General features: G+C 69.8%; 55 protein-coding genes and 1 pseudogene (1 of these 56 cut by a window edge). 26 read left to right on the forward strand and 30 right to left on the reverse strand.

Going from position 1 to position 55357, the window contains the following annotated elements; genetic code table 11:
* Nucleotides 1-319 precede the first annotated feature (319 nt).
* The 3 genes from ACFVW6_RS30900 (at nucleotide 320) to ACFVW6_RS30910 (ending at nucleotide 4702) form a co-directional block, all read left to right on the forward strand.
* Nucleotides 320-2212: a DNA/RNA helicase domain-containing protein gene (locus tag ACFVW6_RS30900; protein WP_378833495.1), complete on the forward strand. Its 1893-nt coding sequence runs from the start codon at nucleotides 320-322 to the stop codon at nucleotides 2210-2212.
* 636 nt (nucleotides 2213-2848) lie between these two features.
* On the forward strand, nucleotides 2849-3931 hold the full coding sequence (locus tag ACFVW6_RS30905; protein WP_378833492.1) for a Fic family protein: 1083 nt from the start codon (nucleotides 2849-2851) through the stop codon (nucleotides 3929-3931).
* A gap of 180 nt (nucleotides 3932-4111) precedes the next feature.
* A complete protein-coding gene (locus tag ACFVW6_RS30910; protein WP_387793458.1) occupies nucleotides 4112-4702 on the forward strand; it encodes a hypothetical protein in 591 nt (196 codons plus the stop codon).
* Nucleotides 4703-4778: 76 nt separating this feature from the next.
* Here ACFVW6_RS30910 and ACFVW6_RS30915 read toward each other — a convergent pair whose 3' ends face one another.
* From ACFVW6_RS30915 to ACFVW6_RS30925, 3 genes are read right to left on the reverse strand one after another with little or no spacing between them, the layout of a single operon-like run.
* Nucleotides 4779-5138, reverse strand: a complete 360-nt coding sequence (locus tag ACFVW6_RS30915; protein ID WP_378833488.1) for a hypothetical protein — start codon at nucleotides 5136-5138, stop codon at nucleotides 4779-4781.
* A gap of 58 nt (nucleotides 5139-5196) precedes the next feature.
* Complete coding sequence (locus ACFVW6_RS30920) at nucleotides 5197-6708, reverse strand: hypothetical protein (RefSeq protein WP_378833486.1); 1512 nt, start codon at nucleotides 6706-6708, stop codon at nucleotides 5197-5199.
* Entirely contained in the window at nucleotides 6705-6920 is a 216-nt protein-coding gene (locus ACFVW6_RS30925) for a hypothetical protein (RefSeq protein WP_378833485.1), read from the reverse strand. The genes ACFVW6_RS30920 and ACFVW6_RS30925 overlap by 4 nt, the downstream gene beginning before the upstream one ends.
* A gap of 195 nt (nucleotides 6921-7115) precedes the next feature.
* Between ACFVW6_RS30925 and ACFVW6_RS30930 the strand changes: the two genes are divergently transcribed.
* Entirely contained in the window at nucleotides 7116-7787 is a 672-nt protein-coding gene (locus ACFVW6_RS30930; RefSeq protein WP_378833484.1) for a TetR/AcrR family transcriptional regulator, read from the forward strand.
* 7 nt (nucleotides 7788-7794) lie between these two features.
* On the opposite strand, the gene ACFVW6_RS30935 is transcribed toward ACFVW6_RS30930, so the two are convergent.
* The 6 genes from ACFVW6_RS30935 to ACFVW6_RS30960 form a co-directional block, all read right to left on the reverse strand.
* Nucleotides 7795-8487, reverse strand: coding sequence for a hypothetical protein (locus ACFVW6_RS30935; protein ID WP_378833483.1), 693 nt, complete (start codon nucleotides 8485-8487; stop codon nucleotides 7795-7797).
* 12 nt (nucleotides 8488-8499) lie between these two features.
* Complete coding sequence (locus tag ACFVW6_RS30940) at nucleotides 8500-9858, reverse strand: M91 family zinc metallopeptidase (RefSeq protein WP_378833480.1); 1359 nt, start codon at nucleotides 9856-9858, stop codon at nucleotides 8500-8502.
* A gap of 428 nt (nucleotides 9859-10286) precedes the next feature.
* Complete coding sequence (locus ACFVW6_RS30945; RefSeq protein ID WP_378833478.1) at nucleotides 10287-10598, reverse strand: hypothetical protein; 312 nt, start codon at nucleotides 10596-10598, stop codon at nucleotides 10287-10289.
* An 80-nt stretch (nucleotides 10599-10678) separates the two neighbouring features.
* A complete protein-coding gene (locus ACFVW6_RS30950) occupies nucleotides 10679-11929 on the reverse strand; it encodes a hypothetical protein (RefSeq protein ID WP_378833476.1) in 1251 nt (416 codons plus the stop codon).
* On the reverse strand, nucleotides 11926-12141 hold the full coding sequence (locus ACFVW6_RS30955; protein ID WP_378833473.1) for a hypothetical protein: 216 nt from the start codon (nucleotides 12139-12141) through the stop codon (nucleotides 11926-11928). Before ACFVW6_RS30955 ends, ACFVW6_RS30950 begins: the two co-directional genes overlap by 4 nt.
* A gap of 137 nt (nucleotides 12142-12278) precedes the next feature.
* Entirely contained in the window at nucleotides 12279-14081 is a 1803-nt protein-coding gene (locus tag ACFVW6_RS30960) for a PQQ-binding-like beta-propeller repeat protein (RefSeq protein ID WP_378833471.1), read from the reverse strand.
* Between the two features lie 132 nt (nucleotides 14082-14213).
* Here ACFVW6_RS30960 and ACFVW6_RS30965 point away from each other — a divergent pair, with 132 nt between their 5' ends.
* From ACFVW6_RS30965 to ACFVW6_RS30985, 5 genes are all read left to right on the forward strand, one after another.
* A complete protein-coding gene (locus ACFVW6_RS30965) occupies nucleotides 14214-14375 on the forward strand; it encodes a hypothetical protein (RefSeq protein ID WP_378833469.1) in 162 nt (53 codons plus the stop codon).
* 412 nt (nucleotides 14376-14787) lie between these two features.
* Complete coding sequence (locus ACFVW6_RS30970; protein WP_378833466.1) at nucleotides 14788-15117, forward strand: hypothetical protein; 330 nt, start codon at nucleotides 14788-14790, stop codon at nucleotides 15115-15117.
* A 16-nt stretch (nucleotides 15118-15133) separates the two neighbouring features.
* Nucleotides 15134-15502: a hypothetical protein gene (locus ACFVW6_RS30975; RefSeq protein ID WP_355279868.1), complete on the forward strand. Its 369-nt coding sequence runs from the start codon at nucleotides 15134-15136 to the stop codon at nucleotides 15500-15502.
* 20 nt (nucleotides 15503-15522) lie between these two features.
* The gene (locus tag ACFVW6_RS30980; protein ID WP_355279870.1) at nucleotides 15523-15732 is read left to right on the forward strand and encodes a hypothetical protein; all 210 of its coding nucleotides are present in this window, start codon (nucleotides 15523-15525) and stop codon (nucleotides 15730-15732) included.
* A gap of 35 nt (nucleotides 15733-15767) precedes the next feature.
* The gene (locus ACFVW6_RS30985) at nucleotides 15768-16133 is read left to right on the forward strand and encodes a hypothetical protein (RefSeq protein WP_378833463.1); all 366 of its coding nucleotides are present in this window, start codon (nucleotides 15768-15770) and stop codon (nucleotides 16131-16133) included.
* Here the strand turns inward: ACFVW6_RS30985 and ACFVW6_RS30990 are convergent.
* The gene (locus tag ACFVW6_RS30990) at nucleotides 16059-17063 is read right to left on the reverse strand and encodes a sigma-70 family RNA polymerase sigma factor (protein ID WP_378833461.1); all 1005 of its coding nucleotides are present in this window, start codon (nucleotides 17061-17063) and stop codon (nucleotides 16059-16061) included. The two genes, ACFVW6_RS30985 and ACFVW6_RS30990, sit on opposite strands and share 75 nt — an antisense overlap.
* 140 nt (nucleotides 17064-17203) lie before the next feature.
* Here ACFVW6_RS30990 and ACFVW6_RS30995 point away from each other — a divergent pair, with 140 nt between their 5' ends.
* Nucleotides 17204-18622: a DHA2 family efflux MFS transporter permease subunit gene (locus ACFVW6_RS30995; RefSeq protein ID WP_378833458.1), complete on the forward strand. Its 1419-nt coding sequence runs from the start codon at nucleotides 17204-17206 to the stop codon at nucleotides 18620-18622.
* Nucleotides 18623-18651: 29 nt separating this feature from the next.
* Here ACFVW6_RS30995 and ACFVW6_RS31000 read toward each other — a convergent pair whose 3' ends face one another.
* On the reverse strand, nucleotides 18652-18924 hold the full coding sequence (locus tag ACFVW6_RS31000) for a MoaD/ThiS family protein (protein WP_378833456.1): 273 nt from the start codon (nucleotides 18922-18924) through the stop codon (nucleotides 18652-18654).
* Between the two features lie 3 nt (nucleotides 18925-18927).
* Entirely contained in the window at nucleotides 18928-20025 is a 1098-nt protein-coding gene (locus ACFVW6_RS31005) for an exo-alpha-sialidase (protein ID WP_378833453.1), read from the reverse strand.
* A 280-nt stretch (nucleotides 20026-20305) separates the two neighbouring features.
* On the opposite strand from ACFVW6_RS31005, the gene ACFVW6_RS31010 reads away from it, so the two are divergent.
* On the forward strand, nucleotides 20306-20851 hold the full coding sequence (locus ACFVW6_RS31010; RefSeq protein WP_355279884.1) for a hypothetical protein: 546 nt from the start codon (nucleotides 20306-20308) through the stop codon (nucleotides 20849-20851).
* Nucleotides 20852-20885: 34 nt separating this feature from the next.
* On the opposite strand, the gene ACFVW6_RS31015 is transcribed toward ACFVW6_RS31010, so the two are convergent.
* Together ACFVW6_RS31015 and ACFVW6_RS31020 are read right to left on the reverse strand one after the other, a co-directional pair.
* Nucleotides 20886-22322, reverse strand: coding sequence for a lipase family protein (locus ACFVW6_RS31015; protein ID WP_378833451.1), 1437 nt, complete (start codon nucleotides 22320-22322; stop codon nucleotides 20886-20888).
* Between the two features lie 84 nt (nucleotides 22323-22406).
* A complete protein-coding gene (locus ACFVW6_RS31020) occupies nucleotides 22407-23030 on the reverse strand; it encodes a TetR/AcrR family transcriptional regulator (RefSeq protein WP_378833449.1) in 624 nt (207 codons plus the stop codon).
* Nucleotides 23031-23178: 148 nt separating this feature from the next.
* Between ACFVW6_RS31020 and ACFVW6_RS31025 the strand changes: the two genes are divergently transcribed.
* The gene (locus ACFVW6_RS31025; RefSeq protein ID WP_355279890.1) at nucleotides 23179-23913 is read left to right on the forward strand and encodes an SDR family oxidoreductase; all 735 of its coding nucleotides are present in this window, start codon (nucleotides 23179-23181) and stop codon (nucleotides 23911-23913) included.
* 48 nt (nucleotides 23914-23961) lie between these two features.
* Here ACFVW6_RS31025 and ACFVW6_RS31030 read toward each other — a convergent pair whose 3' ends face one another.
* From ACFVW6_RS31030 to ACFVW6_RS31045, 4 genes are all read right to left on the reverse strand, one after another.
* A complete protein-coding gene (locus ACFVW6_RS31030; protein WP_378833445.1) occupies nucleotides 23962-25383 on the reverse strand; it encodes a WGR domain-containing protein in 1422 nt (473 codons plus the stop codon).
* Between the two features lie 107 nt (nucleotides 25384-25490).
* Nucleotides 25491-25916 carry a hypothetical protein gene (locus ACFVW6_RS31035; protein ID WP_378833442.1) on the reverse strand — a complete coding sequence of 142 codons (426 nt, stop codon included), beginning with the start codon at nucleotides 25914-25916 and terminating at the stop codon, nucleotides 25491-25493.
* A 50-nt stretch (nucleotides 25917-25966) separates the two neighbouring features.
* Entirely contained in the window at nucleotides 25967-27289 is a 1323-nt protein-coding gene (locus ACFVW6_RS31040) for a cryptochrome/photolyase family protein (RefSeq protein WP_378833440.1), read from the reverse strand.
* Complete coding sequence (locus ACFVW6_RS31045) at nucleotides 27286-27870, reverse strand: lipocalin family protein (RefSeq protein ID WP_378833437.1); 585 nt, start codon at nucleotides 27868-27870, stop codon at nucleotides 27286-27288. Before ACFVW6_RS31045 ends, ACFVW6_RS31040 begins: the two co-directional genes overlap by 4 nt.
* An 80-nt stretch (nucleotides 27871-27950) precedes the next feature.
* Here ACFVW6_RS31045 and ACFVW6_RS31050 point away from each other — a divergent pair, with 80 nt between their 5' ends.
* From ACFVW6_RS31050 to ACFVW6_RS31070, 5 genes are all read left to right on the forward strand, one after another.
* Nucleotides 27951-28331 carry a hypothetical protein gene (locus tag ACFVW6_RS31050; RefSeq protein WP_378833434.1) on the forward strand — a complete coding sequence of 127 codons (381 nt, stop codon included), beginning with the start codon at nucleotides 27951-27953 and terminating at the stop codon, nucleotides 28329-28331.
* A 35-nt stretch (nucleotides 28332-28366) separates the two neighbouring features.
* Nucleotides 28367-29209 carry a MerR family transcriptional regulator gene (locus ACFVW6_RS31055; RefSeq protein ID WP_378833431.1) on the forward strand — a complete coding sequence of 281 codons (843 nt, stop codon included), beginning with the start codon at nucleotides 28367-28369 and terminating at the stop codon, nucleotides 29207-29209.
* 89 nt (nucleotides 29210-29298) lie between these two features.
* Nucleotides 29299-30612: an NAD(P)/FAD-dependent oxidoreductase gene (locus ACFVW6_RS31060; protein WP_378833429.1), complete on the forward strand. Its 1314-nt coding sequence runs from the start codon at nucleotides 29299-29301 to the stop codon at nucleotides 30610-30612.
* Nucleotides 30609-31331 (forward strand): DUF1365 domain-containing protein, encoded by a 723-nt coding sequence (locus tag ACFVW6_RS31065; protein WP_378833426.1) that lies wholly within the window; start codon nucleotides 30609-30611, stop codon nucleotides 31329-31331. The genes ACFVW6_RS31060 and ACFVW6_RS31065 overlap by 4 nt, the downstream gene beginning before the upstream one ends.
* Nucleotides 31328-32572: a class I SAM-dependent methyltransferase gene (locus ACFVW6_RS31070; RefSeq protein ID WP_378833424.1), complete on the forward strand. Its 1245-nt coding sequence runs from the start codon at nucleotides 31328-31330 to the stop codon at nucleotides 32570-32572. The genes ACFVW6_RS31065 and ACFVW6_RS31070 overlap by 4 nt, the downstream gene beginning before the upstream one ends.
* A 1-nt stretch (nucleotide 32573) precedes the next feature.
* On the opposite strand, the gene ACFVW6_RS31075 is transcribed toward ACFVW6_RS31070, so the two are convergent.
* Nucleotides 32574-33908, reverse strand: a complete 1335-nt coding sequence (locus ACFVW6_RS31075; RefSeq protein WP_378833421.1) for a TIGR01777 family oxidoreductase — start codon at nucleotides 33906-33908, stop codon at nucleotides 32574-32576.
* A gap of 70 nt (nucleotides 33909-33978) precedes the next feature.
* Between ACFVW6_RS31075 and ACFVW6_RS31080 the strand changes: the two genes are divergently transcribed.
* Nucleotides 33979-34971 (forward strand): SDR family NAD(P)-dependent oxidoreductase, encoded by a 993-nt coding sequence (locus ACFVW6_RS31080; RefSeq protein WP_378833419.1) that lies wholly within the window; start codon nucleotides 33979-33981, stop codon nucleotides 34969-34971.
* Nucleotides 34972-35027: 56 nt separating this feature from the next.
* Here ACFVW6_RS31080 and ACFVW6_RS31085 read toward each other — a convergent pair whose 3' ends face one another.
* The 6 genes from ACFVW6_RS31085 to sucB form a co-directional block, all read right to left on the reverse strand.
* The gene (locus tag ACFVW6_RS31085) at nucleotides 35028-35339 is read right to left on the reverse strand and encodes a pyrimidine/purine nucleoside phosphorylase (RefSeq protein WP_218715933.1); all 312 of its coding nucleotides are present in this window, start codon (nucleotides 35337-35339) and stop codon (nucleotides 35028-35030) included.
* Between the two features lie 73 nt (nucleotides 35340-35412).
* Nucleotides 35413-36435 (reverse strand): lipoyl synthase, encoded by a 1023-nt coding sequence (gene lipA, locus ACFVW6_RS31090; RefSeq protein WP_378833416.1) that lies wholly within the window; start codon nucleotides 36433-36435, stop codon nucleotides 35413-35415.
* Entirely contained in the window at nucleotides 36432-37181 is a 750-nt protein-coding gene (gene lipB / locus ACFVW6_RS31095; protein WP_378833413.1) for a lipoyl(octanoyl) transferase LipB, read from the reverse strand. Before lipB ends, lipA begins: the two co-directional genes overlap by 4 nt.
* Nucleotides 37182-37291: 110 nt before the next feature.
* A complete protein-coding gene (locus ACFVW6_RS31100) occupies nucleotides 37292-37795 on the reverse strand; it encodes an N-acetyltransferase family protein (RefSeq protein WP_357349367.1) in 504 nt (167 codons plus the stop codon).
* Nucleotides 37795-38700: a TIGR01777 family oxidoreductase gene (locus ACFVW6_RS31105; protein ID WP_378833409.1), complete on the reverse strand. Its 906-nt coding sequence runs from the start codon at nucleotides 38698-38700 to the stop codon at nucleotides 37795-37797. The genes ACFVW6_RS31100 and ACFVW6_RS31105 overlap by 1 nt, the downstream gene beginning before the upstream one ends.
* 19 nt (nucleotides 38701-38719) lie before the next feature.
* Entirely contained in the window at nucleotides 38720-40453 is a 1734-nt protein-coding gene (gene sucB / locus ACFVW6_RS31110; protein ID WP_378833407.1) for a 2-oxoglutarate dehydrogenase, E2 component, dihydrolipoamide succinyltransferase, read from the reverse strand.
* 257 nt (nucleotides 40454-40710) lie between these two features.
* On the opposite strand from sucB, the gene ACFVW6_RS31115 reads away from it, so the two are divergent.
* Nucleotides 40711-41052 carry an oxidoreductase gene (locus ACFVW6_RS31115; RefSeq protein ID WP_357349362.1) on the forward strand — a complete coding sequence of 114 codons (342 nt, stop codon included), beginning with the start codon at nucleotides 40711-40713 and terminating at the stop codon, nucleotides 41050-41052.
* 4 nt (nucleotides 41053-41056) lie between these two features.
* On the opposite strand, the gene ACFVW6_RS31120 is transcribed toward ACFVW6_RS31115, so the two are convergent.
* Both ACFVW6_RS31120 and ACFVW6_RS31125 read right to left on the reverse strand, forming a co-directional pair.
* Nucleotides 41057-42568 carry a leucyl aminopeptidase gene (locus tag ACFVW6_RS31120; protein ID WP_357349360.1) on the reverse strand — a complete coding sequence of 504 codons (1512 nt, stop codon included), beginning with the start codon at nucleotides 42566-42568 and terminating at the stop codon, nucleotides 41057-41059.
* A gap of 9 nt (nucleotides 42569-42577) precedes the next feature.
* Nucleotides 42578-43390 (reverse strand): TetR family transcriptional regulator, encoded by an 813-nt coding sequence (locus ACFVW6_RS31125; protein WP_378833403.1) that lies wholly within the window; start codon nucleotides 43388-43390, stop codon nucleotides 42578-42580.
* A gap of 89 nt (nucleotides 43391-43479) precedes the next feature.
* Between ACFVW6_RS31125 and ACFVW6_RS31130 the strand changes: the two genes are divergently transcribed.
* The 5 genes and pseudogenes from ACFVW6_RS31130 to ACFVW6_RS31150 all read left to right on the forward strand — a co-directional run.
* On the forward strand, nucleotides 43480-44091 hold the full coding sequence (locus ACFVW6_RS31130; protein WP_378833401.1) for a GNAT family N-acetyltransferase: 612 nt from the start codon (nucleotides 43480-43482) through the stop codon (nucleotides 44089-44091).
* A 134-nt stretch (nucleotides 44092-44225) separates the two neighbouring features.
* Nucleotides 44226-45026, forward strand: coding sequence for a hypothetical protein (locus ACFVW6_RS31135; protein ID WP_378833398.1), 801 nt, complete (start codon nucleotides 44226-44228; stop codon nucleotides 45024-45026).
* On the forward strand, nucleotides 45023-46108 hold the full coding sequence (locus ACFVW6_RS31140; RefSeq protein ID WP_355279947.1) for a hypothetical protein: 1086 nt from the start codon (nucleotides 45023-45025) through the stop codon (nucleotides 46106-46108). The genes ACFVW6_RS31135 and ACFVW6_RS31140 overlap by 4 nt, the downstream gene beginning before the upstream one ends.
* On the forward strand, nucleotides 46105-47586 hold the full coding sequence (locus ACFVW6_RS31145) for a hypothetical protein (protein WP_378833395.1): 1482 nt from the start codon (nucleotides 46105-46107) through the stop codon (nucleotides 47584-47586). The genes ACFVW6_RS31140 and ACFVW6_RS31145 overlap by 4 nt, the downstream gene beginning before the upstream one ends.
* A pseudogene (locus ACFVW6_RS31150) lies at nucleotides 47583-48728 on the forward strand (AAA family ATPase); the annotation flags it as partial. The gene ACFVW6_RS31145 and the pseudogene ACFVW6_RS31150, both read left to right, overlap by 4 nt.
* A 104-nt stretch (nucleotides 48729-48832) precedes the next feature.
* Here ACFVW6_RS31150 and ACFVW6_RS31155 read toward each other — a convergent pair.
* Nucleotides 48833-50245, reverse strand: a complete 1413-nt coding sequence (locus tag ACFVW6_RS31155; RefSeq protein WP_387793475.1) for a serine/threonine-protein kinase — start codon at nucleotides 50243-50245, stop codon at nucleotides 48833-48835.
* Between the two features lie 239 nt (nucleotides 50246-50484).
* Here ACFVW6_RS31155 and ACFVW6_RS31160 point away from each other — a divergent pair, with 239 nt between their 5' ends.
* Nucleotides 50485-52497: a nitrate- and nitrite sensing domain-containing protein gene (locus tag ACFVW6_RS31160; RefSeq protein ID WP_378833390.1), complete on the forward strand. Its 2013-nt coding sequence runs from the start codon at nucleotides 50485-50487 to the stop codon at nucleotides 52495-52497.
* Nucleotides 52494-52874: a DUF742 domain-containing protein gene (locus ACFVW6_RS31165; RefSeq protein WP_378833388.1), complete on the forward strand. Its 381-nt coding sequence runs from the start codon at nucleotides 52494-52496 to the stop codon at nucleotides 52872-52874. The genes ACFVW6_RS31160 and ACFVW6_RS31165 overlap by 4 nt, the downstream gene beginning before the upstream one ends.
* Here the strand turns inward: ACFVW6_RS31165 and ACFVW6_RS31170 are convergent.
* Together ACFVW6_RS31170 and ACFVW6_RS31175 are read right to left on the reverse strand one after the other, a co-directional pair.
* The gene (locus ACFVW6_RS31170; RefSeq protein WP_378833386.1) at nucleotides 52871-54826 is read right to left on the reverse strand and encodes a GMC family oxidoreductase N-terminal domain-containing protein; all 1956 of its coding nucleotides are present in this window, start codon (nucleotides 54824-54826) and stop codon (nucleotides 52871-52873) included. The genes ACFVW6_RS31165 and ACFVW6_RS31170 overlap by 4 nt on opposite strands.
* A 110-nt stretch (nucleotides 54827-54936) precedes the next feature.
* On the reverse strand, nucleotides 54937-55357 hold the 3' portion of the coding sequence (locus ACFVW6_RS31175; protein WP_378833383.1) for a carboxypeptidase-like regulatory domain-containing protein. It continues 5 nt past the right edge of the window; the window shows 421 of its 426 coding nt (coding positions 6-426); its start codon lies off the right edge, out of view; its stop codon occupies nucleotides 54937-54939.

Below are 55357 nucleotides of genomic sequence, written 5' to 3' on the forward strand. Positions count from 1 at the left end.
TGGTACTGCACTCGACAGGGTGTGGGAGAGTAGGACACCGCCGGAACATCATTGCGAAAGGCCCTCCAACTTCGGTTGGAGGGCCTTTTTGCGTTCTACGCAGCTGCTAATGCGGTACGCCGTCGGCCTGGCAGTATTCTGCCGGATCGGTTTCCGTGAAGGTCATGATGATTCGCAAGACTGCTGTGCAGCAAGAGGATCGGGGGCCACGGCCGGAGTGCGATACGATCTCAACCGTCAGGTTGCGGCCCGACGGGCTTCCGCTAGGCGGATAGGCCCCCGCTGCAGGAGGGTTTCGTGCTGCCAGGGGGATTCCGACGTGGTGGAGAGGGCTCTGCGGACGACCGCGGCCGAGGTGATGGAGTGGTCTCTGGAGGCCGTACTTGCTGAGATGATTGTGGAGCGTCAGCGACGAAAGCCTGGGCAGCGGAATTCCCAGACGCGGTCCTGGGAGGCGAGCCTTCCGGAGATTGCCAAGGATCTCCTGGAAGCCGGCTTGGGCGACGTCGAGATGCTGATCGAATTCCGCCTGCCGGAGACGAGGTCGCGGGCGGATGTGATTCTGGCCGGGATCAATCCACACACCGGCGCCGACAGCTACGTGGTTGTGGAACTCAAGCAGTGGAGCAAGGCCGAGCTGGCCTACAACTGCGATCGCATCGTGCGGGCGAGTGGCGTACGGGACGAGGAACTTCATCCGATCGACCAGGTTCGCGGGTACTGCAGGTACCTCGCGCAGTACATCGAGGTACTCCACGATCGTCCGCAGTCGGTACACGGCGCCGCCTATCTGCACAACGCCACCGAGAACTCGATCAGCACCTTGCGGGCCAGACAGCCTGACCAGTTCGGTCGCTTGTTCACCGGTGAGCGGCGTGCCGAGTTCCAGGCGTTCCTGGCGAGCCGCCTTGCCCCGGGGGCAAGCGCGTCGTCTGCTGAGCGGTTGTTGGACAGCACGATTCTGCCTCGGCCTGATCTGATCACGTTCACCGCGTCGGAACTACGTGAGGCCACCGAGTACTCGCTGATAGACAATCAGGAGCTCGCCTACCAGCGGGTGCTTGAACAGGTGCGGTTGTCACACGAGCGGGATCAGAAGAGTGTCGTGATCGTGACCGGCGGCCCGGGCAGCGGGAAGAGCTTGATCGCGGTCACCTTGCTCGCGCAACTGCACCGAGACGGATACAAGGTCAGGCACGCCACTGGTTCAAACGCCTTTACGGAGACTCTTCGGAAGTACCCTGCGAAGGGATCGACCGAGCTGAAGGGCCTGTTCCAGTACTACCGGACTTTCGCGAACTACCGGCAGAACCAACTCGATGTCTTGATCTGCGACGAGGCGCATCGTATTCGCGCGGTGTCGACGAACCGCTTCACGCCCAAAGCGGAGAGGGAGAGGCGAATCGACCGTCCGCAGATCGACGAGCTCATCGCAGCCGCCAAGGTTCCGGTGTTCCTGCTGGACGAGCATCAGGTTGTACGTCCTGGCGAGGTGGGTACGCAGAACGAGATCCAGTCACATGCCACGCGTGCGGGTTACCCGGTGCACACAATCGAGTTGGACGGGTTGTTCCGGTGCGGTGGAAGCGACGAGTACGACGAGTGGGTGCGCCGCCTACTGGGACTGCGAGTCGGGGGGCCAACTCTCTGGACCGATGACCGGAGGTTCGAGGTTCGGGTGGCCAGGTCGCCACAAGAGATGCAGGACTTCTTGCGGACGAAGCAAGACGCAGGTGAGTCCGCTCGTATCACCGCCGGATACTGCTGGCCGTGGAGCGTGCCGAACGAGGACGGCAGTCTGGTCGACGACGTTCGCATCGGGTCGTGGTCGATGCCGTGGAATTCCAAGGCCACCAGGACACTTGATGGAGTTCCGTCCAGTTCGTTCTGGGCTACCGATCCAGCTGGTTTCGAGCAGGTGGGGTGCATCTACACTGCACAAGGTTTCGAGTATGACTGGGCGGGCGTCATTATCGGCCCCGATCTGGTAGCTCGCCACGGACGGCTTGTCAGCGCGCGCAACGCGAACAGGGACAAGCCCATGAAGTCGAAGACGCTGTTCGACGAAGACTTCGATCGGTTGATTCGCAACGTCTACAAGGTGTTGCTCACCCGCGGTATGCGGGGTGTCGTCATCTACTCCACCGACCCGGAGACCCAACGGTTGCTCACTGATCTGGTGCCCTTGACGAATATGTCGCAGGTGCAGTGAGGTCCGTTCGGTCAGCGCGCAGCTTGCACCCACAACGCGGACTTGCCGGGCGGAAACTACTGCAGCGGATCAAGTTTCGGTCTTTGTCGTGAGCGGTGCGATGACATTGTGGTGATTCAGGAGATCGAGATCCCCTGAATTCGAGGCACCGGCGTGTTGTGTGTGTCGGAGGGCGCAGCCATGCCGGCGTTGTCCGTGCGGGGCCGAGTGCCGGATCGGCCGCCCCAAGATCCCACCGGCTGTCGACCATACGACAGCGTCGGACTCGAGCCACGTCTGTACCTGACCGGCCTGCAGCTGCTACAGCTAGGCAGGCCTGGGTGGAATCGGTGCGGCTGATCGGCCCAGCCGAATCCTTCGGATAGCGAGCCGAGCACTCAGTTGGTATTGGGCGTCAGGCGCGTCTGACCAGCAACGCCACCGTGGCACTCGAGCGGGTCGTGGGCTGGCGCACTCGCAGGGAGATGGTCGGTAACGCGAACTGGTTGCTGCGGAGCGCAGGGACTCGACAACTGAGCCGAACAGGGCATGTCCGCGCGCAGCGACCTCATGCAAAAGAACTTCACACATCGCTATGACGTGTAAAAAAAACCGGGGAAACTTTACATGTCTTGCCTGTTGTGGCAGGTTGGGTCGATGACCAGCTGGCGTCCGGATGTCCCGTTCAACGACCTTCCGGCGGTTCCGAAGCCCGAGATTCTCGAGACTCGACTCGTGCTGAAAGCGGCGATCGCGGCAAACAGGGCGCTGGCGCAGCTCGACCAGGCGGCCATGGCCATGCCCAACCCGACGGTGCTGATCAACACGATCCCACTGCTGGAGGCGCAGGCCAGCTCGGCGATCGAGAACATCGTCACCACCACTGATGCGCTTTTCCGGCACGTCGATGACGATGCCAATGCCGATGCAGCGACGAGAGAGACCCTTCGGTACCGGCACGCGCTGCGGATCGGCTACGAGCACACGATGGCCCGTGGGCTCACTGCTTCGACCGCGGTAGAGGTGTGCGGGATCATCAAGAACCGGCAGATGAGGCTCCGTGATCTGCCGGGTACCCGCATCGGAAATCCAGCGACCAACGAGGTCATCTACAGCCCGCCGGAAGGTCAGGAGGTCATCGCGGCGAAGATGGCCGACTGGGAGCGGTTCGTGCACTCCGAAGACGGTGTGGATCCGCTGATCGTCATGGCTGCCGCGCACTACCAGTTCGAGGCCATCCACCCGTTCTCCGACGGCAACGGGCGGACCGGACGCATCTTGAACGTGCTGATGCTGGTGGAAGCCGGGCTGCTACGGCTCCCGGTGCTGTACCTCTCGCGCTACATCATCGACACCAAGCGTCAGTACTACCGGCGGTTGCGTGCAGTCACCGCCGAGAGGGACTGGGAGTCCTGGTTGCTCTACATTCTTGCCGGCGTCACGCAGACATCGGAGACCACCGTGGCGAAGATCAACAACATCCGGCAGCTCCAGGAAACCTTCGCGCAGCAGGCCAGAACAGTGTGCAAGGGTGGATCCGATTCGGAGTTCCAGGCGGTGCTGTTCGAACAGCCGTACTGCCGCATCGCCACAGTGATGGAACGTTGTGGTGTTTCGCGGCCGACCGCAACCGGCTGGTTGAACGGGCTGGCCGAAGCCGGGATGATTCGAGACGTGAAGATTGGTCGAGACCGCGTGTTCATCAATGCAGAGTTCCTGGATCTACTGACGGCTCCCTGACGCTCGCTCGTGGGGCGATGGCTTCACCGTGCGAAGGGTGCTGACGTTCAATCGGTGAGCACACCCACCCAGAGGTAGTCGCGGGCTCGGCTGGAGGCTACGAGGTGCTGGCGGGCTTGCAGTTCGGCTTGGTCGCGGGCGGCGGGGTGAGGTCGGCGAGGTTGGTGGGGGTGTTCAGCGGTGAGGCTTTGGACGTTGCAGGCGCCGGAAGTTGTCGCGATATTGCGTCACGCTGACGTCTATCGCGCCGACTGGGATCTGGTGGTCAGCAACTGGCGTGGTGCGTACGCCGACATGGTGGCGGAGATGGGCCGGCGGGGAATCGACTGTGGTGGGGCGCCGCCGGTGTGGTGCTGGCCCGGGCGGGCGTGGCGGCGCGGGGCTGTTCGGTCATCGGCGAGCATGTTGCTCGGTGACCATGAATGGGCACACGGTCGATGGTTGTTGAAGCTTGATGTGCCTGCGGAGGTGTCGCTGGCGACTTCGTACGCGGTGTGGAACGAGTATCTCGGCTACGCGGCTGGGTTTCAGGACCAACCGGAACAGATGGATTGGTCCGGGCGGAAGACGTGGGAGTTCGACGAGATTCAGGTGTGTACTCCGGAATTGCGGCGGGAATGGGTGGTGCGTGCTCGGCCGTACCCGCCTGATGCGGACACCGTTGCTCGGATCGAGGCGGATCCGCTGCTGCGGGATCTGTACGTTCCGACCCGTAGTGGGCGGTGGAGCGGAACGATTCGGGATCGCCGGGGAAGTGCTCGGTTCGGTTAAGGTCAGACAACATCACGGTCTGCGTAGTTCATGTGTGGCGCCCGCCGAATTCCCCAGGTATGCAGCGTGTCTCGACTCATTGGCCGAACGAGTACCGAAGGTTCGCGTTGATCAAGGTGTTCAGCCGGTAGCGAAGGTGACCGATCGCGGAGTCGTCGAGGTTCGGAGTGCCGATGTAGAGGGTCCAGCGGAGGTCTGTGCCACCTCGGCCGTCCGTGGGGAGGTCGAAACGGATACGGGCGGTGGGGTGTTTCGGCCAGAGTGAGCTCCAGATGACGAGGTCGGGATCGTTGCGCTCGAGGATGGTCGGGCGTTGCTCGTCGGGGAGCAGGATCAGCCAGGGGCGGGTCGGGTCGCGGTCCGGGTTTGTCAGCGCGGCGTAGACGGCGTGGGGTGGGGCGGGTTGGTTGCGCTTTCGGCTGCCTATGGGGTGCATGGCGCGGATGGTAGTGGGGAACCGCGGTCGGGCGTGGTGACCGCGGTTCGTTGGTGGGTCAGGTCGACAGGGCGTCGGCGATGTCGCTGTGTCCGCAGCGGGCTGCTTGGGGTGCGAGGAGAGTGCGGAGTCGGGGAGGGAGGTCGGAGTTGATGGCCGCCACGGACTTCCACACTTCTGGGTCGGTGGTCGTGAACGAAGTGACCAGGGACTCGAGGTCGTCGAAGTCGGCGAGGAGGGTGAGTGAGCGGGTTCGGGCGGCGGGGGCCTGGCGGAGGACGATGCGGATCAGGGTGGTGGTGGCGCCGGCGGCGGGGGTCGCGGTGAGGGCGGCGTGGAAGTCGGGGGTGGAGAGGGTGGCGATGGTGGTGGCGAGGTGGTCGTGGGTGTGGGGCGGGAGGGCGTCGACGAGGGGGAGGGCCGCGGACCAGAGGTTGTGGGCGGCGGCCGTGGTGACGGCGGCCGACAAGGTGTCCGGGCGGTGCATGACGGGGAGGGCGGCGAAGCGGCGGCGGTCGGGTTCGTCGAAGGCCAGTGCTACGGGGATGAGGATGTCCCAGTGGTCGCCGGTGTGGGCCTGCTCGATGAGCGCGGTGAGTGCGTCGTCGGGCTCCGCGGAGATCCGGGCGGCGACGGTGTGGAGCTGGGCGGGCGACAGGTGTTGGGCGAGGGGGAGCAGGTCGAGCCAGAGATCGTGGGTGAGCGCGAGGTCGACGACGCCGGTGAGGACGGCTGGGTCCTGCATGAGTGGGCGTTCGACGAGACGTTGCAGGGCAGTGGATTCCATGCCAGCGGCTACCGGGAGGAGAGTGTCCCAGGCGTCGAGCTCGGTGACGGCGGTGAGTAGGGCGTCGAGGATTTCGGGGTCTTGATCGGCGACGACATTGCCCAGGTGGGAGCGTTCTGTGGGACCGAGGAGGTCCAGGAGGGCGATGGCTTCGGGCCATTGGTTTTCGGCGGCGGTGGCGCGGATCATGCCGGGGACGCGGTCGGTGACGATGGTGAGGAGGCGGTCGGCGGCGTCGGTGTTCTCGAGGTAGTAGCCGACGTGGAGGAGGTCGATGTCGGCGGCGTGGGGGAGGGCGGCGCGCAGGACCTGGTCGGGGACGGCGCCGGCCAGGCGGCCCATGGTGAGGTAGTCGCCGCGGGCGATGAGTTCGCGGGCGGTGGCGGCGGCCATGCGGTCGGGGACTTCGGCGATGAGGGCGGTGGCGCGGCGGGGGTCGAGGGTGACGGTGGCGTCGGCGAGGAAGGTGGGGGAGAGGGCGCCGGCGATGGCTACGGCGCGGGCGGGGTCTACCGAGCCGGCGATCGCGGCGGCCAGGACGGGGCCGAAGGCGGCTTCGGTGATCTTGGCGGCGATGGGGGCGGGGATGAGTTTGGCGGCGGCGCCGATGCGTTGCATGCGGCGGGATTCGCGGTTGGCGATGGTGGTGGTGATCTGGTCGCGGAACCGGCGCAAAGCCTCGGGTGGGAGGTCGGCCAGGAAGTCGAGGTCGGTGGAGTCGCGGCGGTCGAGGACGCGGGCGAGTTTGGCGATCTCGGCGGTGCTGTGGTGGGTGGTGGTCACAGGCCGAGCACCTTCTTCACCGCGGGGCGGGCGAGGCGGGGGATCAGGCGCATGCCGGAGTTGACGGCGTCGTCGAGGGCGGCGCGGCGAGTGTCGAACGCGGCGCGGACGTAGGTGTCGAGGAGGGTCAGTTGCTCGGGGGTGAGGTTCGCGAATTCCGGGGGTGGTGGGGCGCCGAGTGTCGCGGTGAGTTGAGCCAGGGCATCCGGCACGGACCTTCTCCTTCGCTGCGGTGTTCGGCAGAGCGTACTGCCGGTACGAATTGCGATACTGCCGGTCCGGAACGGGATTGTAAAGCGGGCTGGCTGGGTGGTGTCGCTGGTCATATCTGGCGATCGGGGTGCTTTCCGGAGCGAATCGAGGTGATGCTGCCAAGTCGTACTTGCGGTACGTGTACGGTGTAGTGGGTGACCAGACCGAGCCGCCGACCGCCGCCGGTGAGTCGGGATGTCATCGTTGATGCCGCGATCCGGGTGCTCGATCGGGACGGGCCGCGGGTCAGCATGGATTCTTTCGCCGCCGAGGCGGGGATCACCAAGCCGCGGTTGTATCGGCAGTTCGCTGACAAGAGTGATCTCTACACGGCCATCGGCAATCGGTTCGCCGATACCGCTTTCGCCGCGACCGGTACCGATCTGACGCTGCTGCTCCAGCCGCCGCGTGCGGCGATCGCGCGGGCGCTCGGGGATTATGCCGTCGGGATTCTCGACCATCCGAATGTGTTCCGGTTTCTGGCGCAGGCGCATGCCGGGACGAGTGGAGAAGGGTCGACCGGGCAGTACGACCTCAGCAGTGCGGTCGCGGCTCGGTTCACGAAAAGGGCGCGGGTGGTGGCGGATTCGATTCCGTTGGACGCCGAGGGGATCGAGTATCTGGCGCGGGCGATCGTCGGGGTGATGATCGCGCTCACTGATCTGTGGTTGGGTGAGGACGAACCGGATTCGGGTGAATTCGTCCGGCGGGTGGGGGAATTGGTGTGGGGGATGATCGATGCGTTTTTGCGGGGGCGTGGGGTGGAGGCGGCGCCTGATGTGCCGATATTCGTCACGTTGGCAGCATTGAACGCGGATTCGGAGTAGCGGCAGCTCACGGCAGTTCGAGCGGGGTGCTGCAGGCTACGGTCTCCGGTCCGATGGTCGGGACGTCGTACAAGGGCTCGCCGTCGACGTCGCGGGGATCTGGATCGGCTGTCGACGAGAAGCCCAGACAGAACGAAATCGGATGGTGAGGGGTGAGTGGTGGCAGGTATTCCGCCGCCGGCGGTCCTTCTGGGTGGATCACGCGCAGGGGCAAGGGAACGTGGATGGTGTCGGTGAGGGTGGATCCGGGTTCGATCCGGGACGCCAATGGGGGTGGTAGTGGCATCGACCTCGGTACGACGCAGTTCGGCGATCGGTACCGGAATTGTCGTTGGCTGATCTCGACGACATCGTCGGAGCGGGGTACGACGAAATGCCTTTCGCGAGGTGCGGCTGCGCCGGTGTCCTGCTGGATTCGGTTGATCGCGTAGACGGGAGTGGTTCGGTTGTTGGTGGCGATGTAGCGGATGATCAGTTCCGTGGGGGTTGTCGCGAAGTCCACGGTCAGCCCCAGCTTTTCGTCCCATTGCGCCGCAGCGGGTTCGCACCACTGATCGCGGTTCTCGTCGGTCTGGGTGGCCGAAGGTTTGGGTGAGGTGCTCGGGATTGCCGGATATCGCGCGGCCGAGTCATCGGGTTCCTGGGCGCATCCAGCGAGGACGATGATCGACGATACGACGAGAACGCATCGTAGGTTCATGGGAGTTACCGGTCACTTCCCGGGTGCGTAGTGTTCTCGGCGGGGAATCCCCAGTTCGTCTCGCAGTGCGTTCTCTGTCAGCGCGGCGGGATGCTCGTTCTCGTCGGCGACCTGTTCCGGTGTGCTGGGGTCGTTGTCGTGGTCGATGGTCAGGCCCACGGCGACCCGTTCGCGTTCGAACATGCCCTCGCCGGTCGGTGAGTACTGGTTCGGGTACCGGCGGTCGACCGCGTCGGTGCCGGTATAGACATCGGTGGTCGGCCGCATCGTTCCGTGCGTTTCGTCGTAGGCGTGCGCGGCTTCGTGGTACAGGGTCGTGATCGGTGGGTGGTTGTCGTAGGGCGTTCCAGCATACAAGGGGCTGACCTCGGAGAACGATGTGCCGCGGGGGTTGTAGGTGATCGTCGACGAGGTGCCCGCACCCGGTTTTCCGTCGGCTCCGAGATCGGCAGCGGCAGGATCGGTCGCTCTGGCGGAGTCCGTGCCGGCCGCTCCTTCGATGATCGTGACGCTGTGCGGGGTCTCGCCCAGGCCCGCGAGCATTTGCTGCCCGGTCGGTGAGGAACGCATGAACTCCAGGTCGGCCCGTACTCGTTCCTGGAATTCCGGTGAACCGGTGACGGTGACATTGTCGGGAATATCGCTGAGCACCACGTTCACGACGTTGTTGGTGCCGTTCTGGCCGGCCGCCGAGACGGAATCCTCGCCGTCCTGCGCGTAGATGGTGTCGTTGCCGCCGTCGTTGCCGACCGAATCGGTGCCGGCGCCGGTGTAGACCTTGTCGTCTCCGCCGCCCGACTGCAATCGATCGTTGCCGAGCCCGCCGGACACGGTGTCGTTGCCGAATCCGCCGAAGACGGTGTCGTCACCGGCCGAGCCTTCGACGTAGTCGTTGCCGTCGCCACCGAAGACGGTGTCGTTGCCATCGCCGCCGTAGATGACGTCATCGCCCGTGCCGCCGCCGAGAATGTCATCGCCGGAGGCACCGTTGATGTAGTCCTTGCCGCCACCACCCTGGATCTTGTCGTTGCCCGCGCCGCCTTCGAGTTTCAACCCGACCTGCGTGCCGGCGTCGACGGAGATCGTGTCGTTGCCGCCTTCGGCGAAGATCGTGATGTTCTGGGCTTGCTGGCCTTCGAACTTGTACTCCTTGCCGTTCACCGTCACGGTGACGACGTGGGTTTGGGGGTCTTCGTGGACGTCGACATCGTCGTCGCCGTCGCCTGTCTTGATCACCACTGTCTTGCCGGTCGTGAGGACGACGGGTTGCCCGGCCGGATCGATGCCGCCGCCCAATTCCGTGGCAGCGGTTCGCAGTGCCGCGGCGGCGGTCTGGTCGTCGGTGGTCGCGTCGGCGACAATGGCTGCCACGGTCGCGACGATGTCCGATTGCACTGTTGTGCGGCGGGCGCGTTCGGACTCGGACAGGTCGGTGTCTCGTCCGTCGCGTTTCCAGCTGTCCGTCACCGAGCCGTCAGCGGCGATCTCGAATCCTTCTGTCGTCGCCCAAGTTTCGAGGTCGGTGGCTCGTGTTCGGAGTCGATCCATCGTGTCGGCACGGTTGATCGCGACCTGGGTGAGTGGCTCGACGATTCCGGCGATTCGACCTAGTTCGGTCTTGGACGTCAGCAGATTCTGTTGCGCGGCGTTCTTCGTCGCGCCGGTCCAACCGGTGAAGGCGGACGCACGATCGATGTACCCCTCGAAATCGCGGACTGATTGGGTGCGGCGGGACAAGGCACGGACCGCGTTCATCAGTGTGTCGGAATTCCAGGAGGTCACATCGGCCCAGGTCGCCATCAGATGCCCGCCTGCGCTGTGAGGGCTGCCGCTGTCGAGCCGTCGGCCGCGGCGAGTGACTCGATACTCGCCGTGACGGCCTCGGTGAAACCGGTCAGTGCGGTCAGCACCGCGGTTCCGACGGTATCGAACGCGGTGCCGAGGGTCGTCGCGGCGGTCGCCGATTCACCGCCCCATCCCTGCTCGGCGCCGAGCATCTCGGTGGACAGCGAGTTCCAGTCGTAGCGAACTGTCTCGATCTCGGTGCCGAGCCGCTGGATGGTCGAAACCAATTCCGCGACAGGCAGGTCCAGACTTTCGGTACCGCTCATGATTCCCCCTTGCTGGAAGGCTAGTGAGGGAGCGGGGTGGGGTCAACGGTTCGGAACGGGTGATCGGCAGTCCGTGCGGACTATGTCTCCCTCGCCAGGGCCGCGGCGACTTCGTCGAGGCCGCAGGCGCGAGCCTGGACGACCAGGAGTTTGCGCATGCGGTCCGGGAGTTCGCCGGTGATGGCGACGAGGGTTTCCCAGGCGGTGTGGTCGCCGCCGCCGAGGAGTTCGACGAGGGAGTCGAGTTCGGGGAGGCCGTCGAGGAGGGTGAGGACGCGGGCTCGGGGTTCGCCTTCGACGATCAGGGCCAGGGGGAGCATGGTGGGGGCTTCGGGGCTGGCCAGGATGATCAGGTCGCGGAGGGCGGGGTCGGGTTCGGCGAGGACGCGGGTTGCGATGCAGCGCTGTTGGGCGGGGTCGAGGTGGCGGACCAGGGGGAGGAGGTCGAGCCAGAGGCCCTGGGCTAGGGAGATGTCGGAGACTCGTTGCAGGGTGGCGGGGTCGTGCATGACGGGGCGTTGGGCCAGGCGTTGGAGGCCGGTGATGGCCATGCCCGCGGCGACGGGGAGGAGGGCGTCCCAGGCGTCGAGTTGGTTGACGGCGGTGAGGAGGCCGTCGAGGATCTCGTCGTCTTGTTCGGCGACGATGTCGGCCATGCGGGCGCGTTCCTCGGGGCCGATGATGTCGAGGAGGGAGATGGCGTCGGCCCATTTCTCCTCGGCGTACATGGCGGTGACCATGCCGGGGACGCGGTCGGTGACCATGTTCAGCAGGCGTTCGGCCTGGGAGCTGTCCTCGAGGTGGAGGCCGACCTGGAGGATGTCGCTGTCGGCGGCTTGCGGGAGGGCGGCGAACAGGATGGAGTCGGGCATGGCGCCGGCCAGGCGGCCCATGGTGAGGTAGTCGCCGCGGGCGATGAGCTCTTGCGCGACCTCGGCGGCCATCGCGTCGGGGACGCGGGCGATGACTTCGGCGGCGCGTTTCGGGTCGAGCAGGACCGTCGCGTCGGCGAGGAATTTCGGGGACAGGGATTCGGCGATGCCGACCGCGCGGGCGGGTTCGACGGCGCCGGCGACCGCGGCGGCCAGGGCCGGGCCGAGTGCTTTCTCGGCGACCAGTGCGGCGATCGGCTTCGGGACGAGTTTCACGGCGGCGGCGACGCGCTGCATGCGCAGGACGTCGCGGCCGGACATCTCGTCGCTGACCTGGTCCCGGTACGCCTTGATGGCCGAAGGGGGTTGCGTCTTCAGGTAATCCAGTTCGGCGGGGTCGACGCCGAGGACGCGGGCCAGCTTGGCGATCTCGGCGATCGTGTGTCGCACGCTGCTCATAGTCCTAGGACCTTTCGGACGGCGGGGCGGGCCAGGCGGGGAATGAGGTGCATGCCCGCTCCGAGGGCGTCGTCCATGGCGGCCTTGCGGGCGGCCAGTGCCGATTCGGTGAGGTCGTGGAGGTGGGTGAGGTCGGCGACGTCGAGGGTCGCGAAGTCCGCCGGGGGAGGGGCTCCGAGGGTCGCGGTCAGCTGGTCGAGGCGGTCCGGCACCGGGGGCTCCTTCGATAGTGTTGGGGCAGTGGCGATTACACGATAGCGGTGGGTGAGCGCTAGCGCTTCTTCGGTTGAGTGCGCGGTGGAGACGGACGATTTCCGGTTCGTCGCGGACCCGTGGTGCGGCCGGACCGCTAGCGGAAGCCGATGATGTCGAGGGTGGCGTCACCGATCGCCTCGTTGTTTTGGCAGACGACCAGGACGGCTGAGGAGATCGGTAGCAGTTTCGGCTGGGTCTGTTTGGGGCGGCAGGTGCTGTCGAACGGGATTGTGGTGGGGGCTCCCAGGTTTCGTCGATCCCATCGGGTCAGAGATGGCGTATCGCCGAAGTTCAGGTTGATGATCTCGTCGGCGAGAAGTTGCACGGAGCCGTCGTTCCACCTGGTGAACCCGGGAACCGGGATGCTTGCGGGATCGCTGGTGAATGTCAGGGTGGCGTCGGGCTCCTCCGTCGAGGCGACCAAGACGGCGGGGCCTGCGGGGTCCGCGGCGAAGGGCCAGCCCGCTGTGCGGACGGGCGCGCTCGCGAGATTTTCCGGAGTGTCGGTGAGGAGATACCTTCTGCCGTTGCCGTCCCAGCTGGCCATGAGGGTGTTCGACATCAGCTCGAGGTTCGGCTGGTCGTCGTCGGGAATGTTGCGGGTGCCGACGATATCGCCGGTGCCGGCGCTGAGGGCGATGATGCGCCCGGTCGAGCCGCATCGGAGCACGCGGTAGAGGGTGGTCGCGGTGGCTTCGGTGGGTGCTTCGGCGGATACGCAGTCGGGAGTCGACTTCGAGGTCGACCATCGGCGGGCCCCGGTGCGGGCGTCGTATCCCTTGATCTCCCGCTCGGTTTCGGCGATGAGGGTGTCTGCGGTGAGGGTGTCGAAGAGCCGGGCCGAGTTGTCCTTGCCATCGGAGGTGTAGTCGTTGGCTTCCTCGGAGGTCCACAGGATCTTGCCGGTGACGGCGTCGAAGGTGATGCGGCGGTCATCGAAGCCGGGGCCGTTCCAGCGGGTCGTCACCACGGAGCGGTCGGCCGTGACGGCGGCGGTTCCACGTTCGAGAGCGAACACGCGCTTGCCCGCTTGCGGACGGCGCAGGTAGTGCCAGCGCGGTTCGCCGGTCGCGCCGTCGTAGGCGCGCAAGCCGTCGACGCCCGCGATAATGAAGCCGGTGCCCGCGGCGAGGACCTGGCGGCCGGTCGCTTCGGCTCTGTTGTTGAGCGGCGGGAGTTCGAGTCGGTAGGCCTCCGCATTCACGCGGGCGGGGAGGGCGGACGGCGTGGTCGAATCGACTGTGCGATGGTCGATATTGGCGTCGTCGTCGCCGGCGTGAATCGCGAGGGTGCTGACCGTGGCGGCTATGACCAGACCGGCGGCGGTCGCCACTGTGACGGCACGTCGGCCGATCGTGCGGGACACGCCCATGTGAAACGTGAGTGGCAGGACGAGGATTGCGCCGGTGCCGACCAGGATCGTCGCCGCGGCCGCAGTGGGTAGCTGGGCGAAATAGGGCAGGGTGGCGCGGAGGGCGTCGTAGCTGCTCGGCAGGTGTTCGCGCCAGGACATTCCGGCGAGGATCACGATCATGAGCACGATGGCCGCGGTGGCGAACTGTTCCCAGTCGTGCTGGCGGGTCCACAGGTCGACGGTGCGGCGGCGGCCGGCGAGCCAGGCGGCGAGGCCGATGAGCAGGATCAGGCCGCCGAGTACGGCCGCGACCGTGGCGAATGTGGTCGGCTGGGCGAAGGAGTCCGGCACCGTGATCGTGGTGGTGCCGAACAGACTGACGAGTGCCAGGACCACACCGCCCACGAGCAGGCCCGTGCCGACGGCGGCGGCGACCGCTCGGAGGTGGGCGAGTCGGCCGAGGGGGCGTTCCAGCGTCGGTAGCGAGGTGGGCGGATCATCGAGTGTGGTGCGTGCTCGGTCGGCCGAAGTGCTTTCCCCCACGAAACTGTCCCCTCGTCTGTTCCCGGCCGCGGGCGGCGCGGCCGGGAACAGCGTATTCGGTCTGCGGTTCCGGCGCTGATCGCCGGATGGCCGCGTGCCGGATACGCTGGAGAGGGAACGAGGGGAGCGGCCATGTCCGAGCAGCACGAAGGTGATCCGCGAGCGCGCTGGCGGGAGCTGCCGCCGGAGCCTTCCGAGCTCATCGAGGAGACGACGGTCGAGACCAGGGCCGCCGATCTGGGGGTTCCCGCCGTCGATCTCACCGAGGAATTCGTGCGCAAGTACGGGCTATAACGCCGCTGGGTGCGCGACTACCACGAGACCTCGGTGCCGCGCGGTAGTCGGCGGCCGATCGTGGGGTCGGCATGCTCGAATCGGACTACCGCCAATGTGATTGGCGCAATGCCGATGCTGCGAGTGTGGGCGAGAGCTAGCTCCACGTGACGGTTCCAGGCGACTGGGGTCGCGTAAGGCGCCCGGGCCTATCCAAGGAGATCGCCGACACCGGCGATTCGCACAACGTTTGCTAAATGCCTAGTGCCGCAAACGAATCAAGCTTGCCATGCCGATTTCCGGCGGTAGAATTTCCCCAGCTCGGCGCGTTTGTTCGCAACCCGAGGTATCGGCTTTTCGCTTCTTTTCGGCATCCCTGTGGTCGTTCGAGAGGGCTCGGTCTTCGCGCGTGCTGTGGTCGATAGTCAAGGCAGTGCTGATTCTCGTCATCAGCGTGAGCGTCGCCAAGTTCATTGTCGTGCCCGCGGTGAAGTGGCTGATGGTCACTGTTTTCGAGGAGCTGGAGGGGGAGGAGGGGGCGCTGCGCACCGCGCGGCAACTGCTCGCCTATCCGGTCACCGGCCTGCTCGGCAGGCAGCGCAAAGCGCGACGGGGCGACGAGGATGCCGATCTCGAACTCTTTCTCATCGATGTCGCGGTCGGGACGGTGTTGAGCACGTGCGTGCAGGGATTCCTGCTCACGCTGTTCACCATCGGCGGGTTGGGTGTGCTGACCGTTATCGGTGTGGCTCTGCTCGAATGAAAGTACGGAGGAATTCTTGAGCGACTTTGTGCCTGACATTCCGTTCCGGGTCGTCGACCCGCGAAACGAGCTGGCGCGTAATGGAAACGATGTCAGTGAGCTGGTCATCAAAGCGGTGGTGATGGCACTGCAATACCCCGTCGTCACCGCGATCAAGGAGGTCGTGCTCTCGGTGCATCGCGCGAGCATCGAGATCCAGGTCGCGATGCAGGACGCGCGGGTGGCCAAGCGGGTGGCCCTGCAATCGGTGACGGCCAAGCGGTTCAACGACTGCCTGATGCAGTTGCACGCCGACAACGGGTGGCATCCCGAGGTGCGACAGATGCTGGAGGACAGCCTCGTCGAGGACCTCGCGAAAGAACTGCGCCGGATCCGGGTGACGTAGGCGCGAGGAGAGGAACCGCCATGAGCAATATCGAACGCAGGCCCGAGCGGCCGCGGCGGAAACCGTCCGCCGAGCTGAGTACCAACCCGGTCCGCGCCATCGCGGAGGCGGGCGCCGAGCTCGAGCGGAAGGTCGCGACGGCCAAGCAGGCGGTACGGACCGACATGCGGATCAAGGAACGCCTCGCCGAGGCGGAGATAGCGCAGGATCGAATCGACCGGGGGCGATAGCGGTGCCGGATCGTGAACTGCTCGAACTGATCCGGGTGCAGATCGAGGAACCCGCCTTCGCCCGGATCCGGTCGCTGATGGCATCGGGCCAGCTGACCATGCAGGACGCGGCGATGTTCCGGGCGTCGGCCGATCGCTACAAGGCGGCGATGCTCGCCGAGTACTCCGGGTACGACCCCCGGGTCCGCAACGAGCTGCTCAAATCGCTTATCACCGACTATGGGACGGAACTCGATCGGCTCATCGAGGCGGCGGTGCGTCATCGGTCGCCGCACCACCCAGGGCCCGGAATGATCGCCGGGGCTCCCGCCGCGCCTCGGGCGTCATCAGTACTGGCGCAGCGGTTCACGCGGCTGGTAGGGCGGATCGGGTGGAAGCGGAAGGCTCAGGGTGAGCGGTAAACCGAAGGGCGGGAAGCGGTTCGGGCCGTGGAAGGCGACTACGCGGTCGATGCCGGATCCGGTCGCGGTGAGGACTTGGATGGAGTGCGCCGCGCTGTTCATGTAGACGGCGAAGGCGGGTTGGCCGTTCGCGGCGGTGGGGATCATGCGGACGGTGCTCGCGCGGGACGGGCACTGGGTGGCGATCAAGTGGAGGATGCGGGCGCGGCCGCGGAACCAGTCGGGGATCGGGGGCATTTCCCAGACGGCCTCGGACTTCAGCAGGGTGGCGAGGGTGGCCATGTCGGCGGAGGCGAAGGCGGTGGCCCAGCGGTCGAGGATCGCGCGGACGGCGGGGTCGTCGGGTTCGGTGATGTGGTCGGCGTCGGTGGTGTGGGTGGCGAGGGTGGCGTGGGCGCGTTGCAAGGTGCTGTTGATCGCGGTCGGGGTGGTGTCGAGGAGGTCGGCTACCTCGGTCGCCTTCCAGTGCAGGACATCGCGCAGGATCAGGACGGCGCGCTGGCGGGGTGGCAGGGTCTGCCAGATCGCGATCAGGGCCAGGCGGGTGGTGTGGCGGGTGGCGACGATCGCGGCGGGGTCGGTGGACTCGGGTTCGATGAGGATGTCCGGGACGGGTTGTAGCCAGGGGACGGTGTCGGCGTCGCCGCGCAGCTGGTCGGGGTGGTCGGCGGGGCCGGTGAGGCCGGAGGGGAGGACGCGGCGGCTGCTGTGTTCGAGGGCGTTGAGGCAGGCGTTGGTGGCGATGCGGTAGAGCCAGGTGCGCAGGGACGCGCGGCCCTCGAAGTCGGCGTAGCCGCGCCAGGCGCGCAGCAGGGTCTCCTGGACCAGGTCCTCGGCGTCGTCGAGGGAGCCGAGCATGCGGTAGCAGTGGGCCAGGAGTTCGCGGCGGTACGGCAGGGTGCGGGTCGCGAACTCGTCGGTCTGGGTCATTCGCCGTCCTTCCGGGCACAGGGGTCCCCTGCTAGTACTGACCGCGTGCCCGGCGAGAAGTCATCGGTGTGCGCGCGATGAGTTTGTTCCGGTGTCCGGTCGGTATGTGTGTGGGCTCGATCGACCGGAAGGACACCCCCATGGAGATACCGACAGTGTCGAAGGCTACGCAGCGCTGGGTGCTCGCGCTGGGAGCCGTCGCTTCGATGATGGCGGCGCTGGACACCCTGGTGGTGGCGACCGCGTTGGGCACGCTGCGCGAGGATTTCGGCGCCTCGCTGGCGACCTTGGAATGGACCGTCAACGGCTACAACCTGAGTTTCGCGGTGCTGCTGATCACTGCGGCGGTGCTCGGGGACCGGTTCGGGCGGCGCCGCATGTTCGCGGTCGGGCTCGCGATCTTCGTTGCCGGATCGGCGGCGTGCGCGGTCGCGGGGTCGGCCGGGGCGTTGATCGTGGCGCGGGTGGTGCAGGGCGCGGGGGCGGCGCTGATCATGAGTTTGGCGTTGGCGTTGGTCACCGCGGCGTTCGCGCCCGAGCGGCGGGGTGGGGCGATCGGGGTGCTGGAAGGGGTGACCGGGTTGGCGGTCGCGTGCGGGCCGCTGGTCGGCGGGGCGGTCGCGGAGGGGTTGTCGTGGCAGTGGATCTTCTGGGTGAATGTGCCGATCGGGCTGCTGGCCATTCCGCTGGTGCTGGTGTGGATTCCGGAGAGCTTCGGGCCCGATACCGCAGTCGACGGTGTCGGGTTGGGGCTGGTGACCGGTGGTGCGCTGGGCGTGGTGTGGGGGCTGGTGCGCGGCAATATCGTGGGCTGGACGGATCCGGAGATCCTGGTGACGCTGGGTGGTGGCATCGTCGCACTGCTCGGTTTCGCGGTGTGGGAATCGCGCACGCGCACACCGATGTTCCCGGTCCGGATGTTCACGTCCCGTGGCTTCGCGGCCGGGAACGTGGCGATCTTCCTGACCTTCGCCGCACTGTTCGGCGCGGTGTTCTTCTTCGCGCAGTTCCTCCAGATGGTGTTCCACTACGGGCCGCTGGGCGCGGGGCTGCGGTTGCTGCCGTGGACCTTGACCCTGTTCTTCTGCGCGCCGTTGGCCGGGGTGCTGGCCGATCGGATCGGGGAGCGTCCGCTGATGACCGTCGGATTGACGCTCCAGGCGGTCGGGCTGGGCTGGATCGCGATCGTCGCCGATCCCGGAATGGCTTATCCGGCCCTGATTCTGCCGCTGGTGGTGGCGGGAATCGGGGTGTCCATGGCGATTCCGACCGCGCAGAGCGCGGTGGTCGGGGCGGTGGAGCACGGGTCGATCGGGAAGGCGGCGGGCGCCAACAGCATGATGCGGGAACTCGGCGGGGTGTTCGGGATCGCCGTGGTGGTGGCGGTTTTCGCGGGCTTCGGTGGGTACGGGTCGACGGTGGAGTTCGTCGACGGGTTCGGTCCGGCGATCGCGGTGGGCGCCGCGTTGTCGTTGCTCGGGGCCGTCGTGGCGCTCGCGCTACCGGGTCGCCGGGCGCGGACGGCCGACGGCGAGGCGGCGGCGATGGTTCCGGTGTGAGCCGCGTCGGTGGGTCGCCGCGCGGCGATCTACCCGCCGGCGACGGCCGGGATGATCATCAGTTCGGTGTTCGTGGTCAGCGGAGTGTCGACGCCGTTCAAGGTGCGGCATTCGTCGCCGTCTACGTAGAAGTTGACGTAGCGGCGGAGAGTGCCGCGCTCGTCGCGGAGACGCCGTTCCAGCGCGGGGGACCGGTCGCGGAGGGCGTCGAGGACCTCGCGCAGGGTGGGGGCGTCGATGTCGAGTTCGTGCGCGCCGTTCGCGTAGGGGCGCAGGGCGGAGGGGAGCAGGACGCGGGCCATGGGTCAGCCGATGACGGCGGCGCGGACGCACAGGACGTCGGGGAGTTTGTCGGCGACCAGGTGCCAGTGGTCGCCTTCGTCGGGGCTGCAGTAGACCTCGCCGTTGCGGGTGCCGAAGTAGATGCCGGTGGGGTCGGCGTCGTCGGCGGTCATCGCGTCGCGCATGACGGCGGCCCAGAACGGCACTGTCGGAAGACCGTCCGTGCGCGCCGACCAGGTCCGGCCGCCGTCGTCGCTGCGGTAGACGGCGCAGGTGGCGTCGGGTGGGAAGCGGAAGCGGTCCATGTCGGCGACGAGCGGGAAGGTGTAGATGACGCCGGGGCGGCGGGGATGGGCGACGATCGGGAAGCCGAAATTCGACGGTGGCAGGTCGGCGTCGATGGACTGCCAGGTGGTGCCGTCGTCGGTGCTGCGGAACACACCGCCATGGTTCTGCAGGTAGAGGGTGCTGGGGGTTTCGGCGTCGCGGACGACCTTGTGCACGCACTGGCCCCATTCGGGCAGCTCGCCGGGCATGAAGTCGGCGGTGACGCCCTTGTTGGTCGGTGTCCAGGAGGCGCCGCCGTCGGTGGTCTGGTAGACGCCGCCGGTCGACATGGCCACGGCCAGGCGCTGGGTGTCGGTGGGATGTGGGAGGACGGTATGCAGGGCGAGCCCGCCGCCGCCCGGCTCCCACTGCGGCCGGTGCGGATGGTCCCACAGGCCTCTGACCAGCGTGAAAGTCCTTCCGCCGTCGGTGGAACGGAACAGCGCCGACGGTTCGACGCCCGCGTACACCACCTCCGGCTCGGCCTCGGTGGCCGGCGCGATCTGCCAGACGCCCTGGAGCGCGGCGTCGGTGCTGTCGGGGAAGGCCAGTGGGGCGTCGTCGGGTTCGGTCCAGGTCTCGCCGAGATCGTCGCTGGCCACCAGCGTCGGGCCGAAGTGGCTGTTGAGGACACCGGCCAGCAGGCGCGGGGTTTCCCGACGGGTGTCGATGGCCAGCGCTTTCACGTCGGCGACCGGGAACTGGGGCGGGCTCACCGTCCAGCTCACCCGGCCGTCCGAGCTGCGGGCCAGGAACAATCCCTTGCGCGTTCCGATTCCGAGAAGTACGTCCATCGCCGACCTCCAGGTCGTCAGCACCGACGCGGATGAAAATGAGCGTACTCCGCGGTGACGTAAGGGCCGCATGATCGCGTTTCGTGAGGGATACTGGTCCGATCGTGCGCAACCCGCCGCACGAGCGTGACTTTTTCGCGACCATTTCGTAATCTGGCAGTGACCTTGTTCTCGACAGTAGCTGGTGATTTCTAAAGTGCCTGGTCAACATCGCACCCCCGCTCCTCCGACGGGGCGCATGTCGTTGGCTGTGTGCAGCCTCGCAGCAACGGTTCCCGGCATGCTCTGGATGGCGTTCCGGCCGGGCGGGACCGAGGTGCAGCAGGTCGCGGCCGTCGTGCCGCACACCCCGTCCGCCGTCGAGGTCGACGTCCTGCCCGCGCTGACCCACGACGAGCCGACCATCGCGCCTGCTCCGGTCGCGGCCGACGACGAATCGGCGACGCTGTCCGCCTCGAAGCTGAAGTACCTGTGCTCGACGGAGTGGAAGGGCACCCAGCCCCACGTCGCGCAGGTCAGCCACATGGTGCAGAAGATGTTCGGGCTCTCCGACATCGGCGGCGCCAACGGGCGATTCGACGGTGACCACGGCGCCGGCCTCGCGCTCGACATCATGACCTCGAACCCCGCGCAGGGTGATGCGATCGCCGCGTTCGTGCTGGCCAACAAGGCGCGCTTCGGCGTCACCTACGTGATCTGGCAGCAGCAGTTCAACGACGGCGGCGGCTGGTCGTACATGGAGGACCGGGGCAGCCCGACCCAGAACCACTACGACCACGTGCACGTGTCGTTCTCCTCGTACGGCGCGGCCAACCTCACCTGCTGATCTCCGGCACCGAAGTTCCGGAGACCAGCCTCGGTCACTTGCCGATCGGCGCGCCGAACAGCCCGGCGAGGGTCTCGCCGACGATCGCCACCCATTCCGGCCAGGTGCGCTGATCGAGTGTCATGGTGCCGACATCGGTGAGCGTGCACCCGGACTCGACCGGCACGCCGGCGAAGCGGTCGCGCATCCACATCATCACGCTGGGGACCGCGATCGGTTCCAGTGAGAGATGTTCGCTGAGATGGTCACGGGTGTAGGTGATCCGGGCGGCGGGGTCCTGGCAGTAGGTGCCGTAGAGGGTGTTGACCGGGCCGACCGGGACCAGCCAGTCCATGTTCGCCTGGTAGAGGAACACGGGCATGGTCGGCGTGGATTTGCCCATGCGGGTGCGGTCGAGGACCTTCTTCGCCTCCGGGGATTCGAGCGGGTCGCCGGGGGTGTTCAGCAGGCCCTTGATGTTCATGAACGGCAGCGACAGCGCCTGGTACGTGACGCACATGCGGTCCTTCGCGTCGAGCAGCACCTGCGCGAGCGGGGTGCCGGTGCGCCGCAGGAAGGCGGCGAATTCCGGTTCCTCGTGGGCCAGTCCGATGATGCCGGCGAACACGACGCCCGAGGCCGCGTTGTTGTTGGCGAGGTTCACCAGGGCGCCGAGGTCGGCGTCGGTGCCGCCCGACGCCGCGCCGACGATGTTCAGTTCGGGCGCGTAGGTGGCGGCCAGTTCGGCGGCGTGCATGGTCGGGACCGAGCCGCCCGAGTAGCCCATCATGCCGACCTTCGTTGCCGCGCCGTCCAGGCCGAGCGGGGTGAAGTTCTCCGCGGCGCGGATGCCGTCGAGGGCGATGCGCCCGGCGAGCGGGCCGTGGGCGAAGGCGGAGTTGGGGCCCTGATGGTCGGGAACGACGACGGCCCAGCCCTGCTGGAGCGCGACCTGCACCTCGAGGAACGAGATCGAGGCCACCGACTGGCCGGTGATCTGACCGGGGATCGACCACTGCTGCACAGCGTAGGAGGACGCGCAGTACTGGCCGGTCGAGTCCTCGGCCATGTGGTAGGAGAGCAGGTTGCGGGTGCCGGGCGCGACCTCGCCGCGCGGCTTCAGCACGGTGGCCACCGACGCGATCGGCTGGTCGTAGCTGTTGTTGGAGCGGTAGGAGACCTGCCAGGCGTCGACATTGACCGGGAGCAGGGAGAAGTTGGCGACGCGGACCTCGCGCGCGGCGATGATCTCGCCCGGCTGCTTGGTGGCGATCACCTCGGCCGGTGGGCGGTAGAACCCGTCGAATTCCGGGATCGCCGGGGCGCTGAGGAACGGCGGGGCCGGCTGCACCGGACCGTCGTAGGGATCGGCGAAGGCCGGTGTGCCGCTGAGGATCAGCAGCGTGCCGAGCGCGGCGGCGCCCGCGGTGGCGCAGCGGCGGAACAGGCCGGTCCGCGTTCTGTCGTCGGATCTTCTTCGCGTACCGGGCACGCGGCACCCCTTCGTTCAGTTTTAGACGCCGTCGTCTAAATTGTGCCGCACGTTACAGCGTGCCGGAGCCGTTCGGCAAGTGGGTCAGGGCAGGGTGAGGGCGACCAGGAAGCGGGTGAGGACTTCGACCAGGTCGTCGAATCCGGTGCGCGGCTCGGTGCTGCTCCACTGGTGCACCAGCGCCATCAGCGCGCCGATGAATCCGGTTGCCGCCGTGCGATATCCGCCGACGGGGGTGAAGTCCTTGCCGAGCGCGAGCCGCAGTTCGGTGGCGAAGAAGTCGGCCCAGACCTCGCGCTGTTCGATCCGGTGCCGCTCGAACTCGTCGCTCACGCCGACGCACTCGACGAACGAGACGCGCGCGCGATGGACATCGGAGCCGACCGACTCCGCGTAGGCGCGCATGGCGGCCCGCGCCCGGGTGACGAAATCGTCGGCGGCGGTGTCGGCGACCGCCGTGGCGACGGCCTGGCGCGCGTCGACCTGCACCGCGTCGTACACCGCGAGCAGCAGTTCCTCGCGATTGGCGAAGTGCTCGTAGAACTGGGCGCGGGCGAGTCCGGCGGCCTTGCAGATGCTGGTGATGGAGCTGTTGCGGTAGCCGGCGTCGCCGAAGACGGCGAGTCCGGCGAGCAGGAATCGGTCGCGCCGCTGGGCTCGCCGGTCGTCGACGCGGCTGCTCGCGCGGGAGGAACTGGGGACCGTCACCGCCGTCAGGATAGTGCGACGTCTCCTGGGCGGGTGATCAGCGTGTGGCTTTCCTGAGAGTCGACCGTTCATTTAGGCATATCTCCACGCGATCGGGGCCGCGCTCCTACGGTGAGAGTGGCTCAGTTCTGTCGAGAGGAATGTGGACATGGGACGGTTGGCGGGCAAGGTCGCGGTGATCAGCGGCGGAGCGCGGGGAATGGGCGCGGCACACGCGCGCCGGTTCGTCGCGGAGGGCGCGTCGGTGGTACTCGGTGACGTGCTCGACGACGAGGGCGCCCTCGTCGCCAAGGAACTCGGCGACGCCGCGATCTACCGGCACCTGGACGTGCGCGAGCCCGAGCAGTGGGCTGCGGTCGTGGCGGCGGCGGTCGAGACCTTCGGCGGGCTGCACGTGCTGGTGAACAACGCGGGGATCGTCAACGGGAACCTGCTCGTCGACTTCGCGCTGGAGGAGTGGCAGCGGATCATCGACATCAACCTGACCGGGACCTTCCTCGGCATGCAGGCCGCGGTGCCCGCGATGACCAGCGGCGGATCGATCGTGAACATCTCCTCGGTCGAGGGGATGCGCGGTAGCCCGGGTCTGCACGGGTACACGGCGACGAAGTTCGCGGTGCGCGGGCTCACCAAGTCGGCGGCGCTGGAGCTGGCGGCGCAGGGAATCCGGGTGAATTCGGTGCATCCCGGCCTGATCAGCACGCCGATGACCGAGGGGATTCCGGCGGACTTCCTGCAGATTCCGGTGAAGCGCGCGGCCGAGCCGGACGAGGTGTCGGCGCTGGTCGCGTACCTGGCGTCGGACGAGTCGTCGTATTCCACCGGTGCGGAGTTCGTCGTCGACGGCGGGCTCACGGTCGGGGTGCCGCACAAGAGTTTCTGAGCGGAATCGTGTCGGCGGAACCCCGCGGTTCCGCCGACCGGCGGGACGTCAGCTCAGGCGGCGGATGTCGCCGCGGACGCGGTAGAAGCCGCCGCGGGCGGATTCGGTGACGGCGTCGACGACGTAGCGGGTGCCCGCCTGGCGGATGTCGCGGGGGAACTGGACGTTCCAGCCGCGTTCGTAGCCGGGGCTGACGACGTGCACGCGCAGCGAGCCGCCGTGTTCGACGCATTCGACGACGATGCCGGTGCCCGCGTCGGTGGTGACCTCGAGGGTGCTCGACGCGGTGACCGCCGAGATCTCGGGGGCCTTGACCGAGACGGTGCTGGGGAGTACGCCCTGGTCGGCGTCGCGGACGGCGGCTTCGCTCACATCGAGGCAGGCCAGCGCGCCGGACGTGGTGACCAGGTACAGCTTCTCGTCGTGGTACTGCATGGAGTACGCCGAACCGCAGCCGGTGGCCAGCTTCCACAGGCGGGTGCCGGTGGCGTCGAAGCAGTAGACCGAGGAGTGCGAGTCGCCGGCGAAGACGTAGCGGCCGTCGGGGGAGGCGGCGCAGGAGAAGACGGCGGCGTCGCACTGGTAGGCGCGGGTGGTGACGCCCTGCTTGGTGATCTCCTCGACGCGGTTGGCCGAGGTGCCCGCGTAGACGTCGGAGGTCTCCTGCCAGCCGAACAGGACCGAGCCGTTGGTCGGCGAATGCCATTGGGTGGCACCGGTTTCCAGGTGGTACTTGGTGACACCGGCGCTGTGACCGTGGTAGACGCCGGTCGGGTCCAGGCGCACCATCCAGCCGGAGGAGCCGGTGCTGCGGGCCGACCACAGGGACTCCTCCTCGTGGTCGATGACGGTCAGCCCGCCCGCGGCGTCGGAGGCGGCGAGGATGCCGTCGTGGATGTCGAGCCAGTAGACGTCGGTGGCCGAGACGTCGTAGGCGGCGCGCGGTACCTTGCCCGACAGGTCGTAGACGCGGCCGTCGTCACAGCCCGCGTAGATCCAGAAGTCGTCGGCCACCAGGCATTTCACGCCGTCGGGCAGCTGGTAGCGGTTGGTCACCACGCCGTCGGGGGTGAGGGTGTAGACCTCGCCGTTCTCGTTGCCGACCCAGCAGCGCTGCTCGTCGACGAAGATGCCGAACGCGGCCGCGCCGGAGTCGAAGCGCCACAGGACCGGAGCGCTCTTGGCGGTCGAGCGCTGGCTGGTGATCACTCGCCGCGTCACCGCGCGGCGCTGTCGCCCGCCCATCACCGCGGGCGCGTAGCCCTTGCGAACCTTCTCGCCGATCTTCTTCTGCGCGGCCGACTTCGCCTTCTCCGCCGTGGCGAACGAACTCGCCTTGGACTGACCCTGCTCGCCGATCCGGCCGAAGCGGATGTTGACCTGGGTGCCGGTGACGATCACCTCGTAGAACTTGTGCGAGGAACCGGTGTCGTCGGACAGTTCCAGGTAGGTGGTTTCGGCGGTCGTCATGGATCCTCGCTGAGCTCGTGCGTCTTTCGAACGAGCGAAAAGTAGCAAGGCACACCGACATCGGCCCGATAGACGATATCGCTGCAGGTCAACGCATGTGAGTGGCGCTATCCACTGAAGCAGGCGGTGAGTTTGGCCACCGAGTCCGGCGACAACGGACGCAGACCCTTCTGGAGGTCGGTGTTCTGTATGCCGAATCGGATTCCTCGTCGATTGTCGGGGAACCGGTCCGGGATCGCGTTGCGGAGTTCTCGTCGCAGCGTGAACGGCACTACGTAGGTGTAGATCTCGGGTTCAGGCCAGGGCGAATTGACTGCCGGTCGGGCCCGGTCCGTCGCTGTGAGCATGGCGAGTAGACCCGAGCCTGGACGCTGGCCGCCGCCACGCCAGACGAAGATGGTGTCGCCGACGCGGACTTGTGCGGCACTCCGGACTGCCGACGGGCTGGAGCGCACCCCGATCAGGCCGGACTGCTTGCAGATGGCCCAGTTGGTCGCATCTTCGTAGCGCAGGCTGAAAACGAACGCAGGCATACGAACAGATGCTAGTGGTCGCGATCATCGCCGGGCGGTGGAACTGCGTGTCACATGCCCGCGACGTCGAGGAGTGGTGGGGGATAGGTGGTGTGGGGGAGGGCGGTGCGCCAGGGGCGGTGGATGGTGGGGCCGGGGAGGTGGGCTAGTTCGGGGAGCCAGGTGCGGGTGTAGGTGCCGTCGGGGTCGTAGCGGTCGGCTTGGCGGAGGGGGTTGAGGGTGCGGTTGGGGCGGGTGTCGGTGCCGGTGCCCGCGGCCCACTGCCAGTTGAGCTGGTTGTTGGCGAGGTCGGCGTCGACGAGCCAGTGCAGGAAGTGGGCGGCGCCGATGCGCCAGTCCAGGCGCAGGGATTTGGCGAAGAAGGAGGCGGTGATCAGGCGGGCGCGGCCGGGGAGCCAGCCGTCGGTGACGAGCTGGCGCATGGCGGCGTCGATGATCGGGTAGCCGGTGCGGCCTTGTTTCCAGGCGGTGACGGCGTCGGGGTCGGTGCGCACGGCGAACGGGCCGGGGCGGTAGCTGGTCCAGGCGGTGTCGGGGCGGGCCGCGAGGAGCTGGTGGTGGAAGTCGCGCCAGGCGAGCTGGCGGGCGAAGGCGTGGCCGCCCGGGTCGGACAGGTCGGTGCGGTGCACGATCTCGACGGGGGACAGGCAGCCGAAGTGCAGGTGCGGGGAGAGGTGGGAGGTGGCGTCGGCGGCGAGGTCGTCGTTGCGGTCGGCGTAGTCCTCGATCGGGCCGGCGAGCCACTTGCGCAGCAGGACCCGGCCGCTGATCTCGCCGCCGCGCGGGCAGTTCGGGGACGGGTCACCCGCGGACAGGTCGCCGGGTGTCGGCAGGGGATCGCTCGCCACATCGGGTACCGACAGGCTGCGCGGAGTGCCGAGCGGATGGCGCTGGTGGGCGTCGACCCAGCGGCGGAAATAGGGGGTGAACACCGCGTAGTGGTCGCGGCCGGTGGCGGGGGTGAGGACGGCGGGGTCGGCGGCGGTGACGACCGCGCTGTGGGTGCGCACCACGCAGTCCGTCCCGTCGAGGCGCTCACGCAGGGCCTGTTCGCGACGGGTGGCGAAGGCGCTGACGTCCTCGGCGAGATGCACCGCGCCCGCGCCGGTCTCGGCGACGAGCCGGGCGAGTTCCTCGGTCACCTCGCCGCGGCGCACCACGAGCCTGCCGCCGATGCCGCGCAGGCGCTCGTCGAGTTCGGCCAGGGCGGTGGCGAGGAAGACGGCGCGGTTGGGTGGGCAGCGGTCGGGGACGATGCGGTCGTCGACGACGAAGAGCGGGATCACGGCGTCGCTCTCGCGGTGCGCGGCGGTGAGGACCGGGTTGTCGGCGGTGCGCAGGTCGCGGGTGAACAGCGCGATCGAGACGCTCATCGGGCGCACAGCGGGGTGATGTCGGAGCGGCCGCCGGTGGTCGGGGTGGTCAGGTAGACACAGGTGTTCTGGCCAGCGGCCACGATCGCGGCGTCGATGTCGTTCCAGGTGGCGACGTCGACGGCGGGGGTGCGGGACAGGACGAAGCCGGACAGGCGGCTGGGGTCGGTGACGACCGCCCAGGAGTAGTCCGGGCCGAGCGCGGTGACGATGTAGTTGGGGGCGCCGGTGCGCTGATCCTGGCCGGGCACGCCAGGGAAGGAGACGTGCAGCTGGGCGCTGGTGACGGGATCGGTGACCGTCGCGGTGCCCCGGATCTCGGCGGTGCCGCCCGACCAGGTGCGGCAGCGGTTGTAGACGCCGACGTCACCGGCGTCGTCGAGGGTGTAGGTGGCGGTGGTGTCGCCGGCGCAGTCGAGGCTGAACGGGGCCGGGATCGCGGCCAATTGATGCCAGACGCCCAGGTACCGCTCGACATCGAGCGACGGCACCGGCGCCGGGGGCGCGGCGGAAGCGGCGGCCGGGACCAGCGCCACGGCCGCGCAGGCGAGTAGCGGAACGGAGGAACGGGCGATGCGCACGAGAACTCCTCGGATCGTTGGTACTGACAGACTACCAATGAACGATGCATAATCGATGCATCCGGCGAGAGGAGTTCCCGATGACACGGGAGTGGCCGTTCCGTCTGCTCGGTGTGGTGACCGCCGCCTACGGCGTGAGTGTGGCCGCACGCCCCGAGGTGCTGTTGCGGCCGTGCGGATGGGAGCCGGATCGGGCGGGCAGTCGGGCGCTGGCCCGGATGGTCGGGTGCCGGGACGCGATCTCCGGCACGGCCATGGTGCTGGCGCCGGACGCCCGCGTCGCGCGCGCCGCCGCGGGGGTGCGCATCGCGGCCGACCTCGCCGACGCGCTGGTCCTCGGCACGGCGGTCGAACCACGCCTGCGCCGGACCGCGATCACGGTGCCGCTGGTCTGGGGCCTGATCGGGGCGGTGAGCACGGCGCTGGCCTGGCCGTCGCGACCCGCCGCCACACGGCCGTGACACGCGGGCGCGGTGGCATCGGTCAGAATGGGACGATGCCCGCCGGTTCCGCCCCTGTCTCCGACGCGGCCGGGTACACAGTGCGCGCGGTCGCGGATCGTCTCGGCATCCCGACGGCCACCCTGCGCAGCTGGAATCGCCGCTACGCCATCGGGCCCGCGCAAGACCGTCCCGGCCGGCACCGCCTCTACACCGAAGCCGATATCGCCCTGCTCGAGCGCATGGTGACGCTGATCCGCGACGGCGCGAGCCCGGCGGGCGCCGCGGCGGCCGCGCGGGGACCCGCGGTGCTGGCGGGCAACCGCGGCGAGCTGATCGACGCCGCGTTCGCCCTGGACTCCTCGACCACGGTCGACCTGGTCGAGGCGCACGTGCGCGCCTTCGGCGTGATCCGCACCTGGGACGAGCTGTGCCGCCCGGCCTTCGCCGACATCGTGGCGCGGCAGGGCGTGGGGGAGAACTGCATCGATGTCGAGCATCTGCTGTCGTGGTCGATCGCGGCGGTGATGCAGCGGGTGCAGACCGCGCCGGTGGTCGCCGACCGGACCGTCGTCCTCGCCTGCACCGGCGGGGAAACCCATTCGCTGCCGCTGGAAGTGCTGCGCGCGGCACTGGCCGAGCAGGGCGTCGGCGCCCGGATGCTCGGCGCCGATGTGCCGACGATCGCGCTGGTCGGCGCGCTGGCCCGGCCCGCCGGGCCCACCTCGCTGCTGCTGTGGTCGCAGCGGGAATCGACCGCGCTGACCTCGGCCGTGCTGGCCGGTCTCGACGCGGGCGCGCGGGTCTTCGTCGGTGGCCCCGGCTGGGACGCGGCGCTGCTGCCGTCGTCGGTCGCGCGCATCGCCTCGCTCGCGGGCGCGGTCGAGGTGTTGCGCTGACGGCTGGCCGCCGCGCACCAAACGATGCATAATTGATTCAAATCGGGTGGATCGGCCGCCCGTAGTCCGGGGACGACCGGAGGAATCGCATGCACGCATCGAATGGGCCACGCCGGGTAGCGGTGATCGGTAGCGGAGTCGCGGGGCTCACGGCCGCCTGGGTACTCGCCCGCTCGGCCGAGGTCACGCTCTACGAGGCGCAGGGCCGGCTCGGCGGGCACGCCGACACACACCGTGTGGTCGCGGGCAACGGCGAAACCCTCGGAGTGGACACCGGATTCATCGTGCACAACGACCGCACCTACCCGACGCTGCGGCGGCTGTTCGGCGAACTCGGCATCGCCACCGGCGAGTCCGACATGAGCATGTCGGTGCGCTGCGACGGCTGCGGACTCGAATACGCCGGCGCGCGTGGGCTGCCGGGACTGTTCCCGCGCCCCGGGCACCTGGTGCGTGGCCGGTATCTGCGGCTGCTCGCCGAGGTGCCGCGATTCCACCGCCTGGCTCGCGCCGAACTCGCCACGAGCGCGGCGACCGAACGCACGGTGGCCGAATTCCTGGCCGACGCCGGATTCTCCGCCTACTTCCGCACTCACTTCCTGGCACCGCTGATCTCGGCGGTGTGGTCCTGCGATCCGCGCACCGCGCTGCGCTATCCGGCCCGCTACCTGTTCACCTTCCTCGACCACCACGGCATGCTGACGGTGTTCGGCTCACCCACCTGGCGCACGGTCACCGGCGGATCGGCGACCTATGTCGCGGCGGTCGCCGACCGCCTGCACCGGGTCCGGGTCGCCACCCCGGTCCGGACGCTGCATCGGCATCCGGACGGGGTCACCGTCCGCACCGCCGACGACGGTGTCGTCGACTTCGACGCCGCGGTGGTCGCGACCCACCCGCACGAGGCGCTGGCCCTGCTGGCCGAGCCGACCGCCGCCGAACGCGCCGTCCTCGCGGCCATGCCGTACTCGGTGAATCACACTGTCCTGCACACCGATTCCCGGCTGCTGCCGCGCGCTCCCGGCGCACGCGCGTCCTGGAACTACCGCCTGCCCGCCTGCGGCGCCGAACCCGACCGCGTCCTGGTCACCTACGACCTCACCAGGCTCCAACGCCTCGACGACACCGGCGACCGGCGCTTCCTGGTGACCCTGGGCGACGGCGACCGCATCGATCCCGGCGCGGTGCTCGAGACCATGACCTACGAACACCCGCTCTACACCCCGGAATCGGTGGCCGCCCGCGCTCGGACAAGCGAACTCGGCTGCGCCCGAACGGCCTTCGCGGGCGCCTACCACGGGTGGGGATTCCACGAGGACGGCGCGCTGTCGGGCCTGCGCGCCGCCGAGCGGCTCGGCGGACGCTGGACGGGCCCGGTGCCCGACCTGGTGGCGGCCACATGACCGCGCGCCTGATCCGCACCGACATCCGGCACACCCGGCTGGCGCCGATCCGGCACGCCTTCCGCTATCGCGGGCACAGCTGGCTGGTCGATCTGGACCGCATGCCCCGATTGCCGTGGTGGCTGCGGCCGTTCGCGGGTTTCGACGCGGGCGACCACCTGGGCGAACGCGGTGGCTCGCTGCGCGCCGCCGTCGACGGGTACCTGGCCGCCGAGGGCATCGACCTGCGGGGTGGGCGGGTGCTCATGCTGGCCGGCGCGCGCTCCTTCGGGTACGTCTTCGATCCGCTGACGCTGTATTGGTGCCGCGACCACACCGGCGCGCCGGTGTGCGTGATCGCCGAGGTGCGCAACACCTACGGCGGCGCGCACCGCTACCTGCTGCGGCCCGACGACGACGGTCGGGCCCGGGTCGGCAAGGAGTTCTACGTCTCGCCGTTCAACCCGGTGGCGGGGGAGTACCGGCTGCGCGTGCCCGAGCCCGATGCGGCGCTGCGGGTGTCGATCACGCTGGTGACCGACCGGCCGATCTTCGTCGCCACCGTCGCGGGCCGCTGCGTGCCCGCCACCACCGGCGCGATCCTGCGCGCCGTGCTGACCGATCCGATCCCGCCGCTGCTCGTGGCCGCGCGTATCCGCTGGCAGGGCGTGCGGCTCTGGGCGCGGGGACTGCCGCTCGTGCCGCGTCCGGCGGCCGTGCCCGAGGAGGCGCTCCGATGACGACCGTGGACACCACCGCGAATCCCACTGTGCCGGAGCGTGATCGGTGGGATCTGGCCGTGCCGCGCGGGCTGCGGGCGGGCGTGTCGGCGAGGGCCGTCGATCCGCTGGTGCGCCGCCTGACCCGGCGGCTGCCGCTGGCGGTGCGCTATCCCGACGGCACCGTCGTCGGCGCGCCCACCGGGGTGCCGTGCCTGGTGCTGCACCGGCCCGGTGACTTCGCCGCCAGGGTCGGCGCGGCCGGGCTCATCGGTTTCGGTGAGTCGTACATGGCCGGCGACTGGGACGCGCCCGATCTCGTCGGCGTGCTGACCGTGCTCGCCGCCCACATCGACGAGCTGGTGCCGCGGTCGCTGGCCCGGTTGCGCCGCCTCTACGTCGCCGGACATCCGGCCGCCGAACGCAATTCCGAGGACAACACGCGCGGCAACATCGCCCGGCACTACGACCTGTCCAACGACTTCTTCGGGCTGTTCCTCGACGAGACCATGACCTATTCGGCCGCGTTGTTCACCGATCCCGCCGCCGATCTCGCCACCGCCCAGCGCGCGAAGATCGACCGCCTGCTCGACCGCGCGCACGTGCGCTCCGGCACCCGGCTGCTCGAAATCGGCACCGGCTGGGGTGAACTCGCGGTCCGGGCGGCCGCGCGCGGCGCGCACGTGCACACCGTGACGCTGTCGACCGAACAGCGGACGGCGGCGCTGGAACGGGTGGCGGCGGCCGGACTGACGGAGCGGGTGCGGGTGGACCTGCTCGACTACCGCGGGGTGCGCGGCAGCTACGACGCCGTTGTCTCGGTGGAGATGATCGAGGCGGTCGGCTACGAATACCTCGACACCTATTTCGCGACCATCGGCCGGGTGCTCGCGCCGGGCGGCCGGGCCGCGATCCAGGCCATCACCATGCCGCACGAGCGCATGCTCGCCACCCGGCACACCTACACCTGGATCCAGAAGTACATCTTCCCCGGTGGATTCCTGCCGTCGGTGCGGGCGATCGAGGAATCCGTCGCGCGGGCGACGGATCTGGCTGTGTGCGAGGAGTTCTCGATGGGCCCGCAGTACGCGCGGACCCTGCGCGCGTGGCGGGAACGGTTCGAGAACGCGCGGACGGAGGTCGGCGCGCTCGGGTTCGACGAGACGTTCGTGCGGATGTGGCGGTTGTATCTGGCGTACTCGGAGGCGGGCTTCCGGTCGGGGTACCTCGACGTCGGGCAGTTCGTCCTCGCGCGGGGGTGAGTCAGCGGCCGAGCAGGTGGCGCAGCGTCTGTTCGAGGTCGGGGCCGCGGAAGACGTGGCCCGCCTGGGCCAGTCGGGCCGGGGACACCCGCTGACTCGCCGCGGCCAGCTCCCGCGCGCCCTGCTCGCCCAGCAGCAGCGCCGGGCCGAACGACGGGACCGGGAGCAGGGCGGGCCGGTGCAGGACCCGGGCCAGCACCTCGGTGTAGTCGCTGTTGCGGACCGGATCGGGGGCCACCGCGTTGACCGGGCCGACGAGCGAATCGTCCCAGAGCGCACGGTGATAGATGTCGAGCAGATCGTCGAGACCGATCCAGGACAGCCACTGGGTGCCGTCGCCGATCCGGCCGCCCAGACCCGCCGTGAACAGGGGACGCAGCAGCCGCAATGTTCCGCCGGTGGGTGACTGGACGATGCCGGTGCGGACCTGCACCACGCGGCCACCGGCGGCCGTGGTCGCCGCCTCCCAGCCGGTCACCACCTCGGCGAGGAAACCGTCGCCGGGATCGGCGGTCTCGGTGAGGATCTCGTCGCCCCGGTCGTAGCCGTAATAGCCGATGGCGGAAGCGGAGACGAAGGTGCCGACGCCGCAGCGGGCCGCGGTCTCGGCCAGTGCCTTGGTCGGGCCGATCCGGCTGTCGGCGATGGCGCGGCGGTGCTCCTCGGTGAACCGGCCCGCGATCGGCGCGCCCGCCAGATGCACCACCGCGTCGACGCCGTCGAGCAGGTCCGGCGCGGGATCGGCCGGGTCCCACCGGCGTTCGGCGGGACCGGACGGCGCGTGGCGCACGAGCCGGACGACCCGGTGACCGCCGGTCGACAGGAACGCGCACAGCGCCGTGCCGACCATGCCGGTCGCGCCGCTGACCGCGATGGTGCGCGCGGTGAAACCCGCCTCGGCGGCGCGCCGGTGGGCGGCGAGGTCGTCGGCGAGCTGGCGGTAGCGGTAGTCGAACATCGGGCGCAGCAGGCGGGCGGGGAGTGGGGTGTCGACGTGGTCGGCCACGCGGGTGTGGGTGCCGTCGACGGCGGTGAAGTCGTGGGTGTGCCGCCACGGCAGCAGGCGGCCGATCGGCGCGGAGGCCAGGCCCTCGACCGCGGTCGCGTCGGCGAAACGGTGGGGCGGGTCGTAGGCGGCCGGATCGTGGCGCGCGACCCAGCGCAGGCCGCCTGGCAGACCGAGCACGGCGGCGCCACGGGCCAGGTCGTCGGACTCGCTGAGCAGCCGGACCGGCTGCCAGGGCGGCGCCAGGCGGGTGAACGCACCGTGCCGGGCGAACCAGGCGAAGACCTCGTCGCGGGGTGCGGAGACAACCATCGAACAGTCGATGCCCATCACTCGACTCTAGCCCCGTTCTGTCATCGTTGAAGCGTTTGTGCATCGTTTCACGCGGTATTCTGGAGAAGTGATCGCGATTGGTGGGAAAAACGATGCGAGTTTCGAGCCGTCGTTCGTCGACGCGCTGCTGGACCGGGCCGTCCTGCCGGGCTACAGCAGACTCGGGATCGCGCTACGACGGCGCGGCTGGCCGTCCGCCGACCCGGCGCCCGACGCCCTGCGCGGGCGGCGCGCCGTGATCACCGGGGCCAACAGCGGCATCGGGCTGGCCATGGCGGACGGGCTGGTGGCGCTGGGCGCTTCGGTCGTGCTGGCCGTCCGGAGCACTCGGCGGGGCGAGGACGCGGCGGCCGGACTGCGGCGACGGCACCCCGGCGGCACCGTGACGGTGGTGGAATGCGATGTCGCCGAACCCGATTCGGTGCGGCGCTGCGCCGCCGCACTCGGTGAGACCCCGATCGATGTCCTGGTGCACAACGCGGGTGTGCTCCCGGCGCGCCGCCAGGAGAACAGCGCCGGACACGAACTCACCCTCGCCACCCACGTGCTCGGGCCGCTGCTGCTGACCGAGCTGGTCCGGCCCCTGCTGGCGGCCGCGCACGGGGCTCGGGTGGTGCTGATGTCCTCCGGCGGGATGTACGCCCAGCCGCTGATGACCGACGACCCCGACTACCGGCGCGGCGAATACCGGGGCGCGCGGGCCTACGCGCGCACCAAACGGATGCAGGTCGCGCTCACGCCCCTGCTGGCCGCCGAGCTCGCCGACGAGCGGACGTGGGTGCACGCCGTGCACCCCGGCTGGGTCGACACCCCTGGCATCGCCGACGCGCTGCCCCGATTCCGCCGCGTCACCCGGCCGCTGCTGCGCACCCCGGCCGAGGGCGCCGACACCGCGATCTGGCTGGCCGCCACCGCGCGGCCGGTGCCCTCTGGCCGGTTCTGGCACGACCGCCGGGTCCGCCCGCTGCACCTGCGGCGCGGCACCCGCTACACCGAGGCCGAGGCCGCCGCGCTGTGGCGGGACTGCCGGGCCATGATCGGCGTGCCGGAGTCCACCTGACCGACACGGCGAAGGGCGGCGGTTCCACGGAACCGCCGCCCTTCACACAAGATCGATCAGCCGAAATGGCAGACGTAGTGCAGGGTCTCGACGACCTCGATGTCGAAGGCGCTGTTGCCGGGAACCGAGAACGACTCGCCGCCACGGAAGACCTTCGGCTCGGTCTCGCCGGGCAGGGTCACCTTCGCCTCACCCTCGATGAGCTCCATGATCTCCGGGGCGCCGGTGGTGAAGGTCAGGGTGGCGGGCAGGATCACGCCGACGGACTTCGAGGTGCCGTCGGGCAGCTCGATGTTGTGGCTGACGCACTTGCCGTCGAAATAGACATTGGCCTTCTTGACGACGGAGACGTTCTCGAACTTCGACATGGGTCCTTCCGGGGGTGAGGGGACCCTTAGTCTACTGGCGGGGCGGGGCTCACCGAGCCCTGCCCCGACGAGGTCAGCTGCCGTAGCGGGCCAGCACCGAGCTGGCTTCCTGGGAGGCGGTGCCTTCCTGGGCCAGATGGGCCATCGCCTCAGGGATCTCGCGGCCGTGATGGGCCATGGCCTGCGCGTAGAGGCGGCCCGCGCGGTAGGAGGACCGGACCAGCGGGCCCGCCATCACGCCGGCGAAACCGAGTTCCTCGGCGACCTGGGAGTGCTCGACGAACTCCTCCGGCTTCACCCAGCGGTCGACCGGGTGGTGCCGCGGCGAGGGACGCAGGTACTGGGTGATGGTCAGGATGTCGCAGCCCGCCTCGTGCAGGTCACGCATCGCGGCGGTGACCTCCTCCGGGGTCTCGCCCATGCCGAGGATGAGGTTGGACTTGGTGACCAGACCGGCCTCGCGGGCCGCGGTGATCACCGCCAGCGAGCGCTCGTAGCGGAAGGCGGGGCGAATGCGCTTGAAGATGCGCGGCACCGTCTCCAGGTTGTGCGCCAGCACCTCGGGGCGGGTCGAGAAGACCTCGGCCAGCTGATCGGGGTCGGCGTTGAAGTCGGGGATGAGCAGCTCGACGCCGGTGCCCGGGTTGAGCGCCTTGATGGCGCGCACGGTCTCGGCGTAGAGCCAGGCGCCACCGTCGTCGAGGTCGTCGCGGGCGACGCCGGTGATGGTGGAGTAGCGCAGGCCCATGGCCTGCACGCTCTCGGCGACGCGGCGGGGCTCGTCGCGGTCGAGGGCGGCGGGCTTGCCGGTGTCGATCTGGCAGAAGTCGCAGCGGCGGGTGCACTGCTCGCCGCCGATGAGGAAGGTGGCCTCGCGGTCCTCCCAGCATTCGAAGATGTTGGGGCAGCCGGCTTCCTCGCAGACCGTGTGCAGACCCTCGCGCTTCACCAGGCCCTTGAGCTCGGTGTACTCCGGGCCCATGGTGGCGCGGGTGCGAATCCACTTGGGTTTGCGCTCGATCGGGGTCTCCGCGTTGCGCGCTTCGATGCGCAGCAGTTTGCGTCCGGCGGGGGCAGAGGCGTCGACGGAGGTCACCGGACCGACTCTACGCTCGGGGCGACGACAGTCGCGGCGCCGGTGGTGCGATCAATGTCATGCTGCTGAACGGGAATTTCGCCGTCGAGGGCGGCAACGATCGCGGCCGCGACGAGCGGCTTGATCTCGGTGACGGTGACCTCGCGGCCCAGCTCGCGGGTCAGCGAGGTGACCCCGGCGTCCTTGATGCCGCACGGCACGATCGCCTGGAAGCCGTCGAGGGCGGAGTTGCAGTTCAGCGAGATGCCGTGCAGGGCGACGCCGCGCTGCACGCGCACGCCGATCGCGGCGATCTTGCGCTCGGCCAGCCACTCGGTGGCGGGCAGCCACACGCCTGAGCGGCCCTCGACCCGGCCGCACTCGATCCCGAGGCCGGAGACCACCTGGATCAGAGCCTCCTCCAGTCGGCGCACGTACTGCACGACGTCGACCGGCTCGGCCAGGCGGACGATCGGGTAGCCGACCAGCTGGCCGGGGCCGTGCCAGGTGATCTTGCCGCCGCGGTCGACCTGCACCACCGGGCTGCCGTCGATCGGCAGGTCCTCGGTCTCGGTGCGGCGGCCCGCGGTGTAGACCGACGGATGCTCGAGCAGCAGCAGCCGATCGGCGCCTTCGCCTTCGGCGCGCTCGTCGGCGATCTGCCGTTGCAGCTCCCAGGCGGCGGTGTATTCGATGAGTCCGAGATCCTCGACCACGATCGGGGTCGAATCGAATCGAGCGGACGCGGTGGGGCGCGTGTCGTTCACGGCCCTGACGTTACGCCCACGGGCCACCGGGGGTGAAGACCGGTCGGGACGTCGTGATCCGGTTCGCTCGCCGATGGTTCCGGGTGCGCCGGAGCCGGACGGTCGGCTGGTCAGACGTCCAGCGGGAAGGTGCGCTGCATCAGCGTCAGGTCCATCCAGCGGCCGAACTTGTGACCGACTTCCGGCAGCTCGCCGACGGTGCGGAAACCGAAGCGCTCGTGCAGGGCGATGGACCCGGTGTTGCTCGATTCGATGGCGGCGATCATGGCGTGCACGCGGCCGGAATCGGTGGCGCGGGCGACGAGTTCGGTGAGCAGCGCGCTGGCGACGCCGCGGCGCTGGAAGCGCTCGTCGACGTAGACGGAGTTCTCGACCGAGAAGCGGTAGCCGGTCTTGGGCCGCCACTGGCCGTAGGAGGCGTACCCGGCGACCTCGCCGTCGATCTCGGCGACCAGGATCGGCATGCCCGCGGCGGTGCGATCGGCGAACCAGGTGAGCCGGTCGTCGAGGTCGACCTCGTCGGTGTCCCAGATCGCGGTCGAGGACGCGATATTGGTGTTGTGGATCGTGAGGACGGCGGGGAGGTCGGCCTTGTCGGCGTCGCGGATGAACATCACTGACCTCCGGGGCGACCGACGGCGGCGGCGAGCGCGGCGCCGATCGTGGGGTGCTGGAAGGTGTAGCCCGCCTGCTCCAGCGCGGCGGGAATCGCGCGCGGGCCGCGCAGGATGGCCTCGTCGGCGAGTTCGCCGACCAGGGCGCGCAGGGCGACACCGGGAACGATGAGCGGGGTGGGCCGGTGCAGGGCCCGGCCGAGGGCGCGGCTGAACTCCGCGTTGGTGACCGGCGCCGGACCGGCGGAGTTGATCGGGCCGGACACCTCGGGGTGGGTGAGCGCGAAGACGATCGCGCCGACCTCGTCGTCGAGGGAGATCCACGGGGTGTACTGGCGGCCGCTGCCGAGGCGACCGCCGAGGCCGAGGCAGTACAGCGGTTGCAGCATGCTGAGCATGCCGCCGTTGCGGGCCAGGACCACGGCGCTGCGGACCAGGACGGTGCGCACGCCCGCCGAGCTGGCCGGCTCGGTCGCGGCTTCCCAGTCGCGGCACAGGGTCGCGAGGAAACCGGTTCCGGCGGGGGAGGTCTCGTCGACCACCGCGTCGCCGGTGTCGCCGCCGTAGTAGTGCGCGCCGCTGGCGTTGACCAGCGTCGGCACTCCGGCGGCGGCGACCGCCGTGGCCAGGACGTCGGTGGGGGTGATCCGGCTGTCGCGCAGCGATTGCTTGTAACCGCCGTTCCAGCGGCGCGCGCCGATGCTCGCGCCGCACAGGTTCACCACCGCGTCGGCCCCGCGCAACGCCCGCTCGTCGAGCTGGGCGCGCGCGGGTTCCCACGCGAATTCGTCCGGTGCCGCGGGAGCGCGGCGCACCAATCGCGACACCTCGTGCCCGTCGCGGCGCAGAGCCGCGACGAGCGCCGTCCCGATCAGCCCGGACGAACCGGCGATCACCACCTTCATCTTCGGCCGAATTCCTCGACTACAGACCCAGATCGGCCTCGAACGCCGCCTCTTCCAGCCGGTGCCGGATGGTGGTGAGGAAGCGGCCGGCGTCGGCGCCGTCGATGAGCCGGTGATCGTAGGTCAGCGGCAGGTACACCATCGAGCGCACGCCGATCGACTCGCTGCCGGTCTCGTCGGTCACCACCACCGGGCGCTTGACGATCGCGCCGGTGCCGAGCATGGCCGCCTGCGGCGGGACCAGGATCGGGGTGTCGAACAGCGCGCCCTCGGAGCCGATGTTGGTGATGGTGAAGGTGCCGCCGGACAGCTCGTCCGGCTTCAGGCCACCGGTGCGGGCGCGGTTGGCGATGTCGGCGATCGCGCGGGCCAGCCCGGCCAGCGACAGGTCGCTGGCGTTGTGGATGACCGGCGAGAGCAGACCCTGCTCGGTGTCGACCGCGATACCCAGGTGCACCGACGCGTGGTAGGTGATCTCCTTGGTGTCCTCGTTGTAGGAGGCGTTCACGTTCGGGTGCACACCGAGGGCCTCGACCACGGCCTTCGCGAAGAACGGCAGGTACGTCAGGTTGACGCCCTCGCGCGCCTTGAACGAGGCCTTGGCGAGCTGACGCAGATGCGCGATCTTGGTGACGTCGGCCTCGTGGACCTGGGTCAGCTGCGCGGTGGTCTGCAGCGATTCGCGCGTCTTGGTGGCGGTGATCTGCCGGATCCGGCTCGCCTTCTGCGTGGTGCCGACCAGACCGGCCAGCTTCGGCGCGGCGGCCTGCTTGGCCGGTGCGGCGGCGACGGCCGGAGCCGCGGCGGGCGCCGGCGCCTTCTTGGCCTCGGCCGCGGCGAGCACATCCTGCTTGCGGATGCGGCCGCCGACACCGGAACCGGTGAGCGACGCCAGGTCGACGTTGTTCTCCTCGGCCAGCTTGCGCACCAGCGGGGTCACGTACGGCGAGCTGCCGTTGGCGGCGACCGCCGGGGCAGGAGCCGACGCGGCCGGAGCCGGGGCGGGCGCGGGGGCCGGGGCAGGCGCCGGAGCGGGGGCAGGTGCCGGAGCCGGAGCCGGAGCGGGTGCCGCCGCGGCGGGCGCGGGGGCCGGAGCAGGCGCGGGAGCCGGTGCGGGCGCCGGAGCGGCCGCGGGCGCACCGCTGCCGATCACACCCAGCTGACCACCGACGGCGATGATGTCGTCTTCCTGCGCCGAGATCTCCAGCAGCGTGCCGGCGACCGGGGACGGGATCTCGGTGTCGACCTTGTCGGTGGACACCTCGAGCAGCGGCTCGTCGACGGCGACGGTGTCACCCACGGCCTTGAGCCAGCGGGTCACGGTGCCCTCGGTGACCGACTCGCCCAGCTCGGGCATCTTCACGGGCGTACCGGAAGCGGCGGCGGGGGCGGCGGCGGGCGCGGGAGCCGGGGCCGGGGCGGGAGCCGCGGCGGCGGGGGCAGGCGCGGGGGCCGGAGCCGGAGCGGGTTCGGCAGGCGCGGCAGCAGGCGCGGGCGCGGCGGCAGCGGCTTCGCCCGCCTCGCTGATCACACCGAGCTCACCGCCGACCTCGACGATGTCGTCTTCCTGGGCGACGATCTTCGACAGCACACCGGCGGTGGGCGACGGGATCTCGGTGTCGACTTTGTCGGTGGAGACTTCGAGCAGCGGTTCGTCGACCTCGACCGTGTCTCCTTCCTGCTTCAGCCACCTGGTCACCGTTCCCTCGGTGACGCTCTCACCAAGAGCCGGCATCTGGACGGAGAAGGCCATGTCCTCTGTCTCCTCTGACTGTTAGACGGGTAATACAACAGTGCTTCGACCCCGGCAGACACCCGTCGCGGGTCGCGGCGTACGTCCACCCCACCGCGAGAGCGAGGCGTCCGGGAATCGTCGGTTTCTTGTTCCGGCAACCATCCTTGCACTCGCCCGCCGACGACGTAGCGCAGGGCGGCATTCCGGGCAGAGCTGGCACCATGGAAAGTACGGCGGTGAGCAGATTTCCGTCGGAGCGCAGGAGGTTGTTACCGGTGGGTTTGCTGGATCGTTTCCGCGGTGCGCGCGGCCGGAGCAGGACAGTCGCTCGTGACAGCGCGTCGGAGATCGCCGCGCTCGCCGACTGGGCGCGGGCCCGCCGTGGCGTCGAGGCGTTCATCGAACCGAAAACCGCTGTGACCGATGTCACAGCGGTGCTGGTGGCCGCGGACGGCGAATGGACCCGCCGCATCGTCGGCGAACGCGGCGCGCGGCGACTGGCGGGCGCGCTGAAGATCCCGGTCTACGACGTCAACCGCACCGGCTATCCACAGCGCATGCGCGACTACGACGCCCGCCGCCGCATCGAGCAGCGGCGGGCCCGCGAGCAGGAGTAGTCGACTACTCCGCGCCGATCTCCTCGATCACCGTGATCAGGGTGCGCACCGGGACACCGGTGCCGCCCTTGCCGATGTAACCGAACGGCCCGCCGGTGTTGTACGCCGGACCCGCGACATCCAGGTGCGCCCACTGCACGCCCTCGGGCACGAACTCCTTGAGGAACAGTGCGGCCGAGAGCATTCCGCCCCACCGATGCGGGGCGACATTGGCCAGGTCGGCGACCTTGGAGTTGAGATCGGCGCGCAGCTCGGCGGGCAGCGGCATCGCCCATCCGTGCTCGCCGACCGACCGCGAGGCGGCGGCGACGCGGTCGCGGAACTCCTCGGTGCCCATCACGCCGGGCGTGCGGGTGCCGAGCGCGACCATCTGGGCGCCGGTCAGGGTGGCGACGTCGATCAGGTAGTCGGGCTCGTCCTCGGCGGCGCGCACGATCGCGTCGGCCAGGATGAGCCTGCCCTCGGCATCGGTGTTGAGCACCTCGACGGTGGTGCCGCCGTACTGGGTGAGCACATCGCCGGGGCGCTGCGCGGTAGCCGAGGGCATGTTCTCGGCCATCGGGACGGTCGCGGTGACGGTGACCGGCAGCCCGAGCCGGGCGGCCAGCAGGGTGGTCGCGATGACCGCCGCGGCGCCCGCCATGTCGGAGGTCATGTTCTCCATATTGGCGGCGGGCTTGATCGAGATGCCGCCGGTGTCGAAGGTGATGCCCTTGCCGACCAGCGCGATCTTCTTGGGGCCGCCCGCGTAGGTGATGCGCACCAGGCGCGGCGGCCGCGCGGAGCCCTGGCCGACGCCGACGATGCCGCCGTAGCCGCCCGCGGCGAGCGCGTCCTCGTCGAGCACCTCGACCTCGAGCCCGGCCGCCTCGGCGAGCACGCGGGCCCGCTCGGCGAACTCGGCCGGGTACAGCGCGCTCGGCGGGGTGTTGACGAAATCGCGCGCGGTCGCGACGGCCTCGGCGACGAGCTGGGCGCGCAGCAGTTCCAGGACGCCGAATTCGGGCTCGGGAACCAGCAGTTCGACGCGCAGCACCGGCTGCTCGTCCGGCTTCGGCGCGCTCTTGGCCGACTTGAAGGTGGTGAAGGTGTAGGCGCCGAGGTAGAAGCCCTCCGCCGCGGCGGCCAGGTCGACGCCCGAGAGGGTGGTCGCGACGAGTTCGGTGCCGCTGAGCGCGCGCCCGGCCACCCCGGCGCTGCGGCGCACCTGCTCGGCGTCGACCTTGTCGGCCGCGCCGAGGCCGACCGCGAGCACGCTGGTCACCTCGGCCAGCGCCGCGGGCGCGGGCACCCGGGTGAGTTCCTCGGGCTTGCCCTTCGCACCGACCGCGCCCAGGGCATCGAGCAGCTCCGCGCGAACCTCGGCGGTGAGCACGTCGCCGAACAGGTCGGCGGGGACGATGGCCGGTCCGTTCTCCGAGGAGGTCAGGCCGATCACCAGTACATCGGTGTCCGGGCTGATGGTTTCGGTGCGTGCCAATTCCGGTCCGAGTGAACGATCTGCAACAGCGGTCATCGCCCCAGATTATGCGGTCGGTGCCGAGTGCCGCATCGCGACGCCGTCGAGCAGCAGTCCGACACCGGCGGTGAGCAGTTCGTCGAAGGAGAGGTCGGGTCCGTGCGGCTCGGCGGCGAACATCCGGTGCAGCACCGGGCGGACACGCGGGTCGAGGAGTTCGGCGAGTTCGGCGCGCACCGGGTCGGCGATCGCGGTCGCCCCGGCGCCGATCCGGTCGCCGCGATCGGTGCTCCACATCAGGGCCAGACCCTGGACCAGGCCGGAGTAGGCGAGGTAGATCGTGAGCATCTCGGCGCTGGTCAGATCGAGGTCGTCGAGTGCGGTGAAGGCGCGTTCCAGGGAGTCGAGCAGCGCCGGGCCCAGCGGCGGCCGGGTGTGCGCGAGCACGGTGAGCACCCACGGATGCCGTCGGTAGAGCCGCCACTCGGCGTCGGCCTCGGTCGCCAGGGTCGCGCGCCAGTCCGGGGCGGGCGCGGGCTCGGGTGCCCGCGCGAGGGCCAGTTCCGTCATCGCCGCCAGCAGGGCCTCGCGGTCGGGGAAGTGCCGGTACAGCGCGGCGGTCGCGACGCCGAGCTCCCCGGCCAGGCGGCGCATGGTGAGGCCGTCGAGCCCGTCCCGGTCGGCGAGCGCGATCGCCGTGGTGGCGATGTGCACCGGGGACAGCCGGGGCGGCTGGGCGCGGCGCACCGGCGGGCGCCGGTCCCGGCGCGCCCGATAGGCCCGGCCCTGACACGACCGCGAGCAATAGCGGCGCACTCGGCCCCGGTCCGCCTGTTCCACCTCGCGTCCACAGTGCGCGCACGACGTCGATTTCCGCACACCAACCAGTGTGACGAAATCCTCGTAACTGTGCTGGCGCACTCCTAGATTGGCGGCTGCACACGCTGTTCACATCGAAGGAGAGACCGATGAACGCACACGTCAGACAGGCCACGCCCGACGAGCTCGCCGCGGTCGCCGACGCCTTCGTCGCGGCCAGTCTGGACGAGGTCGTCTCGGCGTGGATCCGGGCGGGAGACCCGGAGATCGAGCAGGCCTACCGAAGCACGTTCGGACCGCAGTTCGTCGCCAAGGCCATGGCCGAGGACGAGGTGTGGGTCGCGGGCGACGGCGAGGACATCTGGGCGGTGTCGCTGTGGCAGACGGTCACCTCCGCCGACCGGCTCGCCGCCGAAGCCGACGAAGCGCGTGCGCTGCTGAAGGCCGCGCCCGATGTCGTGTCGTTCCAGCGGATGGCGGCGGTGTCGAGCCTGGTCGGGGCCGCGCATCCCCGGGAATTCCCGCACCGCTATCTGCATGTCATCGTCACCGTGCCGGAGCACCGGGGCAAAGGCGCGGGCGGTGCGATCCTGGCCGACCGGCTCGCGGCCTTCGCCGACGCGGGCGAAACGGCGTTCCTGGAGGCCAGCACGGTCCGGTCGTCGCGCCTCTACGCCCGCCACGGCTTCGCACACGAGGGCGACCCGATCCACCTGCCCGACGGCGGACCGACCCTGCTGCCGATGTGGCACCGTGGCTGACTCGGGCGGCGGAGGGCAAACACCGGCTACCCCGGGTCACGGGGGCCGATTCGCGGTGTGACCCGCATGGCAATCCGTTGGTGAATACTGGCAAACACTGGACAACACTGGAACCACTGCCTACGCTCACGCTCGTGACGGACACGGCCGAGGAGCTGGAGGCGCGCATCGCCGACCTCCGCGGCGAGGTGCGCCGTGCCGCCGCGTCCGGTGATCGCGCCACCGCCCGTCAGCTGCGCGCGGAACTGCGCAAAGCCGAATCCGCCTGGGACGCGGTCGTCCTGGGCTCCATCCCGGAACCCGCCGCCGCGCCGGAGCGGGCCGACGCGCCCGCCGTGCCGGTGCGCGAGCACGTGCACCGCGCGCTGACGCTGCTCTCGGTGCCGTCCTCACCCAAACTCGTCCTCGCCGTGCACGAGGCGTTCTTCTCCGGCGAACTGCTGCCCGCCCGGCTGACCAGCCTGCGCCGCGACGAGGAACGCTCGTTCCGCTCGGCGCCCTACGCGCGTCCGTACTACGTCTGCGCGGCGCTCACCACGGATCTGCTGGCGCCGGCGCGCGGGCTGATGGCCGTCAGTTCGTGGCCGCTGGAGGGCCGGATGGTGGGGCCGTTGAGCCCGCGCGTCGACCTGTTGACCTCGGCGATCCGCCTGGCCGACCATCTGTCGGCGCAGCCTGCCACGACCCCGGCGGGTCAGCGCGTACTGTGGCGGCTCGCCGTGTCGATACCGGGAGTGTCGGGAGCTCCGGACACACTGGACCCGGCGGAGGTGATCGAGGCCGCGCGGCGCGAGCTGGCGGTGCACGCGGACGAGGACGCGCGGCAACGACTCTCGGCCGCGCGCCGGGCGGCCGAGCAGCTGGCCGATCCGGCCGCACAACTATTCGGTGTTCGGCTCGGGGTGGCCGACCGGCGACGAATCGAGGTGAAATGAGCACTCTCGCAGCACAGCTGGACCACTTGCGCGGCGCGGCGCCCGCGACCAGGCACAATGCCCGCACCATCGCCGCGCTCACGGCCAATCCCGGGTGTGCCCGGCGCGCCCTGCTCGACGCGGCCGCGGTGGACAAGACCGTGATCGCCCAATCGCTCGGTTTCCCACCACAGTTCGGTCAGTCGCAATTCGCCATCACGCGCGGCAACGCCTTCGAGTCGATGGTGAAGGCCAACGGGTGCGCCGAACTGCTGGCCCTGCTGCGCGACACGCTCGGCCTCACCATCCCCGAGGTCGCCTACCACGACCTGAACTCCGTCGGCGAGAACACCGGCAACGCCGTGCGGTACCAGCGCACCAGGCAGCTGCTGAAATCGACGATCGCCGCGGGCGACGGCACCCTGTTCGACCACCCGATGCTGCGCCTCGACATCGCGGGCGCCACCGCCTATCTGGAGCCCGACGTGGTCGCCGTGCAGCTCGACGGCAAGTTCCACGTCGTGGAGATCAAGGCGTTCCCCGTGATCGACGGGCAGGCCGACCCGGCCCAGGTCGCGGCGGCCGCGCGCCAGTCCGCGGTGTACGTGATCGCGTTGCGCGAGTTGATGACCGAGATCGGCGAGTCACCGGAGCTGGTCTCGCACAACACGATCCTGGTGTGCGCGAAGGACTTCACCAACCGGCCCACCGCCGCCCTGGTCGACCTGCGCAAGCAGCTCGCGGTCGTCTCCCGGCAGCTGACCCGGCTCACCGCCATCCCCGACCTGCTCGAGCTGCTGCCGCCCGAGGCCACCTTCGCGCCGGGGGAGGACCTGGAGAAGACGATCGCGGCCATCCCCGCCCGCTACGCGCCCGAGTGCATGTCGAGCTGCGAGCTCGCCTTCGCCTGCCGCGACGAGGCCAGGACCTGCGGTTCGGTCGACGCGCTCGGCCGCGGCGTGTGCGACGAGGTCGGCGGCATCGAGAACCTGCACACCGTCCTCGGCCTGGCCGACGGGACGCTGCAACCGGGGCCCGAGCACGCCGACATCACCGCCATGCTGCGCACCGCGCACCGGTTGCGCCTGGAGATCGCGGGATGAGTGTGCTGTCGGCCCTCGCCAAGGCCGAGGCGGTCCGCGCGGGCCGGGCGCAGCCCACCGCGGCGGTGCGGCACCTGCATCTGGCCGAGCGGCCGCTGGTGGCGGTGCCGCTGCGGCTGGCCGGTGAGGCGGCGGCGCCGCTGGCGATCATGATCGGCACCGCGCGCGGCGACCAGAACGTGCTGATCGTGCCGCAGCCGCGCGACCGGGTGCTGCGGCTGCGGTTCATCGAGCAGCTGGCCGATGTGGTGCTGCCCTATCTCTCGTCGTTCCTGGCCGAGAGCGAGGAACTCACCAGCAAGGCGGGCGAGACCTACACCCGCTGCCTCGACGCGCCCCAGATCTGGACGCCCAACGAGGGCGGGGTGAACTTCCTCAAGCTGCTCGGCCGTTCGGTCCGCTTCCACCGCACCGACGGCGACAACCCGGTGCCCGTCTCGATTCCGCTGCTGGGCCGCTGGCTGACCTGGTTCGGCGACCGCGCCGAACACCCCGGGTCGGCGGTGCTGCCCGCGCTGACCTCGGCGCTCTCGGCCCACTGGGCCACCGGCCAATCCGCGCTCGAGGACGGCAATCTCGCGGCCTTGCTCGGCTGGATCGATCCGCCGCCGGGCCGCACCGGCGCCGAGGCCGCGGCCATCGCCGAGGACCCGTTGCAGTCCCCGCCCGCGGGCCCGGCCACCGATCCCGGCTTCGACAACGAGGAACTCGCGCCGCTGATCGCCGCCTACAACGCCGCCACGGACGAGAACGCGCGCGCCGTCGCCGCCGAACGGCTCGAGCGCTCGCTGCGCGGCCAGCTCGAACCCACCTGGCAGTTGATGTGGCGGGCGCTCGACCTGCTGCGCGCGCTGCCGCCGGGCGCCAGCGTGGCGAACCGGTGGACCGACGACCGCGGCGCCTTCTCGTATTTCGCGGCCGAGGTGGCCGAGGGCACCCCGCAGGCCCGGCGTGATCCGGCCGTGCGCGCGGTGCGCAGGCTGCTCGAACGTGAGCGGGCGCTGGAAGCGTTGCAGGCCCAGTGCGCCTTCGACGATCCGCTGCGCATGCTCGAGCACCGGGTCACCGGGGCGGCGTTCCGCGGCACCGTCGTGCACAGCGAACCCGATCGCGTCGACCGCTCGGGCGCGCGCCCGAAACTGCGCCCGCACATCCACATCCGCACCACCGATCCGTTCCTCGCGGTCGTCGGCGAGGAGCTGACGTGTGTGGAGCGGCCGAAGCAGAGCGGGGTCGTCGTCGAGATCGACGGTGACGGCATGGTGCTCGAACTCTCGGGCGGGATGGGCCGCAAGCTCGTCGCCGAACCCGGCTCGGTGCCCGCCGACGGTGAGGCCCTCGGGTTCGCGCGGTTCTCGCCGACGCCGTTCAACGGTCAGCTGAATCTGCCCGCCCGCGAGGACACCCCCTGGACGCACGGTGGTCCGCCGCCGGAATGGGCGCCGCCCACCGACGACGAAGGGGAGGAGCTGCAATGACCACACCGGACGAGGCCGTCGCGAACATTCTCACCGACCTGCGCGACGCGAGCCATCGCGCCATCGTCGTCGACTCGCCGCCCGGCGCGGGCAAATCCACGCTGGTCGTGCGGGCCGCCCGCCAGCTCGCCGAGGACGACGACCAGCGGATGATCGTGGCCCAGACCAACGAGCAGGTCGACGACCTCATCGACCGCCTCGCCGGGGCCGATCCGGCGATGCGCATCGGCCGCCTCTCCAGCACCGCGTACGTGATCAGCGAGCGGGTCGACCAGCACGCGAACGTCCGCGTCGCGACCAAGCCCGCCGACCTGGCCGACCGCACGATCGTCATCGGGACCGCCGCCAAGTGGGCCACCATCACCGACGGCAGCTGGTCGCACGCGATCATCGACGAGGCGTACCAGATGCGCTCGGACATGTTGTTGCGCATCGCGAATCGGTTCGATCGGGGGCTGTTCGTCGGCGATCCCGGGCAGCTCGATCCGTTCGCCACCGTCGAGACCGCGCGCTGGGCGGGGCTCACCTGGGACCCCACGATGAGCGCGGTGAGCGTGATGCTGGCCAACAACGACAACATCCCGATCCACCGGCTGCCGGTGTCGTGGCGGCTGCCCGCCACCGCGGCGCCGGTCGTCTCGCGGGCCTTCTACCCGTTCACCGGCTTCGAGTCCGGCACCGGATTCGGCGACCGCAGCATGGATTTCACGACGCGCGGCCTCGGCGGACCGATCGACGCGGTACTCGAGGAAGCGGCCGCGACGGGCTGGGGCTGGTACGAACTGCCCGCCCGGCACACCCTGCGCACCGATCGCGAGGCGGTGCACGCCCTGGCCGCGATCGCCGCCCGGCTGATCGAGCGCGGCGCCACCGCGCATTCGGAATCCGGCAGCCACCCGGTCACCGTCGACCGCGTCGCCATCGGCACCGCCCACCGCGATCAGGCCGACGCCGTGCGCACCGCGCTGCGCGGCACCGCCGCCGAGCCGGTCACCGTCGACACCGCCAACCGGCTCCAGGGCCGCGAATACGACGTCACCCTGGTGCTGCACCCGCTCTCGGGCCGCCGCGACGCCAGCGCCTTCCACCTCGAGGCGGGCCGTCTGTGCGTGCTCGCTTCGCGGCACCGCCACGCCTGCATCCTGGTCGGCCGGGCGGGCATCCCCGAACTCCTCGACGCCCACCCCTCGGCCGAACCCGTCCACCTCGGCGTCCCGGTGAAGTTCCCCGACGGCTGGGAGGCGAATCAGTCCGTGCTGAGCCACCTGACCCGGCATCGGGTGCGGGCGGGAACACTGAACTGGCGCCGTCGCGCCAGCCACCGCGTGGTCTCCGCCGACCGGGCGCCGGAGATCACGATGAGCGGGAGGATCACGATGAATCCCGCGGCGGCCAGCCAATCCGTCTCCCCGGTCACCAGCGCGAACCCCGCGACACCCACCGCGGCCAGCAACAGCCACACCGAACCCGCGCAGACCAGGACCCGGCCCGCTCGCCTGCGCAGCAGCAGCGCGACGCCGCCGACGATCGACAGCGCGGCAGGGGGAACGGTTGCCACCACCGCCGCCAGCGACAGCCGGAAGTCCTCGTCATAGGTCATCGCCGACCCGACGTAGGAGGTGTCGGTCGGCTGCATCCGCATCAGGTGCCCGAACATCGACAGGCCGATGAATCCGAAGATCAGTCCCATCACGAGGCTGATCACGGCCACGGCTTTCGCGCTGCCCCCGGATACCTCGGCCGCGGGCGCCGAACGCGGTGTGTGCGCACCGCCTGCCGCCGCCGACTGGACCGACTGCGCGGGAAAGATATTGTACAGCAGCGCATCCCGTGCGGCGGCGGCGAACTCCCCACAACCGCCGAAGCGCTCCGCTCGCCGCTTGGCCATCGCGCGCGCGAGCACGGCGTCGAGCGCGGGCGCCAGCCCGGCCCGCGCGGTGCTCAACCGCGGCACCGGCGCGGACAGGTGACCGGCGATCACCTGGGCCGGATTGGTGGCCGGAAAGGGTGGCTGCCCCGCCAGCAGCGCGTACAGCGTGCAGGCGAGCGAGTACTGATCGGACCGGTGATCGACCACTTCGCCCGCCAGCTGTTCGGGGGAGGCGTAGGCCAGGGTCGCGGTGAATGTGCCCGTGACGGTCAGCTTGGTGCCGGAGTCGACGAGCCGGGCGATGCCGAAGTCGGTGAGCACGGCGCGGGAATCAGCGGTGCCGGGCGCCGCCACCAGGATGTTGGCCGGCTTCACGTCGCGATGCAGCACCCCCTGGCCGTGCGCGTAGTCCAGCGCCGCGGCCGTCTCGGCGATGTATCGCAGGACCAGGTCCGGCGGGGTGCTCGGGTCGAGCCGGGTGGCGTCGACGCCCTCGATCAACGGCATCGAGATCCACAGCCGCCCGTGGTCGGCTCCCCGGTCGAAGATGCCGACGATCCCGGGGTGTTCGAGCCCGGCGACGATGGCGGCTTCCTGCTCGAAGCGCCCGCGCACCTCGGGATCGGCCGATACCGCCGGATCGAGGACCTTCAACGCCACGCTGCGCGGCAGCCGGGGATGCCGGGCGCGATAGACCGTTCCCATGCCACCGCGCCCGAGCACGCTCTCGATGCGGTATCCGGCGAATGTCTCGTCGACGGCTGTCACCGATCCCCTTGTTTCCTCCATGTCGTGACCACGCAGCATAGGCGTCGTCGCGCCGCGCGCTGGGATCACGTGACGGTTCACGCTGGGTAAGCTGCGAGTTTGCTTGACGGGGTGGGGTTTTCGGGGTCCGCGCAAACCGCGCGCGGGTGGGGGCGGTCGGTTAGTCTCTGCGCGAAGACAAGCGTGCCGGGTCGTCTGTTTCGCGGGTGCGGGCACGCAGCGGAGCGCCGGGGGCGGCTCCGGGAGCGGAAAGTTTCGGTGTGAAGAACTGGCGTAGCTCGTTGCTCGGGAAGTCGTGGACGGGCGGGCGCGGCGTTCGCGGCCGGGTGAGCGTACGGATCCGGCTCCTGTCCATCGTGCTGATCTCCAGCGTGATCCTGCTGGTCACCGGTGGTGGCGCGGCGGTGTACCTGGTGGACTCGGCGCGCGAATCCACCGAATGGGCCGAGCTGGCCAGCAGCACCACCGGGCCCGCGATCCTGATGGTGTCGGCGTTCCAGGAGGAACGCAGGCTCTCGCTGCTGCGGCTGGCCGGCGACCCGCCGTCCACGCCCGCCCTGGTCACCGCCCGCCAGCGGTCCGACGAGGCGCTCGCCGCGGTGATGGCCAAGGGTGACGCCGCGCGCGAGCTCAATCCGGACGGTTCGGCCGAGGACATCGAGGGCTACAACAAGCTCTTCGCCATGGTGCCGACGGTGCGCGGTGGCGTCGACGCGCTCCAGATCCCGCCGGATCAGGTGTTCACCTTCTTCTCCCAGGTGATCGGCACCATCGTCGCCGCGTCCGTGCTGGCGGCCCGGGTGGCGCCGGACGCGAAGATCGGCATCGAACTGGGCTACGGCGTCGAGCAGTTGCGGGCCGCCGAGGCGCTCTCGCAAGCCGACACCCTCGGCTCGGTGGCGTTGACCAACGGCCGGATGTCGGCGGCCGAGCTGACCGACTTCGGTCGCCGGGTCGGCGAGTTCCGTGGCGAGGTGGCCTATTCGGCCACGGTGCTGAAGGGCACCCGGCTCGCGCAGCTCGGCGCGATCACCGCGAGCACGGACTGGCAGCAGGTCACCGCGATGCAGGACGCGCTGGTGACGCGCGGTCCCGTGAGCAACGATCGCGGCGACGCGGCACTGCCGCTGAGCCTGGCGGGCTGGCAGGACGCCACCCGGCACGTGAACCTCGCCCTGCAGCAGCTGTGGGAGGACCAGAGCGGCGACGCCCACGTCATCGCCCGTCAGCAGGGCGAGACCGACACCCGCAACGCGCTGCTCGGCGGGGCGCTGGTCGCGCTGCTCGCGGTGGGTGCCTTCCTGGTGGCACTCGTCCTGGCCAACCGATTCATCGGCCGCATGCGACGGCTGCGCCACGACACCCTCGAACTGGCCGACGAGCGGATGCCCGACCTCATGCGCAGGCTCGCGGCGGGCGAGCAGGTCGAGGCGCGCGCGGAGACCTCCCGGCTCGACTTCGGCTCCGACGAACTCGGCCAGGTCGCGGCCGCGTTCAACCGGGCACACCTGGCCGCGGTGTCGGCGGCGATCGCCGAAGCCCAGACCAGGGCGGGCATCAATACCGTGTTCCTCAATATCGCCCACCGCAGCCAGGTGGTCGTGCACCGCCAGCTCGCCCTGCTCGACCGCGCCGAACGCGACGAAAGCAACGCCGACCAGCTCGAATTGCTGTTCCAGCTCGACCATCTCGCCACCCGCACCCGCCGCAACGCCGAGAACCTCATCATCCTCGGCGGCGAGCAGCCGGGCCGACGGTGGCGCAATCCGGTCGCGCTGCTGGAGCTGGTCCGCGGCGCCATCGCGGAGAGCATGGACTACACCCGGATCCAGACCAAGCAGCTGCCCGAGGTGCGCATCGCCAGCCACGCGGTCGCCGACGTCATCCACCTGCTCGCCGAGCTGATGGACAACGCGACGGCGTTCTCGCCGCCGGAAGCGCACGTGACGGTGTCCGGGGTCGTGGTCGGGCGCGGCATCGCGGTGGAGATCATCGACCAGGGCCTCGGGATGCCGGAAGCCGATCTCGCCGAGCGCAACGCGATGCTGGCCGACCCACCCGAATTCAGCGTGACGACGCTGTCGGGCAGCTCCCGGCTCGGCCTGTTCGTCGTCGCGAAACTGGCGGGCAGGCACAACATCTCGGTGCGGTTGTCGGAATCGGTCTACGGCGGGGTGCGCGCGATCGTGCTGATCCCCTCGGCGCTGGCCGAGGCCACCGACCAGTCCGCGCCGATCTCCGGCCAGTTCCCCGTCGTCACCCCGCGCGCATGAGCGACGAGCGCGAGCACTGGTACGAGGAGGACGCCGGGCCGATCGTGCGCCTCTACGCCGTGACCCGCGGGCGCGGCCGGACCGAGCGCGACGAACTCGACCTCACGACCCTGCTGGTCGACGCGGGCGCGGGAACACGACTGCGGCGCACCGAACCCGAGTACGCCGCGATCGTCGAGCTGTGCCGGACCCCGATGGCGGTGGCCGAGGTGTCGGCGCACCTGGGACTGCCGCTGAACCTGGCGAAGGTGCTGATCACCGATCTGATCGACGAGGGCAGGCTGATCGCGCGCGCCCCGCAGCACCGCGCGGTCGGCAGTGCCGACCTCGGGGTGCTGCGGGCCGTTCTCGCGGGGATCCGCCGGGTCGACGGCTAGCCGAGCCTGGCCGCCAGTCGCTTGGCGTTCATGTAGCCGATCGCCTCGATGGTCACCATCGGGTTCACGCCCGGTGCGGTGGGGAAGCTGGACCCGTCGGCCACGACGATGTTGTCCACGTCCCAGGTGACGCCGTCCGGATTGGTCGCCGACAGCTCCGCGCTGCCGCCCATCCGGGCCGAGCCCATGATGTGCAGGGCGCCGAGCGAACACCGGCCCGGCCCGTAGCCCGCCTTCTTGCAGGCGGCGTCGAACTCGGTGAGCGAGCCGCGCACGCCGGGCTCGAACGAGATGCCTGCCTGATGACCGGAGTAGATGCGTTGCGCCCCTGCGGCTTCCAGCACCGAGGCGGCGCCGACGATGCCGGTGTGCAGGTGGTTCGCGTCGTAGTCGGAGAGCCGGTACTTCACCACGGCCTCGCCGCTGCCGTCGATCGAGACGGTGCCCGGATCGCGGTCGCGGGTGATCACGCCGATCGAGTTCGTACGCGCGAAGTCGAGCATGGTGGCGCGATGCGCGGCCGCCCCGCGCCAGCTCATGAACCCGGTCGCCAGGCCGGGATGGATCGGCCCGGTCTCGTAGATGACGCCGTAGCCGTTGCCGTCGAGATCGGCGTGGTGCCTGCTGATCCGGGCCTGGAGCGCGCCCTCCCAGGGCCGGATCTCCTCCTCGAACACCCCGAACACCGCGGCGGCCGGATGCAGGCGCAGGTGCTTGCCGATGTTCTTGTTGCGCAGGCCCGACCGCTGCAACAGCGCCGGGGTCTGGATGGCGCCCGCCGCGACGACCACCGCGCGGGCCCGCACGGTGATCTCGACGCCGTCGGAAGTGCGGGCCGAGACCGATTCCGCCCGACCGGCTTTCACCGTGATCGTGCGGACGTCGGCGTCGACCACCAGGCGCGCGCCGTGCCCGGCGGCGTCGGAGAGCCAGGTCTTGGTGACCGACTGCTTGGCGCCGAGCCTGCACCCGTAGCCGCACCGCCCGCATTCGACCGCGGCGTCGCAGGCGTCGCCGACATTGCGCGGCAGGGTGTCGACGTCCCAGCCGAGCGCCTTGGCGCCGCGTTCGAGGATGCCATCGCGGGCCGAGAGCGGCGACCGGCCGCTGGTCACCCCGATCCGGCGCTGCACCGTGTCGAGCGCGTCGCCGAACTCGTCGTCGGCGAACTGCGGGACACCCGATTCGGCCCATTCCTTGCGGACGTTGTCGGGGGTGGGCAGCGAGGTGCTCCAGTTGACGACGGTGCCGCCGCCCAGACAGGAGCCCGCCACCAGCGTGATCTGCCCCTCCGCCGAGGCCGGCGGGCCCGAGGCGTACAGGCTGGTCAGCGCGTCGAGCTCGCCGTTGCCGAAATCCTTGTCGTCGTAATAGTTCCCGCGTTCCAGGACCACCACGTCGAGGCCCGCCTCGGCCAGTACCGCGGCCGCCGCGCCGCCGCCCGCGCCGGAACCGACCACCACGACATCGCAGTCGAGGGTGGTCGCCGCGGTGAATCGCTGCGGCGTGAGCGCGGGGGCCGGGGCGTCCGCCAGCGGCCCGGTCGGCGCCGGATAGCCGATCCGCTCCCACAGCGGGTTGACCCCGGTCGGGCCGGGAGTCACGTTGTAGGCCAGCAGCGACGCCTGCTTGAGCGCCTGGAACACCGCGCGCGCCGGGGCCAGCCCGGAATCGGCCAGCCGCAGCAGGGCGGCCTCCCTGCGCTCCTGCGACAGCGACGAGAACCGCCGGAAACCGCTCCCGGTCAGCAGGCCGAAGGCGCGGGAATCCCACAGCCCCAACAACATTCCCAGCTGCTTCTGGTCCGCTTCCCGCGGGTTGCGGCCCAGGATCCCGAAGATGGTGTCGACCGTGCCGAGCGCGGTCGCCGGTGGTAATCCGAGCTCGTCGCCCGGGAGGAATGTGTCACAGATCAGGCCGAGCGCCGCGCGCTGTTCGGCTGTTGGTTCCATACGGAAACCACCCCTTCTCACTCTGGGGTGATTTGTATCACGGGTGCTGCGGGCGTGCTCGGTGTCAACGGGTTTCGGGCCGGGCGGCGCGCACCCGGCCCGATCGGCGGCTAACGGCGGCCGGTGGCGACCGTGAACTGCACCGTTTTCAGCGTCGGTGTCGACAGTTCGACATCGGCGGTGGCGACCGTCTTCGCCGCGCCGGGCGAGGCCGTCAGCTGGTAGCGGCCGGGCTGCAGGCCGCGGAAGCTGACCTGGCCGTCGGCGCCGGTGGACAGGTGCCGATGGATGGTGTCGCCGCAGGCGTCGAAGCCGGTCAGGACCACCTTGCCGCCGGCGATCGGGCCACGGGTGGTCTCGTCGAGCAGGACGGCGTCGATCTGGCCGGTGGCCGCCGGGTCGGGCGAGCGTAGCGCTAGGTCGTTTTGTCGCGATTGTCTGGCTTCGCAGGACGTGGCCTGCTCGACGGTGTCGGTGCTGCCGGGATGGGCTCCCGCGCTGGTCACCGCACCCGCGGTGAGAGCGGCTGCG

Source organism: Nocardia sp. NPDC058244 (assembly GCF_042882065.1).
Lineage (GTDB): Bacteria > Actinomycetota > Actinomycetes > Mycobacteriales > Mycobacteriaceae > Nocardia.

Bases quoted from the DNA above. Each gene is read 5' to 3' on its own strand.
- ACFVW6_RS30905 (WP_378833492.1), top strand. From the start codon at position 2,849: ATGACCAGCTGGCGTCCGGATGTCCCGTTCAACGACCTTCCGGCGGTT.
- ACFVW6_RS30915 (WP_378833488.1), bottom strand. From the start codon at position 5,138: ATGCACCCCATAGGCAGCCGAAAGCGCAACCAACCCGCCCCACCCCAC.
- ACFVW6_RS30935 (WP_378833483.1), bottom strand. From the start codon at position 8,487: ATGAACCTACGATGCGTTCTCGTCGTATCGTCGATCATCGTCCTCGCT.
- ACFVW6_RS30945 (WP_378833478.1), bottom strand. From the start codon at position 10,598: ATGAGCGGTACCGAAAGTCTGGACCTGCCTGTCGCGGAATTGGTTTCG.
- ACFVW6_RS30950 (WP_378833476.1), bottom strand. From the start codon at position 11,929: ATGAGCAGCGTGCGACACACGATCGCCGAGATCGCCAAGCTGGCCCGC.
- ACFVW6_RS30965 (WP_378833469.1), top strand. From the start codon at position 14,214: ATGTCCGAGCAGCACGAAGGTGATCCGCGAGCGCGCTGGCGGGAGCTG.
- ACFVW6_RS30980 (WP_355279870.1), top strand. From the start codon at position 15,523: ATGAGCAATATCGAACGCAGGCCCGAGCGGCCGCGGCGGAAACCGTCC.
- ACFVW6_RS30990 (WP_378833461.1), bottom strand. From the start codon at position 17,063: ATGACCCAGACCGACGAGTTCGCGACCCGCACCCTGCCGTACCGCCGC.
- ACFVW6_RS30995 (WP_378833458.1), top strand. From the start codon at position 17,204: ATGGAGATACCGACAGTGTCGAAGGCTACGCAGCGCTGGGTGCTCGCG.
- ACFVW6_RS31000 (WP_378833456.1), bottom strand. From the start codon at position 18,924: ATGGCCCGCGTCCTGCTCCCCTCCGCCCTGCGCCCCTACGCGAACGGC.
- ACFVW6_RS31005 (WP_378833453.1), bottom strand. From the start codon at position 20,025: ATGGACGTACTTCTCGGAATCGGAACGCGCAAGGGATTGTTCCTGGCC.
- ACFVW6_RS31010 (WP_355279884.1), top strand. From the start codon at position 20,306: ATGCTCTGGATGGCGTTCCGGCCGGGCGGGACCGAGGTGCAGCAGGTC.
- ACFVW6_RS31025 (WP_355279890.1), top strand. From the start codon at position 23,179: ATGGGACGGTTGGCGGGCAAGGTCGCGGTGATCAGCGGCGGAGCGCGG.
- ACFVW6_RS31030 (WP_378833445.1), bottom strand. From the start codon at position 25,383: ATGACGACCGCCGAAACCACCTACCTGGAACTGTCCGACGACACCGGT.
- ACFVW6_RS31035 (WP_378833442.1), bottom strand. From the start codon at position 25,916: ATGCCTGCGTTCGTTTTCAGCCTGCGCTACGAAGATGCGACCAACTGG.
- ACFVW6_RS31040 (WP_378833440.1), bottom strand. From the start codon at position 27,289: ATGAGCGTCTCGATCGCGCTGTTCACCCGCGACCTGCGCACCGCCGAC.
- ACFVW6_RS31050 (WP_378833434.1), top strand. From the start codon at position 27,951: ATGACACGGGAGTGGCCGTTCCGTCTGCTCGGTGTGGTGACCGCCGCC.
- ACFVW6_RS31055 (WP_378833431.1), top strand. From the start codon at position 28,367: ATGCCCGCCGGTTCCGCCCCTGTCTCCGACGCGGCCGGGTACACAGTG.
- ACFVW6_RS31060 (WP_378833429.1), top strand. From the start codon at position 29,299: ATGCACGCATCGAATGGGCCACGCCGGGTAGCGGTGATCGGTAGCGGA.
- ACFVW6_RS31065 (WP_378833426.1), top strand. From the start codon at position 30,609: ATGACCGCGCGCCTGATCCGCACCGACATCCGGCACACCCGGCTGGCG.
- ACFVW6_RS31070 (WP_378833424.1), top strand. From the start codon at position 31,328: ATGACGACCGTGGACACCACCGCGAATCCCACTGTGCCGGAGCGTGAT.
- ACFVW6_RS31075 (WP_378833421.1), bottom strand. From the start codon at position 33,908: ATGGGCATCGACTGTTCGATGGTTGTCTCCGCACCCCGCGACGAGGTC.
- ACFVW6_RS31085 (WP_218715933.1), bottom strand. From the start codon at position 35,339: ATGTCGAAGTTCGAGAACGTCTCCGTCGTCAAGAAGGCCAATGTCTAT.
- ACFVW6_RS31100 (WP_357349367.1), bottom strand. From the start codon at position 37,795: ATGTTCATCCGCGACGCCGACAAGGCCGACCTCCCCGCCGTCCTCACG.
- ACFVW6_RS31105 (WP_378833409.1), bottom strand. From the start codon at position 38,700: ATGAAGGTGGTGATCGCCGGTTCGTCCGGGCTGATCGGGACGGCGCTC.
- sucB (WP_378833407.1), bottom strand. From the start codon at position 40,453: ATGGCCTTCTCCGTCCAGATGCCGGCTCTTGGTGAGAGCGTCACCGAG.
- ACFVW6_RS31120 (WP_357349360.1), bottom strand. From the start codon at position 42,568: ATGACCGCTGTTGCAGATCGTTCACTCGGACCGGAATTGGCACGCACC.
- ACFVW6_RS31130 (WP_378833401.1), top strand. From the start codon at position 43,480: ATGAACGCACACGTCAGACAGGCCACGCCCGACGAGCTCGCCGCGGTC.
- ACFVW6_RS31140 (WP_355279947.1), top strand. From the start codon at position 45,023: ATGAGCACTCTCGCAGCACAGCTGGACCACTTGCGCGGCGCGGCGCCC.
- ACFVW6_RS31145 (WP_378833395.1), top strand. From the start codon at position 46,105: ATGAGTGTGCTGTCGGCCCTCGCCAAGGCCGAGGCGGTCCGCGCGGGC.
- ACFVW6_RS31155 (WP_387793475.1), bottom strand. From the start codon at position 50,245: ATGGAGGAAACAAGGGGATCGGTGACAGCCGTCGACGAGACATTCGCC.
- ACFVW6_RS31165 (WP_378833388.1), top strand. From the start codon at position 52,494: ATGAGCGACGAGCGCGAGCACTGGTACGAGGAGGACGCCGGGCCGATC.
- ACFVW6_RS31170 (WP_378833386.1), bottom strand. From the start codon at position 54,826: ATGGAACCAACAGCCGAACAGCGCGCGGCGCTCGGCCTGATCTGTGAC.